Origin of the sequence: Sphingomonas sp. (assembly GCF_050725575.1) — a bacterium.
GTDB lineage: Bacteria > Pseudomonadota > Alphaproteobacteria > Sphingomonadales > Sphingomonadaceae > Sphingomonas.
In genome coordinates, this window is sequence record NZ_JBOHHW010000004.1 from 172,723 (window position 1) to 230,393 (window position 57,671).

41 protein-coding genes (2 of these 41 only partly in view) are annotated in these 57,671 nt (G+C 64.6%); 29 read left to right on the plus strand and 12 right to left on the minus strand.

Annotation, left to right across the window (positions count from 1 at the left end; all coding sequences use genetic code 11):
• From ACRECS_RS04600 to ACRECS_RS04615, 4 genes are all read left to right on the plus strand, one after another.
• Positions 1 to 56, plus strand: partial view of an NAD(P)-dependent alcohol dehydrogenase gene (locus ACRECS_RS04600; RefSeq protein WP_431581782.1) — the end only. 1,051 nt of this gene lie to the left of the window's left edge; 56 of the gene's 1,107 nt are visible here — the last part of the coding sequence; its start codon lies off the left edge, out of view; it ends in the stop codon at positions 54 to 56.
• A gap of 104 nt (positions 57 to 160) precedes the next feature.
• Entirely contained in the window at positions 161 to 922 is a 762-nt protein-coding gene (locus tag ACRECS_RS04605; protein WP_431581783.1) for an SDR family NAD(P)-dependent oxidoreductase, read from the plus strand.
• A complete protein-coding gene (locus ACRECS_RS04610; RefSeq protein ID WP_431581784.1) occupies positions 919 to 2,097 on the plus strand; it encodes an acyl-CoA dehydrogenase family protein in 1,179 nt (392 codons plus the stop codon). Before ACRECS_RS04605 ends, ACRECS_RS04610 begins: the two co-directional genes overlap by 4 nt.
• Entirely contained in the window at positions 2,046 to 3,161 is a 1,116-nt protein-coding gene (locus tag ACRECS_RS04615) for a phosphotransferase (protein ID WP_431581785.1), read from the plus strand. Before ACRECS_RS04610 ends, ACRECS_RS04615 begins: the two co-directional genes overlap by 52 nt.
• A 315-nt stretch (positions 3,162 to 3,476) precedes the next feature.
• On the opposite strand, the gene ACRECS_RS04620 is transcribed toward ACRECS_RS04615, so the two are convergent.
• From ACRECS_RS04620 to ACRECS_RS04640, 5 genes are all read right to left on the minus strand, one after another.
• Positions 3,477 to 3,980 (minus strand): hypothetical protein, encoded by a 504-nt coding sequence (locus ACRECS_RS04620; RefSeq protein WP_431581786.1) that lies wholly within the window; start codon positions 3,978 to 3,980, stop codon positions 3,477 to 3,479.
• Positions 3,977 to 4,960, minus strand: a complete 984-nt coding sequence (locus tag ACRECS_RS04625) for a M15 family metallopeptidase (protein ID WP_431581787.1) — start codon at positions 4,958 to 4,960, stop codon at positions 3,977 to 3,979. The genes ACRECS_RS04620 and ACRECS_RS04625 overlap by 4 nt, the downstream gene beginning before the upstream one ends.
• Positions 4,961 to 5,079: 119 nt before the next feature.
• Entirely contained in the window at positions 5,080 to 6,591 is a 1,512-nt protein-coding gene (tagH, locus tag ACRECS_RS04630; RefSeq protein WP_431581788.1) for a type VI secretion system-associated FHA domain protein TagH, read from the minus strand.
• On the minus strand, positions 6,588 to 7,142 hold the full coding sequence (locus ACRECS_RS04635; protein ID WP_431581789.1) for a DUF6931 family protein: 555 nt from the start codon (positions 7,140 to 7,142) through the stop codon (positions 6,588 to 6,590). The genes tagH and ACRECS_RS04635 overlap by 4 nt, the downstream gene beginning before the upstream one ends.
• Before the next feature lie 46 nt (positions 7,143 to 7,188).
• Complete coding sequence (locus tag ACRECS_RS04640) at positions 7,189 to 9,195, minus strand: type VI secretion system Vgr family protein (RefSeq protein ID WP_431581790.1); 2,007 nt, start codon at positions 9,193 to 9,195, stop codon at positions 7,189 to 7,191.
• A gap of 207 nt (positions 9,196 to 9,402) precedes the next feature.
• On the opposite strand from ACRECS_RS04640, the gene ACRECS_RS04645 reads away from it, so the two are divergent.
• From ACRECS_RS04645 to ACRECS_RS04730, 18 genes are all read left to right on the plus strand, one after another.
• Positions 9,403 to 10,113, plus strand: a complete 711-nt coding sequence (locus tag ACRECS_RS04645; RefSeq protein ID WP_431581791.1) for an OmpA family protein — start codon at positions 9,403 to 9,405, stop codon at positions 10,111 to 10,113.
• A gap of 47 nt (positions 10,114 to 10,160) precedes the next feature.
• A complete protein-coding gene (locus tag ACRECS_RS04650) occupies positions 10,161 to 11,150 on the plus strand; it encodes an ImpA family type VI secretion system protein (RefSeq protein WP_431581792.1) in 990 nt (329 codons plus the stop codon).
• 78 nt (positions 11,151 to 11,228) lie between these two features.
• Positions 11,229 to 11,765, plus strand: a complete 537-nt coding sequence (gene tssB / locus ACRECS_RS04655; RefSeq protein ID WP_431581793.1) for a type VI secretion system contractile sheath small subunit — start codon at positions 11,229 to 11,231, stop codon at positions 11,763 to 11,765.
• A 26-nt stretch (positions 11,766 to 11,791) separates the two neighbouring features.
• Positions 11,792 to 13,285 (plus strand): type VI secretion system contractile sheath large subunit, encoded by a 1,494-nt coding sequence (gene tssC / locus ACRECS_RS04660; RefSeq protein ID WP_187761868.1) that lies wholly within the window; start codon positions 11,792 to 11,794, stop codon positions 13,283 to 13,285.
• Positions 13,286 to 13,350: 65 nt separating this feature from the next.
• Positions 13,351 to 13,845, plus strand: a complete 495-nt coding sequence (locus ACRECS_RS04665) for an Hcp family type VI secretion system effector (RefSeq protein ID WP_431581794.1) — start codon at positions 13,351 to 13,353, stop codon at positions 13,843 to 13,845.
• A gap of 28 nt (positions 13,846 to 13,873) precedes the next feature.
• Entirely contained in the window at positions 13,874 to 14,653 is a 780-nt protein-coding gene (locus ACRECS_RS04670) for a type VI secretion system accessory protein TagJ (protein ID WP_431581795.1), read from the plus strand.
• A gap of 10 nt (positions 14,654 to 14,663) precedes the next feature.
• The gene (gene tssE, locus ACRECS_RS04675) at positions 14,664 to 15,194 is read left to right on the plus strand and encodes a type VI secretion system baseplate subunit TssE (RefSeq protein ID WP_187761871.1); all 531 of its coding nucleotides are present in this window, start codon (positions 14,664 to 14,666) and stop codon (positions 15,192 to 15,194) included.
• 12 nt (positions 15,195 to 15,206) lie between these two features.
• Positions 15,207 to 17,084: a type VI secretion system baseplate subunit TssF gene (tssF, locus tag ACRECS_RS04680; protein WP_431581796.1), complete on the plus strand. Its 1,878-nt coding sequence runs from the start codon at positions 15,207 to 15,209 to the stop codon at positions 17,082 to 17,084.
• Complete coding sequence (tssG, locus tag ACRECS_RS04685; protein ID WP_431581797.1) at positions 17,048 to 18,070, plus strand: type VI secretion system baseplate subunit TssG; 1,023 nt, start codon at positions 17,048 to 17,050, stop codon at positions 18,068 to 18,070. The genes tssF and tssG overlap by 37 nt, the downstream gene beginning before the upstream one ends.
• Positions 18,067 to 20,721 carry a type VI secretion system ATPase TssH gene (tssH, locus tag ACRECS_RS04690; RefSeq protein ID WP_431581798.1) on the plus strand — a complete coding sequence of 885 codons (2,655 nt, stop codon included), beginning with the start codon at positions 18,067 to 18,069 and terminating at the stop codon, positions 20,719 to 20,721. Before tssG ends, tssH begins: the two co-directional genes overlap by 4 nt.
• 297 nt (positions 20,722 to 21,018) lie before the next feature.
• Positions 21,019 to 21,477 (plus strand): DcrB-related protein, encoded by a 459-nt coding sequence (locus ACRECS_RS04695; protein ID WP_431581799.1) that lies wholly within the window; start codon positions 21,019 to 21,021, stop codon positions 21,475 to 21,477.
• Between the two features lie 27 nt (positions 21,478 to 21,504).
• On the plus strand, positions 21,505 to 22,758 hold the full coding sequence (locus tag ACRECS_RS04700; RefSeq protein WP_431581800.1) for an HNH endonuclease: 1,254 nt from the start codon (positions 21,505 to 21,507) through the stop codon (positions 22,756 to 22,758).
• The gene (locus ACRECS_RS04705) at positions 22,758 to 23,225 is read left to right on the plus strand and encodes an SMI1/KNR4 family protein (protein WP_431581801.1); all 468 of its coding nucleotides are present in this window, start codon (positions 22,758 to 22,760) and stop codon (positions 23,223 to 23,225) included. The genes ACRECS_RS04700 and ACRECS_RS04705 overlap by 1 nt, the downstream gene beginning before the upstream one ends.
• The gene (locus tag ACRECS_RS04710; RefSeq protein WP_431581802.1) at positions 23,222 to 23,626 is read left to right on the plus strand and encodes a hypothetical protein; all 405 of its coding nucleotides are present in this window, start codon (positions 23,222 to 23,224) and stop codon (positions 23,624 to 23,626) included. The genes ACRECS_RS04705 and ACRECS_RS04710 overlap by 4 nt, the downstream gene beginning before the upstream one ends.
• 218 nt (positions 23,627 to 23,844) lie before the next feature.
• The gene (locus tag ACRECS_RS04715; protein ID WP_431581803.1) at positions 23,845 to 25,548 is read left to right on the plus strand and encodes a ShlB/FhaC/HecB family hemolysin secretion/activation protein; all 1,704 of its coding nucleotides are present in this window, start codon (positions 23,845 to 23,847) and stop codon (positions 25,546 to 25,548) included.
• Positions 25,549 to 25,576: 28 nt separating this feature from the next.
• Positions 25,577 to 33,274, plus strand: a complete 7,698-nt coding sequence (locus tag ACRECS_RS04720; RefSeq protein ID WP_431581804.1) for a filamentous hemagglutinin N-terminal domain-containing protein — start codon at positions 25,577 to 25,579, stop codon at positions 33,272 to 33,274.
• Positions 33,271 to 36,387, plus strand: coding sequence for a CHAT domain-containing protein (locus tag ACRECS_RS04725; RefSeq protein ID WP_431581805.1), 3,117 nt, complete (start codon positions 33,271 to 33,273; stop codon positions 36,385 to 36,387). The genes ACRECS_RS04720 and ACRECS_RS04725 overlap by 4 nt, the downstream gene beginning before the upstream one ends.
• Complete coding sequence (locus tag ACRECS_RS04730; RefSeq protein WP_431581806.1) at positions 36,384 to 37,262, plus strand: CPBP family intramembrane glutamic endopeptidase; 879 nt, start codon at positions 36,384 to 36,386, stop codon at positions 37,260 to 37,262. Before ACRECS_RS04725 ends, ACRECS_RS04730 begins: the two co-directional genes overlap by 4 nt.
• Here ACRECS_RS04730 and ACRECS_RS04735 read toward each other — a convergent pair.
• Genes ACRECS_RS04735 through tssK form a run of 6 tightly spaced genes read right to left on the minus strand, consistent with a single transcriptional unit; the run spans position 37,234 to position 46,611 of the window.
• Entirely contained in the window at positions 37,234 to 39,066 is a 1,833-nt protein-coding gene (locus ACRECS_RS04735; protein ID WP_431581807.1) for a serine/threonine-protein kinase, read from the minus strand. The genes ACRECS_RS04730 and ACRECS_RS04735 overlap by 29 nt on opposite strands.
• Positions 39,063 to 39,872, minus strand: coding sequence for a PP2C family protein-serine/threonine phosphatase (locus ACRECS_RS04740; protein WP_431581808.1), 810 nt, complete (start codon positions 39,870 to 39,872; stop codon positions 39,063 to 39,065). The genes ACRECS_RS04735 and ACRECS_RS04740 overlap by 4 nt, the downstream gene beginning before the upstream one ends.
• On the minus strand, positions 39,821 to 40,309 hold the full coding sequence (tagF, locus tag ACRECS_RS04745; RefSeq protein ID WP_431581809.1) for a type VI secretion system-associated protein TagF: 489 nt from the start codon (positions 40,307 to 40,309) through the stop codon (positions 39,821 to 39,823). Before tagF ends, ACRECS_RS04740 begins: the two co-directional genes overlap by 52 nt.
• Before the next feature lie 8 nt (positions 40,310 to 40,317).
• On the minus strand, positions 40,318 to 43,857 hold the full coding sequence (tssM, locus tag ACRECS_RS04750; protein ID WP_431581810.1) for a type VI secretion system membrane subunit TssM: 3,540 nt from the start codon (positions 43,855 to 43,857) through the stop codon (positions 40,318 to 40,320).
• 4 nt (positions 43,858 to 43,861) lie between these two features.
• Positions 43,862 to 45,274, minus strand: coding sequence for a type IVB secretion system protein IcmH/DotU (gene icmH / locus ACRECS_RS04755; RefSeq protein ID WP_431581811.1), 1,413 nt, complete (start codon positions 45,272 to 45,274; stop codon positions 43,862 to 43,864).
• Positions 45,271 to 46,611 (minus strand): type VI secretion system baseplate subunit TssK, encoded by a 1,341-nt coding sequence (gene tssK / locus ACRECS_RS04760; protein ID WP_431581812.1) that lies wholly within the window; start codon positions 46,609 to 46,611, stop codon positions 45,271 to 45,273. Before tssK ends, icmH begins: the two co-directional genes overlap by 4 nt.
• Before the next feature lie 115 nt (positions 46,612 to 46,726).
• Here tssK and ACRECS_RS04765 point away from each other — a divergent pair, with 115 nt between their 5' ends.
• The 7 genes from ACRECS_RS04765 to ACRECS_RS04795 all read left to right on the plus strand — a co-directional run bounded on the left by ACRECS_RS04765 (position 46,727) and on the right by ACRECS_RS04795 (position 57,549).
• On the plus strand, positions 46,727 to 48,178 hold the full coding sequence (locus tag ACRECS_RS04765) for a M23 family metallopeptidase (RefSeq protein ID WP_431581813.1): 1,452 nt from the start codon (positions 46,727 to 46,729) through the stop codon (positions 48,176 to 48,178).
• 490 nt (positions 48,179 to 48,668) lie between these two features.
• Positions 48,669 to 49,595 (plus strand): MurR/RpiR family transcriptional regulator, encoded by a 927-nt coding sequence (locus tag ACRECS_RS04770; RefSeq protein ID WP_431581814.1) that lies wholly within the window; start codon positions 48,669 to 48,671, stop codon positions 49,593 to 49,595.
• 167 nt (positions 49,596 to 49,762) lie between these two features.
• Complete coding sequence (locus tag ACRECS_RS04775; protein WP_431581815.1) at positions 49,763 to 51,949, plus strand: TonB-dependent siderophore receptor; 2,187 nt, start codon at positions 49,763 to 49,765, stop codon at positions 51,947 to 51,949.
• Positions 51,949 to 53,439, plus strand: coding sequence for an amidohydrolase family protein (locus tag ACRECS_RS04780; RefSeq protein ID WP_431581816.1), 1,491 nt, complete (start codon positions 51,949 to 51,951; stop codon positions 53,437 to 53,439). The genes ACRECS_RS04775 and ACRECS_RS04780 overlap by 1 nt, the downstream gene beginning before the upstream one ends.
• Positions 53,436 to 54,503: a DUF1611 domain-containing protein gene (locus ACRECS_RS04785; RefSeq protein WP_431581817.1), complete on the plus strand. Its 1,068-nt coding sequence runs from the start codon at positions 53,436 to 53,438 to the stop codon at positions 54,501 to 54,503. The genes ACRECS_RS04780 and ACRECS_RS04785 overlap by 4 nt, the downstream gene beginning before the upstream one ends.
• Entirely contained in the window at positions 54,491 to 56,146 is a 1,656-nt protein-coding gene (locus ACRECS_RS04790; protein ID WP_431581818.1) for a serine hydrolase domain-containing protein, read from the plus strand. The genes ACRECS_RS04785 and ACRECS_RS04790 overlap by 13 nt, the downstream gene beginning before the upstream one ends.
• A complete protein-coding gene (locus ACRECS_RS04795) occupies positions 56,143 to 57,549 on the plus strand; it encodes an erythromycin esterase family protein (protein ID WP_431581819.1) in 1,407 nt (468 codons plus the stop codon). The genes ACRECS_RS04790 and ACRECS_RS04795 overlap by 4 nt, the downstream gene beginning before the upstream one ends.
• A 20-nt stretch (positions 57,550 to 57,569) precedes the next feature.
• Here ACRECS_RS04795 and ACRECS_RS04800 read toward each other — a convergent pair whose 3' ends face one another.
• A protein-coding gene (locus ACRECS_RS04800; RefSeq protein ID WP_431581820.1) for an O-methyltransferase crosses the window boundary here: on the minus strand, positions 57,570 to 57,671 show its 3' end. It continues 564 nt past the right edge of the window; the window shows 102 of its 666 coding nt (coding positions 565-666); its start codon lies off the right edge, out of view; its stop codon occupies positions 57,570 to 57,572.

Here is a 57,671-nt window from a genome sequence, read left to right on the forward strand (position 1 = left end):
CAGCGATTGCGGCGCAGGCGCGAGGCGATTGCGTCAAGGTGGTGCTCATCCCCTGACCGCTGCCGCAGCGGATGCGCAAGAAATGTTGAAAAGGATGCGCCGGCTGGACAAAGCCGGGCCGCCGCTGTTGGGATATGGCGATATAAAAGGGAGAAGCTGAATGGATATCCAGGGCGTGGCAGCCATCGTCACCGGCGGAGCATCGGGATTAGGCGGGGGCACGGCCAAACGGCTCTCCGATGCGGGTGCCAAGGTCACGATCTTCGACCTGAACGCTGATCTCGGCACATCACATGCCGCGTCGATCGGCGGCCGTTTCGCTCATGTCGATGTGACCGATGAGGACGCGGTCGCGCGTGCGATCGCCGACGCGGAAGCGGTCAATGGCAAGGCCCGGATCCTGGTCAATTGCGCTGGCATTGGTCCACCCGCCAAGGTGATCGACCGCGACGGCAATCCGCTGCCGCTCGACGCGTTCGGCCGGATCATCCGGATCAATCTGCTGGGGACATTCAATGTGCTCGCCAGGTTTGCGGCGGCGCTTCACCACGCCGAGCCGATCGGTGAGGAGCGCGGCGTGATCGTCAACACCGCGTCGGTCGCGGCCTATGACGGGCAGATCGGCCAGGCCGCCTATGCCGCGTCGAAGGGCGGCGTGGTCGGCATGACGCTGCCGATCGCGCGCGAGCTGGCGCGTTACGGCATCCGTGTCATGACCATTGCGCCGGGCATTTTCTGGACGCCGCTGCTCGCCTCGCTGCCGCAGGAGGCACAGGACAGCCTTGGCGCGCAGGTGCCATTTCCGAGCCGGCTCGGCCAGCCCGACGAATATGCCCGGCTGGTCGAGGCGATCGTCACCAATCCGATGCTCAACGGCGAGACGATCCGCATCGACGGCGCGATCCGGATGGCGCCGCGATGAGCGCGGGGGCCGGTGCCGCGCGGACCGCGGAGATTGCCGCGCGCGTCGAGGCTTTCGTCCGCGAGACGGTCGCGCCGTATGAAAAGGATCCGCGCCGCGACCATCATGGTGCGCCGACCGACGCGCTTGTGGCCGAATTGAAGGGCAAGGCGCGCGACGCCGGCGTGCTGACGCCGCATATCCTGCCCGATGGCGGTCATTTGACTCAGCGCGAGACCGCGCTGGTGCTGCGCATGACCGGCCTGTCGCCGCTGGGTCCGCTCGCCTGCAACACCGGCGCGCCCGATGAGGGCAATATGTATCTGCTCGGCAAGGTCGGCAGCGACGATATCAGGCGGCGTTTCCTCCAGCCGATGATCGAGGGGCGCGCGCGCTCCGCCTTCTTCATGACCGAACCGGCGAGCGAAGGCGGGGCGGGATCCGACCCGTCGATGATGAAGACCAGCGCGCGGCTCGACGGCAATCACTGGGTGGTCAATGGCCGCAAGGCCTTCATCACCGGTGCCGCCGGCGCGCAGATCGGCATCGTCATGGCCAAGGCGGACGAGGGCGCCTGCATGTTCCTGGTCGATCTGCCCGATCCGGCGATCCGCATCGAGCGCGTGCCCAATACGATCGACAGCTCGATGCCCGGCGGGCACGCGGTGGTCGCGATCGACAATCTGCGCATTCCCGCCGACCAGATGCTTGGCCGGGCGGGGGAGGGGTTTCAATATGCCCAGGTCCGGCTCAGCCCGGCGCGCCTGTCGCATTGCATGCGCTGGCTCGGCGCCTGCATCCGCGCCAACGAGATCGCGACCGATTACGCCAATCGCCGCATGGCGTTCGGCAAGCCGCTGATCGATCATGAAGGCGTCGGCTTCATGCTGGCGGAAAATCTGATCGACCTGAAACAGGCCGAGCTGATGATCGACTGGTGCGCGGATGTGCTCGATACAGGGGCGCTCGGCACGGCGGAAAGCTCAATGGCCAAGGTCGCGGTGTCGGAGGCGCTGATGCGCATCGCCGACCGCTGCGTCCAGGTGATGGGCGGCACCGGGGTGACCGACGACACGATCGTCGAGCAGATATTCCGCGAGATCCGCGCCTTCCGTATCTATGACGGCCCGACCGAAGTGCACAAATGGAGTCTCGCCAAGAAGATCAAGCGCGACTGGAAGGCGGCCCGGGCGTGACCGCGCTGGGCGACGACGCCAATGCCGGCACCACGGCGGTGCGCGACGACCATCGCTTCGACGAAGCGGCGCTGGCGGCCTGGATGACCGGGCATGTCGATGGTTTCGCCGGGCCGATGCGGGTCGAACAGTTCAAGGGCGGCCAGTCCAACCCGACCTACAAGCTGGTCACGCCGGGCCGCAACTATGTCCTGCGCCGCAAGCCGCCGGGACCGATCCTGAAGGGTGCGCATGCGGTCGAGCGCGAGGCGCAGATATTGTCGGCGCTCGGCCTTACCGACTTCCCGGTCGCTTATGTCTACGGCCTGTGCACCGATGACAGCGTGATCGGCACCTGGTTCTTCGTGATGGCGATGGTCGAAGGCCGGATCTTCTGGGATGCGACCTTTCCCGGCGTGGATCAGGCTCAGCGCGGTGCCTATTTCGATGCGATGAACGAGACGATCGCGCGGCTCCACCTGATCGATCCGTCGGCGGTCGGGCTCGACGATTATGGCCGGTCGGGCAATTATTTCGAACGCCAGATCGCGCGCTGGTCGCGGCAATATCTGGAGGATGACGCAGCCGGGCGTGACGCCGATATGGACCGGCTGATCGAGTGGCTGCCGGCCAATATCCCGCCGGGCAACGACAATGCCGTGGTGCATGGCGATTTTCGCTGCGACAATATGATCTTTCACCCGACCGAACCGCGCATCCTCGCGGTGCTCGACTGGGAATTGTCCACACTCGGCCATCCCTTGTCGGACTTTGCCTATCACGCGATCATGTACCGCATGCCGCCCGACATCGTCGCCGGCCTCGCCGGGGCGGATCTGGCCGCGCTCGGCATCCCGTCCGAGGCGGACTATGTCGCGGCCTATTGCCGCCGCACCGGGCGCGCCTCGATCCCGGCCTATGACTTCTACATCGCGTTCAACTTCTTCCGCCTCGCCGCGATCTTCCACGGCATCAAGGGGCGCGTCATCCGTGGCACCGCGGCATCCGCGCATGCCCGGGAGCGCGCCGCAAGCTTACCGCGCCTGACGAAACTGGGCCGCGATGCGATGGAAGCATGTCGCTGATCCTGTGCCTCGCGCGAGCGGAATATTGCCCGGTTTCAGTGAAATTCGGCACATCGGCGGCCCAGCTATCAGTTTCATGGATAGCAGAACCGGGTCTGCCATCAATGCTGCTTATACCAGGAATCGGGTGTAGTTCAGAGTAACTGGTTGTAATATATAATAATTATGCGATTTACCGCGATCGATGGCCTGCCTCGCTGGCCTCGCGCCGGAAATACGACACAAGGGGTGTCCCATATCTCTCGTCCATGACTCATCGCCCTTTTCCCGTCAGGAAAAGGCTGAAAAAGCAGCTCATCATCAATGCGGCGGGGATTATTCGGGCGGTGCGTTCCGAATCCGCTTGGCGAGACCGGTATAATAGGCCGCCGAACTGCGGTTACCGGTGGCCGCCATGCGCTTCGAGACCGCTTCCGCCGCGGCTGTCGCCGTGCGGAACACCGCCTCATCCTCGGACGGACGAAGCCCGTCGCTGACGACGACGCGGCGCTGTGCGTCGAACCGGATCGCCACCATCATCAGTCCCGATTTCAGCACCAGCACGCCGTCGACGAGCTGCCCGTCGCGCATCCGTCCCGCGAAAAATTCATAGGGCGCCGCGCCGCCCGCGCGCGTCACGCCGAGCCCCTCGGCCATGCCGTTCGGGCAGTCGCCCAGCCAGTGCGCCGGGGCGGTGGTGAGCTCCGCCGGCACTTCGGCGCGGCAAGGCTTTTGCACCGCTGCCTTCTGTCTGGCCGGAGCACTGCCGGCCACTGCCGGAGATAATCCGATCGCGATCAGCAGGCCGGCGGCGGCGATGACGGTAGCGGACCGTCTCAACGACTGACTCCCGCCATCAGCGCGCCACCCAATTCGAAGTGCATCGGATCGGCGCGGCCGCGCGACCGATATCCGCCGCCCCAATACCAGCCGGCGCGATTGAAATAGGGGACCAGCGCGTCGAGCCCCTTGAGCGAATAGCTCGCGCCGAGCGGCACCAACACGCCGCCGACGCGCAGGTCGATCGCGCTGCCCCAGGCATGGTTCGACACTTTGGTGGTGCTGCCACGCTGGAGGCGGTTGACCTCCATCCCGGCGCTGCTCAGCAGGGCAAGCAGATCCGGCAGGTCGCGCCGCACCTCGTCCAGAATCGACCGTAGACTGGCGATGGCGGGACGAATGCCGGTGACGCGAAACGGGCCCACCGACTCCGTCGCGATCAGCGATTTCAGTTCCGGGTTGGTCACCGGCTGATCATTTTGCGACATATGGGCGCTCGGCATACCGCCGAATCGCGCCACCTGATCCGAGCTCGTCGGCGACGACAGGCCGACATTGACCGTTCCGGCTGCCGGGAGTGCGGTTTTGGTCGTCCAATAGCTGCTGGCGCGTTGGGCCGGCGGTGGCGCGGCAGGTGTGGCGGCCGCTGCGGCAATGACGGGCGCGGGTGCCTGAGCACGGGCGACCGCTGCGGTGCGTTGTGCGGGAATCGGGACTGAACGCGTCGCGGCAGCGGGCCTGGGCGACGGTGACGGGGTCGGCGTTGCGGCGCTTCGAGCCGCTGGCGGTGGCGTATGCGCGCTGGCAGCTGTGTGTTGAGTGAGGCGGCGCCAGCTCGGCCCGTTGACGTCGATCCGCCCATCGGGCCGTCGCATCACGCCACTCTGGAATCGTTCGATCGCCTGGATCGTGCGGCGCCCGCAAATGCCGTCGATCGGGCCGGGCGGTACTGACGCGGCCTGCAGGGCGCGCTGCACGCTGATGACATCCGATTTGCGATTCTTGCCGCCAAGGCCGACCGATCCGTTCAAGCGCTGCATCCGCACCTCCATCCACGATCTCAGCGGCTTCTTTGCGGGTTCACCGACTATTTTTGGCCGCCGTTACACGGGATTAGCGCCATGATCGACGAAACCCCGATGCACAGCGCATGGCGCGGTCAAGGGTTCCGTCTTGCCTGATCATTATAGGCGCGCCGGAATTCCTTGGCGAAGACATCCATGAACGCTTCGTCCGAATCCTGGGCGACGCCGCCGAATTCACGCTCATAGGTTTGCCACAGGGTCGCGTCGCGCGCCGCCGGCAGGATCCGCTCAAGCACGCCGGCCGAATCGGCGCGTGCCCGGATCGCCGCCGGCGAAAAGCGATCGAGGGTCGCGCGCAATGCGCCCTGCATTGCCTTCAATGTGGCCATCTGATGCGACTGCAATTCCACAAATGCATCCTCGACCGCCCGATCGGCCGGCATGAATCCACGCTGCGGCTCCTCGATCAGCATGGCGAGCGCCTCTTCCGGCGTTCGGGCGAATTTGAGCGGGTTATGGCCATGCGCCGAAAATGCGGTCGCTTCGGCGCCGAGCTGTGCCTTTGCCCGCGCACGTGCTTCGACCATCACTACCAGACCCGCCACGAGCCGGTGGAATACAGCACCGGCGCGTTTGAGCGCGGTGGCGGGATCACCGATCGAGCCCGGCGCCAGCCCCGCTGCGGCGAAGAAGTCGGCCTCCGCTGCGCCAGCGGCCGCACGTGGCGGCGGCGCGGCTGGTGCGACCGGGCGTGCCGCCGGCAGCGACTGGCTGGCAGGTGCGGGGTTAAGGCCAAGCGGATCTCCCGCGGGCGCGACCGGCTGGCCGAAGCCGCCCCGCGCCCAGTCCACGACATTTCCTTCCGCGATCCGGCCCCATACATCATCCGGCGACGGCGCGGCCGGCCGGTCGGGTGCCGCGCTCGACCAGCCTGACGCCGGATCCGCATTTGGCGTCGGGCCCTCCCATGCCGACGCAACGGGTGGTAGCGCCACCGCGCCGGTCGGCGCCCAACCGCCGCCGGCAGGAGCAGGGGCGCGATCGCGCCCGGTATTCCCATCCTGCCCACCGGCCTGTCGATGCGCGTCGGGCCGGGCGAGCGACGGGCCGACGTCCGGCTGCCACCGGGCATTGTCGCGCGGCGGTGGTGACGGTGCCGCGTCCCAGCCGCTACCGGCGGGTGGTGCGCCCCAGCCGTCATTGGCATTTGGTCCGGGGCTGCCCGCGCTACCGGGCGGTGCTGCGCCGCTGCCATCGTCCCACCCGGCCCAGGCGCGGGGGGCAGGCGGTGCCGCGGCAGCGTCGGCGCTGCGAAGTGATGCCTCGGCTTCGCCACTGAGCGACGCACGGATCAGATACGGCCCAACCTGGAAACGGTCGCCCTGCGTGATGCGGTGCGGGGACGACAGGCGCTCGCTTGCGCCATTGAGAAACGTCCCGTTAGTGCTGATGTCGGCCAGGACATAGAAGCGTCCGTCAAAGGTCACCTCGAAATGACGCGCTGAAATATGCTTTGTCGGGTCGGGCAATGGCCAGTCGCACGTCGAGGCGCGCCCGACGATCGCACCGCGCCGATGCAGGACCAGCTCAAGCGGTGTGCCATTGTCGAGGCGACCGCTATTCTGGAGGGTGAGCGTGAGCGTCATGCTCGCGCCAGGGCCGCGATACCCCGTTCCGCGACCTGCTCGCCGAGATCGAGCGCTTGGTTGAAAAAGGCTGCGGAATCCGCGCCGCGATAGGCCGCTTGCTCGATCGCGCTGACGGCAAAGCGGGAGCAGGCATGCGGCGGCGGTGCCAGCGGAGCCCCTGTTCCGCTGACCGATCCGCCAGAATAAAACACCGCGAGTCCGAGAAATCGTTCCGGCGCGGCCTTGCTGATCGCCCGCGCGGCGTCATGGGCTGCGCGGCGATGCGCATCGGTCGGCTCGCCGATCCAGCGCATCGCGCTGTCGAGCGCCAGCCGGCTGCGGCGAGTGAGTTCGATCCGGCGTGATTCGTCATCGAGCAGACGGCCGGCCCAACTGACGGCCTCGCGGCGGGGTAACGCATGGCCGAGATATTCGACCGCCGCGGCCAGCGCGCCTTGCCGGCGTAGCGCGACATATCGGTCGCGCACGCCGACCGATGGCATCGGCCAATCGTCTTCGTCGATTCCGATAAGGGCCGCGACTTGCCTCGCCTCGGTAAGCTTGACCATGGTCCAATCGTTCATGGGCGGTCGAGCATGCCGATACAGGCCGGCATCAGCTGCCTCCCTCGCCCGCGGCCGGGCCGAGCGGGACCGCACTGCCGAAGGTGGCGGGCGTGACCCCGTCGGGATTGATATTCGTCACCCCACCATTGAGGGTCAACTCAGCGCCAGCATTGATCCGCAAACTGCCGGGGCTGTTGAACGTTGCCTCGCCCGTGGCCTGGACGTCGACCGTCGGGGCCTGGATCAGAATGCCTTCGGGGCCGATAATGACGATCGAATTCTTAACCCGGATCGTAATCTTCGTCTTCGATTCGATCGACAATTCCTTATCGACCAGCAGTCCGTCCTTGCCGATGACATGGACGGAGCGGTCACGCTTGACCAGTTTCGATTCGTCGCGGCCGATCGTGGCGGTGCGATCGAGACCGACCCGGTGATCCTGATTGTGGCCGACATGGTGCGACTCGTCGAAACGGATGCGACTGTTCATGTCCCGCTCGGCATGAAGGAAGACTTCTTCCTGTCCGCCTCTGTCTTCAAACCGGATTTCGTTGGCGCCCGGTGCGCCGGTATCGAGCGCCTCGGTCTCCGGATACTGGCCGGCTTCGCCATATTGCTTGGTTCGCCACAGCGCGCGCGTCTTGTTCGCGGGCAAGTCGTAGATCGGCATGTTCGAGCGATTGAACACACGGCCGACGACCAGCGGACGATCAGGATCGCCGTTGAGGAAATCGACCAGCACTTCGTGCCCGACACGCGGCAGAACGAGATTGCCGAGGCCGCCGGTTTGCGACACGCGGATCCAGCACGTGGATTGCTCACCGGGGGTCTTCGCACGGTCCCAATGGAAGCGCACTTTCACGCGACCATATTGATCGGTGAAGATGGTTTCGCCGGACGGACCGGTGACGATCGCCGATTCCAGCCCGGTGACCACAGGGCGCGGCGTGTCGTGCGGTGGCTGGAACGAGGTTTCGGCGGGGATCGCCTCGAACCGGATGTTGAACGCTTCCTCTTCCTCGCCCTGCGACCCCGACCGATAGCTTTCGGAGGCGATGCTGTGGAAGGTCGAGGTGATCAGATATCCCGCATTCATGCGGGCGGCCGGGTGGTCGGCGACATCGACCCGGGTGCCGCACGCCAGCCCGGCCGATTGCGAGGTGCCGGAAAAGGTCCGCCGTCCGGCGCGTTGCGCATCGAGCAGTACCTGGCTGCGTTCCTGGCCGGTTTTCTGCTGCTCTTCGCGGCCGGTCTGCTCACGCGTGTAGCGTCCGGGATAATGGAAGATTTCGCGATTGTCTCCGGGATGGGCACCCTGGCCGGTCACTTCCGCCGTCAGCGGCTGATCGGGCGATTCGAAATCGAAATCGCGATAGGTCACCTTGGCTTCGCCGGTCGACCGGACGCGCTCGATCCAAGTCTGCAGGAAATCGCCCTGGTTGGAGAAGCGCGATTTCGAATCCGCTGTGAAGACGGAAACCGAGTTGGCGTTATATTTCAGCTTCGCCGGCTTGCCGGGCTGGTGACATTTCGGGCCTTCGCACAACACCATCACGTGACGATCGGCGTCGTGACGGAAGAAATAATAGATGCCTTCTTCCTCCATCAGGCGTGAGATGAAGGTGAAATCGCTTTCCTTGTACTGGACGCAATAGCCGCGCGTCACACGCGGCATGGAGAGGCGGGTATAATCGACGTCGGAGATGCCGGCAGTCTCGATCACCTGCTTGATGATCGCCACCGAGGTCATGTCCTGAAAGATCGCCATCGCGACATTCTGCGCGAGATAATAGGTCCAGGGCTGGATGGTCAGGCGATAATGATGGCCGCTGGGACTTTCCTTGCGATATTCGCCCGCCGTGACGAGGCCATGGAAATGGCGCAGCGTCTCCTCGTCCTCGAGAACCTCGAGCGACGCGGGCTTGCCCAGGTGCGGCTGCAGGTCGATTTCGAGCGGTGATATGATGTCAGCATGGACGACAAACGGTCGTCCCAGCGTCTCGGCGCTCTCGATTCGTTCAAGCTCTACCTGCTCGTCACCGACATCGATTGACATCCGAGTAAGCCGCTGTGTCGAGTCCGGCACCGCTTACTCCTCTTTGTACAATTCGTCCGATACTTACTGTGTCGGATGGAACCTTACAATGGCTCCAGCGTCTTAACCCAAGTCAAGAGGCAACCCTCGGGGCTGTTGCGGGTTGCCTCGACCACATCAGGGTAATAAGTTGGGACCAATGAAATATTTCCCGGCTTGGAGATGAACATGTTCGCTCGTTTGCTGATATTTCCGCTTGCCACTTTGTGCGCGTTCCCCGCGATCGCGCAGGATGGCGGACGTTCAGCGCCCCCTGCAAAGCCCAGCGTTGCGGGTTATCTTTGCACGTTTGCCGGTAAGTGCGACGGAGTGGAGGCAGAGCGGGTCAGCCGCGATGCGCCCGAAACCAAGGGTTTTCGCCTGGCACGGCCAGCGGCGGATAACACGGCCGACGAAACGGCAGGCGTGAAGCGCGCCGCAGGCCAGCCCGCCACAACGATTGGCCGCGGCAAGCCGCGGGGTGGCGGCACGTATAGCGCAGCACCGCGACGTTTTGCCGGGACAGGGTCGGTGCAGCCTGGCGCGGTCGGCGCTGCCGGGCGTCCTCGTGCGGACCTGATGATCGGCTTCGATCTCAATTCAGCGCGGCTGACGGCCGAAGGTGTGACAGCAACGCAGATCTTCGCCAAGTCACTGCTCACGCCGGAGCTGCAGTCCAAACGCTTCCTGATCGAGGGGCATACTGATCTGCGCGGCGGGCGGGATCTCAACATGGCCCTGTCGCGCGCGCGCGCCAAGACGGTTGCCGACTATCTGGTGTCGCTGGGCGTAAAGCCCGATCGTCTCCAGACTCGCGGCTTTGGTCCTGATGTCCCCCTTCCCGGACACCGTACGACCGATCCGACGAATCGTCGGGTCGAGGCGGAGCTGATCTCCTGACTCTGTCCTCATCCGAGTCCGATCGCCAGGCGGATACCGGCGCACCGATGGCGCCCGTTGCCGAGGCCGATCCCGCGGGGCCCGATCTTTCCTATTCGTCCGAGCGTGGCGTGATCGAAGATGCCTTTGGTCGCGCAACTTCGGGCGCGACCGAGGATATCGATTGGAAGGAAACAATCGAAACGATCGTTGGGCAGAGCCTGCTCACCAGGGATCTCTGGCTTGCGGTCTATCTGGCCCGGGCTGGCGCTCGCTCCAACCGCCTCGATCTGGTCGAGGACGGCTGCGAGATGCTTGCCGGATTGATGGAGTCCTTTTGGGATACGGCGCATCCCAAGCTTGAGGAATACGGCATTGAGGGACGCAAGGCGCCTTGCGAATCGCTGGTTCGAATCGGGGAGTTCCTTGGACCGATTCGGCGGGTCGTGCTGGTCGATCATCCACGGCTCGGTAGCTACACGGGCGAGGATTTCGAGCGCTTCGCCCGCGAAGGGGAGACCGGCGACGGTTATGGCCAGTTCCGGGCGGCGATCGCCGACACCTCGATCGAACAGCTCCAGGCCTTAGTCGACCGGCTGGATCACATCGCCGGCGCATTGGCGCGCGCCGATGCGATTCTGTCGGAGCGGGCGTCTGCCGCCAATCAGACCGGTACGAATTTTGAGCCGACTTACGAAGTCCTGGAATCGATCCGCAAGGCGATCCGCCCCTACGTAACGCTGTTTAGCGGCGCTGACGACGGTTCGGAGGCCGTGGATGTTGAGGTGGTGGGCGCGCTGAATGCCGGGGCCGGCCGGCCGGCGGCTCGATTGATCGAAAGTCGTGAGGATGTTGCGCGTGCGCTCGATTCCGTGATCGATTATTACCTGCGACGCGAACCATCCAGCCCTATCCCTGCCGCGCTTGGAAGAATTAAGGGTTGGATCGCAATGGACTTCATGACGTTATTGCGAGATATCTCACCCAATGGCGTACCCGATGCGGATAGCGTATTGCGTGCGCGGAATGAGGAGAGCGGCCGTTCGGATTTGATGTGATTGCTCGGATTGCGAGCAAAAATGATCAGGGGCAACCAGCCGAATTATTCAGTGTTCGAGTAACAGGGACGTACAGTCATGGCGATTAAGAGCGGGCAACGCTTCATCCGGGAGAACCGGAAACCGCGAGTCCATATCGAGTATGAAGTCGAAACCTATGGCGCGCGCCAGAAGGTGGAATTGCCGTTCGTCATGGGCGTGATGTCCGATCTCTCAGGCAAGAGCCTGAAGGATCGCAAAGCCGCCGAGGCGCGCGAGTTCGTCGAATTCGACATGGACAATTTCGATCAGCGGATGGAGGCGATTGCGCCTCGCGTCGCCTTTGCGGTCGATAACACGCTTGGCGGCGACGGCGGCAAGCTGGCCGTCGACCTGACGTTCAAGTCGATGAACGATCTGTCTCCCGGCGAGATCGCGAAGAATATAGAGCCACTGGCCAAGTTGCTTGAGGCGCGGACTCAGCTGGAGGACTTGCTGTCCTATATGGATGGCAAGAATGGTGCGCAGGATCTGCTCGACAAGGTACTTAAGGATCCAGCTCTACTGCAGGCTATTTCTGCAGCGAAGACAAAAACCGATTCCAGCGATGGAACCGACGACATCGCCCAATCGTAATCCCTCTATCGCAATCGGAGCCGACTATGGCGCAAGAAGCGCTTCATCAATCGGGCGGGCAGCCCCAGGCGAGTGAAGCGGCACTGGACGATTTCCAGGCGCTGCTTCAGAAGGAATTCAAACCGAACGACGATGTGCGCAAGACGCGCATCGAACAGGCGGTACAGACACTGGCCGAACAGGCCTTGCAGAATGCGCAGATCATTGGCGGAGACGTCTTTGCGACAGTTGACGCCATGCGCGCGGCAATCGATCGTAAGCTGACCGAGCAGATCAACCAGATCATCCATCACGAAGAATTCCAGAAGCTGGAATCGACGTGGCGCGGGCTCAACTATCTCGTCATGAACACATCCACCGGCAAGGATCTGAAGATCCGGGTGATGAACATGTCGAAGGAAGAGTGCCGGCGGATGTTCCGCCAGTATCGCGATGCGGCGTGGGATCAGAGCCCGCTGTTCAAGAAAATCTACGAGAATGAGTTCGGGCAGCTGGGCGGCCAGCCTTATGGCGCCTTTGTCTGCGATTATTATTTCGACCATTCCGCTCCCGACCTGGAAGTGATGAAGGGTCTGTCGCGGATCGGCGCGGCCGCGCATGCGCCGTTCATCGCGGCGGCGGGGCCGTCGCTGCTGGGCATGGAGAGCTGGACCGAGCTGTCGAATCCGCGCGATCTCGGCAAGTTGTTCGATGCGACCGATTACGCCGCGTGGCGTACGTTCCGCCGCAGCGAAGATAGTCGGTATCTGGCACTCGCATTGCCGCGTTTCCTGGGGCGTCCGCTCTATGGGGCCAAGACGGATCCGGTTGATGAATTCGACTTCGAAGAAGATGTCGGCGGAGAGCATGATCAGCATCTCTGGCTGAATGCATCCTATGCAATGGGAACCCGGATCACCGAAGCGTTCAAAACCTATGGCTGGACCACCAGGATTCGCGGTGTCGAATCCGGCGGTACCGTCGAGGATCTGCCGACCGCGACCTTCCCGACTGACGATGGCGGCATCGACCTGAAATGCCCCACGGAAATCGCCATTTCCGATCGCCGTGAAGCCGAGTTGGCGACCGCTGGACTGATGCCGCTACTGCATCGGAAAAATACTGATCAGGCGACCTTTATCGGGGCTCAGACGGTGCATCGCCCGGCATCGTACGACAAGAAGGAGGCCACCGCGAACGCCAACCTCTCGGCGCGTCTTCCTTATATTTTCGCAAGCTGCCGCTTCGCCCATTATCTGAAATGCATGGTGCGCGATTGGGTCGGCGGTTCGCGCGAAGCGGAGCAGTTGCAGCGCGACCTCAACAATTGGGTCCTGCAATATGTGGACGGGGCACCAACCACGTCGAACGATGAGACCAAGGCTCGACTGCCGTTGAAGCAGGCGCAGATCGAGGTGATTCCGGACGAAGAAAATCCCGGTTTCTATGTCGGAAAGTTCATGTTCGTACCGCATTACCAGCTTGAGGGCATGGACGTAACATTGAGTATGGTCTCACGCCTTCCGAAGACGTCGACCTGAAGTCGGCATTATAAAGTAAGTACGGTTCCCAGTAGTAGCTTAAAGCGTAACATAGGAGAATTACGATGGCAGTTGATCTGTTTTTGAAGATTGATGGTGTTCAGGGCGAATCGCGCAAGAAGAACCATCAGGACGAGATCGATATTATTTCGTTCGATTTCGGTGCGGTGCAGCACGGATCATTCCACTCCGGTGGTGCAGGCGGCGGCGCCGGCAAGGCGGAGATTTCGGATATTCGTATCCAAAAGGAAGTGGATAAGTCATCGCCACTCCTGTTCAAGGCTTGTGCTTCGGGTAAGCATATCAAGGAAGCGATCATCTATTCGCAAAAGGCTGGCGACGGTGAGCAGCCGCTGACCTATTACAAGATCAAGCTTGAAGACATTATCGTTTCCGACATCCACAATAATGGCGCCGCGGGCGGCGACAATATCATGGAATCAGTGACCTTTAACTGCGCCAAAGTGACGTTCGACTACCAGGCGCAGAATGAAAAGGGCGGCAAGGACGGCGGCGTCGTCACTGCTTATTACGATATCCGTCAGAACGAGGCGGGCTAATCAGCCCGGATCGTCCGTGCAGCGTGAAATGAGCAACGCGGACGACCTTTTGCGGTCGGGCGACCTCGACGGCGCGCGTAGCGCGCTGATCGAGGACGTCCGCCGTAAGCCCGGTGACGTCGAGACGCGCCTTTTCCTATTCCAGCTGCTCGCTGTGCGTAGAGAATGGGACAAGGCCGCGACGCATCTGGCCACATTGGCGCAGCTGTCGCCCGAAGCAGCGATGCTCGCCATCGTGTATAACCAGGCGATCAGCGCAGAACGCGAACGCGAAGCCGTATTTACCGGCACATCGACCGCCATCATTCATGGTGGGCCGTCCTGGGCAGACGGCCTGGCCGCAGCGATCCGGCATATCGCCGAAGGCCGCGAAGAAGAAGGGCTTGCCGCGCGAGAGGACGCCTTTGCCCAGGCACCCGAAACGCCCGGTATGATCGACGGTCAGCACTTCGAATGGATTGCGGATGCCGACGCGCGCTTCGGCCCGTGCATCGAGGCGATTATCGGCGGACGATACGGGCTGCTCCCGTTCGATGCGATTGCCGGACTGAAAAGCGAGGGGCCAAAAGATTTGCGCGATATCGTCTGGTATCCGGTCGAGATCGCGATGAAGGCAGGGACGTCGATCGCGGCGCTGTTGCCGGCACGCTATCCCGGTGTCATTGCGGAGGCGGTCGAGCAATTGGGTCGCTCGACCAACTGGCACGATGGAGCAACCGGACAAATCGGATCCGGCCAACGGTTGTGGACTCTTTCCGACGGGCAGGATTGTGGATTGTTGTCGGTTCGCTCACTCGTGATGGATTGATCGGGGTCCCATGGCCGTCACTCAACGACTGACCCCGACATTGTTCGACAAGCTGGTTGCCGATCTCGATATCTCCGGCATGCGCGACACGAGCGATGAAACACCGGAGGTCGCCCGCGAGAAATTTCGCTATTATTCGGTGCCGAAGCTCGAGCGGTTCAACGAGGCTGCGTTGCGCGCGACCATAAGGCGCGATCTCGCATGGTTGTTGAACACCACCAATCTGGAATCGCTGATTGACCTTGAACCCTATCCCAGGGTTGCCGAATCGGTACTCAATTTCGGACTGACCGATCTGGCCGGCCGAACGTTGAATCGCCGTGCGGTGCTGGCGCGCGCGCGCGAAATACGTCGTGCCATCCGGCTTTTCGAGCCGCGGCTCAATCGCGAGGGGCTGACCGTCGATCCGGTCGACGATGACACCCCGCATGCGCTGACCTATCTGATTCAGGGCGACATCACGTCGGCGGCACAGGTCATGCCAGTCAAATTCAGGACCGAGGTCGAAGCCGAAACCGCCACGGTCAACGTTCGTGAATAAACGGCTGCCCCGGTGAGCGGCGGGATCGATCCGCGCCTGCTGCGCTTCTACAATGACGAACTCGCCTATCTTCGCGAAGAGGCGCGTGCGTTCGGTGAGGAGCATGAGGCGGTCGCCGGACGGCTGGGGCTGAAGACGCCGACCGATCCTGACCCTTATGTCGAACGATTGCTGGAGGGCGTCGCCTATCTCGGCGCGCGCGTGCAGCTCAAGCTGGCCGATCAATATCCTGAGTTCACGCAGCACCTGCTCCATGCGGTTCAGCCGCACTACCTCGCGCCGACCCCTTCTATCTGCATTGCCGGCTTTGAACCGAACGGCGGAGACCCCGGGCTGATCAAGGGCTATGTCGTGCCGCGGGGAACGCCGATGGTGGCGACCGCGCACGATCAGGGCGGCGTTTCGGTCGAATTTCGCAGCGGGCACGACGTGACGCTATGGCCGATCAAGATCACCCAGGTCGAATATCTCGCCAGCCGTGCTGCCGTCGCGCCCTTTGCCTCTAGCGCGAATGTCCGCGCGGAGGCCGGGCTGCGGCTGCGCTTCGAGGCGACCGACGGCGTCGATCTGCCGCAGATATTGCCGGAGTCCCTGCCGCTCTATCTGGCGGGATCGGAAGCCGTGCCGGCCGAACTCTATCGACAGATCATCGGAGAGACACTTGCCGTGGTGGCTAGGTCAGCCGATGCCGCCGAGGGGCCTGCGGGCTGGATGAAGCTGCCGTTGCCGGGGCAGGTGGGATTCGACGATAACCAGGCGTTGCTGCCGCCGGAACTGCGCTCATTCCGCGGCTATCGGCTGCTGACAGAATATTTCGCTTGTCCGGAACGCTTCCTTTTCGTCGATCTAAAAGGGCTCGCGCGCGCCTTCGCCGCCAGCCCCAAGGCCTGCGACGTGGTCCTGCTGTTCGACCGCTCCGCACCGGTCCTTCATAATGCGCTCGACCCCGGCAATTTCCGCCTGTTCGCGACCCCCGCGATCAATCTGTTCGAAAAGCAGCTTGGTCGAGTGCAGGTGTCGCCGTTCGAGCATGAGCATCACGTCATACCCGATCGCGCCCGCCCGCTCGATTTCGAGGTTTTCCGTGTTCTCGACGTCCAGGCGCACCGCCCCGACAAGGTCGATGCGCGCACGGTGGCCCCGCTCTATGCGTTCGGCGCGCTGCTTTACGATTGGAATGAGGCGTTATTCTATACGACTCAACTGCGGCCCCGGCGCCTCTCCACTCGGGAACAAAGGCTGCGGCGGCGCGGCGAATATACCGGGACCGAGACCTGGATCAGCTTGACTGCACCTGGGGACGCCACCCGCCTCGAGGGAGTTCAGGAACTGGCGGTACGTGCCCTGGTGACTAACCGGGAATTGCCCGAATTGCTGACCTTTCGCGGCGAGCAGCATTTCATCGTCTCGGGGATTCCGACCCGTGCGGTCAGCGTTTTGCGCGCGCCGACCCGGCCGCGTCCACCGCTCGGCATGGGCGACGCTGCGTGGCGCGTGATCGGCCATCTGACACCGAATTACGCCACGCTTGCGCCCGAGGACCATGACGACCCGCAAGTGCTGCGGGACCATCTCGCTTTATATGGCCGACAGGATGATGCCGCCTCGCGACGGCAAGTCGATGGGGTCATCGGAATCCGCTCGTCCAAGGTCGCGCGGCGCGTGCCTGGGCTCGACCGAATGGCGATCGCGCGCGGACACAGGATCAAGGTGACGCTGGACGATGCCGCCTTTGACAAGGGGCGGATGTTCCTGTTCTCGGCCGTGCTCGAACGTTTCCTCGCCGAGTTCGCCAGCATCAACTCGTTTACAGAAACTCACGTCAAAAGCGCCAATGAAGGGGAGTTCCAGCAATGGCCGCCAAGGATCGGGCGCCGTTACACCATCTGACGTTTCTCGCCAATGCGGCGGCGCAGGCGCGGCGGTTCGGCCTGTTCCCGATCGCGCGCGGGGCGGAAGCGCGCGCGCCGGATCTGCCTCGCATCGGCCGCGCGCGACGGCCGTCGCAGAACATCGTCGATCTGTCGCAGGTGCCGACAATGTCGTTTCCGGATTCGACGCTGGAAGATGTCGAGATCGTGGAGGGGCGCGCAAGGGTCAGTGGCTATTGGTTCGGTTTGACCGGTCCAATGGGGCCATTGCCGTCGCACATGACCGAATTCGCGTCGTTCGAACGGCGCTACGCGACTACCCGCCCGTTCGGACGCTGGCTCGACCTGCTCGCCGGGCGAATGCTGCAATTCTTCTTTCGCGCCTGGTCGGATTCGCAGCCTGCAGCGCAGGCTGACCGACCTGCCGAGGATGGGTTTGCGGACAAGATTGCGCAGCTTACCGGTGCCACCGAGGGTGTTCGTGATGATGCCGCCTTTCCGGCCCGGGCGCGCGTTCATTATGCCGCCTTGTTTGCCGCGCGGCGCAGCGCAGGCGGGATCGAAGATGCGGTTGGACATCTGATCGGGCAGCGTGTGACCGTCATCGAGTATCAGCCGCGCTGGCGCGATGTCGAGCCGGAGGATTGCACCCGGCTGGGCCGCAGCTTTTGCGCATTGGGGACTGAGGCAATGGCGGGGACGAAAGTCAGCGTCGCTTCCGATGCATTTCGCGTCGTCGTGCGGGCGAGTTCGCGCGCCGACTATGACGCGCTGCTGCCGTCCGGTGCGCGCTTTCGTATACTGTCCGAGGCGCTCGACGCCTTCGCGCCGAGCCATCTCGAATGGGATGTCGCGATCGAGGTCGCGGGCAGGCATACGCGCCCGGCGCGCCTCGATGGCGGCACCCGCCTCGGCTGGACGGGGTGGGTAGGAACAATCAATGACGACACCATTTGCGCCGATGCGCATCTCCGGCGTCCCGTGCGACAAGAGGAATACGCATGACCGAGATCAGCCGTGCATCACTGTTCGGGCGGCTTGACGCAACGACGTTGAAAGCGATCGAATCCGCCACGAGCTTCGCCAAGATGCGCGGCAATCCCTATGTCGAACTCGTCCATTGGGTGCATCTGCTGTTGCAAGACCCGCAGGGCGATGTCGCGGCGATCCGCACCGCATTCGCGATTGATGATGCGCGGCTCGCGCGTGACGTGATCGCAAGCCTCGACATTCTGCCGCGCGGGGCATCGGCGATCGCCGATTTCGCACCGCAAGTGGAGGAAGCGATCGAGAAGGGCTGGCTCTACGCCTCGCTCCAGTTCGGCGCGGCCAGAATCCGTTCGGGCCATCTGATCTTCGGGATGCTCAGGACGCCGACGTTGCGCAATGCCCTGTTCGCGATGAGCGGCGAATGGCGCAAGATCTCGGTTGACCGGCTGGGAGCCGAATTCTCCGCGATCGTGAAGGCGTCCGGCGAAACGATCGAAACGGCAACCGCCGATGATGCCGTCGGCACGGCGCCCGCGACTGCCGGCCCCGGGGAGGCTCTGGCCCGTTTCTCGGTCGACCTGACGGCGCGCGCGCGTGCTGGGGAGATCGATGCGGTGGTCGGTCGGGATGCGGAAATCCGCCAGTTGATCGACGTGCTGCTGCGCCGCCGGCAGAATAATCCGATCCTGGTGGGCGAGGCCGGAGTCGGCAAGACCGCAGTGGTTGAAGGGTTTGCACGCCGCATCGTCGACGGCGACGTGCCGCCATCGTTGCGCGGGGTGTCCCTGCGGTCGCTCGATGTTGCGCTGATGCAAGCTGGTGCCGGCGTGAAGGGCGAATTCGAGAAAAGGCTGCGTCAGGTGATCGATGAGGTCGAAAATGCCGCGACGCCAGTCATCCTGTTCATCGACGAGGCACATACGCTGGTCGGTGCCGGCGGGCAGGCGGGGACGGGCGACGCCGCGAACCTGCTGAAGCCAGCACTGGCGCGGGGCCGATTACGGACGATTGCTGCCACCACTTATGCTGAATACCGCCAGTATTTCGAGAAGGATCCGGCATTGAGCCGCCGGTTCCAGACAGTCCAGGTCAGCGAACCCGAAACAACGGTGGCGATCGACATGCTGCGATCGGTGGTGTCGGTGATGGAGACACATCACAAGGTCGTCATACTCGACGAGGCCGTTGCAGCGGCGGTAACGCTGTCGCAGCGCTATGTCCCCGCGCGCCAATTGCCTGACAAGGCCGTCAGCCTCCTCGATACGGCGGCCGCGCGAGTGGCAGTGTCGCAGCATGCGACACCTGCACCGGTCGAGGACCGCCGGCGTCGGCTGGAGCTGCTCGAATCCGAGCGCGGCGTGGTCGAGCGGGAGACCGAGGGACGCTATCGCGAGGATGACCGGCTCTCCGCGATCGATGCGGAGATCGCGACAGCGCGCGATGAGGTGTCGCGCATCGAAGAGAAATGGGCGCGCGAGAAGGATGCTCTGGAAGCGGTGATTGCGGCGCGTGCCGCGCCGGCCGATGCCGACAAGACGCCCGGTGATGACAAGCTCGAACCGGCGCTTGCGGCACTGGCGGAGGCGGCGGGGGACGATCCCATGGTGTTCGGCGTCGTCGATGCCGATGCCATTGCCGCGGTGGTGGGGGATTGGACCGGAATCCCGATCGGCCGGATGGTGAAAGACGAGATCGCTAGCGTCCTGACCATTGCCGACCGATTGAAGCGCCGCGTCGTCGGGCAGGATCATGCGATGGACGCAGTCGCCAAGCGCATCCAGACGAGCCGTGCCAAGCTCGACAATCCATCCAAGCCGGTCGGCGTGTTCATGCTGTGCGGACCATCCGGGGTCGGGAAGACCGAGACCGCGCATGCGCTGTCCGATCTGCTCTTCTCCGGCGATGAATCGATGATCGTCATCAATATGAGCGAATTCCAGGAGGCACACACGGTCTCCACATTGAAAGGCGCACCGGCCGGCTATGTCGGTTACGGTCAGGGTGGGGTGCTGACCGAGGCGGTGCGACGGCGGCCCTATTCCGTCGTGCTGCTGGACGAAGTGGAGAAGGCGCATCCCGACGTCCATGAGATGTTCTTTCAGGTATTCGACAAGGGCTTCATGAACGATGCCGAGGGGCGGCACATCGATTTCCGCAACACGATCATCCTGCTGACGTCGAACGTCGGAACCGACCTCATCATGTCCCTGACCGAGGATGAGGAAACGGCGCCCGACGCGGAGGGCCTCGCCGCCGCGCTCCGTCCCGAACTGCTGAAGGTGTTCCCGCCTGCCCTTCTCGGGCGGCTGCTCGTCCTACCCTATTACCCGCTCAGTCCGGATATGCTGGCCGGGATCGTCCGGCTCCAGCTTGGGCGGATCGAGCGGCGGATCGCCGACAATCACGGGATCGAGCTGGAAATCGGTGCCGATGTCGTTGACCATATCGTCACGCGTTGTACGGAGATCGCCTCGGGCGGCCGTATGATTGATGCGATCCTGACCAATACCATGCTGCCCGAAATGTCGGTTGCGCTGCTTGAGCACAAGATGCGCGGGGCAGAGGTATCGCGGATCCGGGTAAGCGTCGACGGAGAGGGATTCGGTTATGACTTTGTCGCCAAGTCGGAGCCAATCGGCGAGCCGATCGAGGGAGCGGTGGCATGAGGAGATTGTGCTGACGGCCGTCATACTTCCGGTGGAGGTGGAATGAGATCCATTGCCGTCGCCGTCGCTCTTTATGCGCCTGGCCGGAACGGTGTGGCTTCAACGGGGTTATCGGCAACGTGCCAATGCGGTTCTGAGCATGCTTTCCCCACCTGTTTCTGGATAGCCGGAGATCCAAGTCTATGTACGGCAGTGCGTTGACGGCAGCGAAAAGGAATGTGTGCCTGGCAGATCGTCGGTCGACGATGTTCGCTGCGCCCTGTATTCCGGGCATGATTGCGAACAAGGAGATCCGGCATGGGAACCAATGACGAACGACCGCCGGTTGCGGTGAATGCCGAGCCGCCCGCTGGTTGGATCGACAAATCCATGATCATCCACAGCGCCCCGCTGGCGGACGGCCAGACGATCGCGCCGACGATCGTCATCGCGCGCGATGCCCTGGGGGGACGCGAAACGTTTCGTGAATATTGCAACCGGCAGATTGACGGCTTTCGCGTCACGCTGCCGCAATATTTCCGGGAAAGCGAAGGTCCGGGACGATTGCACGAGCGCGATGCCTTCCAGATCCAGTTCATGTGGGCGTCAGGCGCTGGAACGCTGCGTCAACGCGTCTTCTTCATTTCGGCCGGTTCGGGGGTCGTGGTGACCTTTACCACCACCGCCGCTGCGGACGATTACGCCAGGCATGAACCGGTGTTCGAACAATCGCTCGCGCATCTGGCCATTGCCCCGGCGCCGGGCAATGATCGCTAGGCCCGATATGAAGAGCCGGGACGCAGCATGACGATGCCGCCCGCCGCCCGTGTCGGCGACGACATCGCGCACAGCAATGCTGGCACCGGCATGTTGCTCGGCATTCTCGCCGGCGCGGCGATCGGTGCCGTGCTGGTGGCGGCGACGGTGGCGACGGGCGGATTGGCGTTGGTCGCAGCGGCGGGCGCAGCGGCGGGCATGGTGTCAGCCGGCGGTCTTGGCGGCATGTATATCGGCGAGGCCTCGATGGGGCCGCCATGCGGTAAATTCGTCACCGGATCGCCGAACGTGTTCATCAACGGACGGCCGGCGACCTTTACGTTCGGGTCGTTCGCCATGTGCAGCAAGGACGGCGGCAGTCCGATCCCGCTGGCCACCGGTTCATCGACGGTGATGATCAACATCGGCATGGCGGGGCGGCAGGACGAGAAGATCGGGTGCAGCGCGAAGTCGGTCCCGCAGGTTTCCCCCAACGTCTTCATCGGTGGCGAAAGTGCGCAGGACCCGAGGGTCGAGATCACGCCCGAGGTGCCGGCCTGGGCGGTGACGACGCTCCAGGTGCTCGGCATTGCGGGGGCGATCGCGGCGCTGCCGTTCGCAATTGCCACCGTGGGCGTGGCTGCGACGCTCGGTGGACTGGCGTTGGGCTTTGTCGGGGCCAAATTCGGCGCGCAGGGGGGGCGTGCGCTGGGCGAGGCGTTGGGCATGTCGGAAGCGGGCATACGCTCGCTGGAGATGGCCGGTGGTTTCCTGGGCGGGATGGCCGGCGGGATGGCCGGCACGAAGGGCGTGCAGGCATTCAACAGTCGCTATCAGATCAAGGTCGACCCCAATTCGCTTGGGATGAACGGCGGCAATGTGCGGATTACCCGCCGGCCCAGCGCCACGTGGCAGAAACCGACCTCTCAGGGTGCTTGGCGCAACGCGCCCAATCCCGATAAATGGCGCGCGCAAGGCGGTACAGTCACGCCGCGCCGCGGCGGTGGCGTAACTTACGAAAACGCCAATGGCGTCAAGGTGAATTACAACAGCCGGGGCTATCCCGACTTCAAGCCGCATGCTGTGGATCAAACCAAACTACCCGGAGGGTTCCAGAATCGCCCCGACGATTTCCGCGCGGCCAACACCCAGACCGGACGCAGTCAATATGGCAGCAAGTCGCCGCCCAACCAAACGTGGCACCATCACGAAGATGGTACAACGATGCAGCTCGTTCCGCGCGATATCCACAATCAATTCACGCATGCAGGCGGTATCGCCGGCACCCACGGAGGTCCCTGATGAATTATCTGCCCCTGTTGGAGATGCAAGCGCCGCCGGCGCCGGACTCCAATCTCTTGAAATTGGAAGCGCTGCTCGGCGCTTCGCTTCCCGAAAGCTATCAGGCGTTTCTTCGTCAAAGCGATGGCGGAACGTTTCGTGACGATATCGTCGCTATTCCGGGTAACGATACAGTCCTCAACTACATGTTTTCGACGGTCGGCCCCGATTATGATATCTTCAAGGAGTATGACAATCTCAGGGGAATGGACCGGATACCGGTTCAGGCCTTGCCGATCGCCGATGACCCTGGTGGGAATCTGTTTCTGCTGAGCGTGGAGGCCGACAGCCACGGTCATGTGTTCTTCTGGGATCATGAGCATGAACCCGAGGATGGTGGGTCACGCATTGCCGACTTTCCCAACATGCTTGATCTGGCGGATGATTTCGCCGTGTTCATCGCTGGTCTCCAGGCCGACGTGGCATGAACGCGAAGACGCTCGAAGCACTCGACACGATCAGAAGCGGCATGAGCGCGGCTGCCTACAGAGCGGCGCTCGGCGGTTCGGCCATGCCCCCGATGCAGTACGACACCGCCGTGCCCGATGACCCGATTCCATTTCAGGAATTTGCCGGGCTGGGGATCGCCGTCGTTTTCAGTCGCGACGGCAATAAGGTCGATAGCGTCGAGTTCGGACCCGAATTCGCCGGCGCCATCAACGGCATCGCCATCGGTATGACCGGCGTTGAGGTTGAGCAACGGTTGGGGCCATGCGACAGAACCTGGCCGATGCCGCATCCCAATTATGTGCTTATTTATGATCGGCCGGAATATCTTCGCATCGACCTGTCGCGTACCGACGAGCGCGTGATCACGATGTATCGATGATGGCACCGATCAACGGCTGATAAGCTCCATGTTTTGCCAGGCTTCATCAAATCAGGACTGCCTCAAAACTGCGACATCCGGGTGATAGAAGTTCGCCTCGCAACATCAGAATCTCCAAAGATGCATCGTCAAGGGTTTGATGTTGCTGATTGATCCGTTAAACGATCGAAGTAGACACGGCTGTAAGTAAAAGGGGAAAAAATTTGGCTCGACGGCGGATGTCGCACGGTTGGATTGGGCTCGCAACCGCAGCAATCTGCGCCTCGGCGGGTTCTGCCGGAGCGCAGACGCGCCAGGAAATCACGCCGCCTACCCCGGATACCCAGGCCGAATCGACCGCAAGCGTCGATGCGCGGGGCGCTCTGGCGGTGCCGAACTGTCCGTTCGAAAATTCGCCGCTGCGGCTCACGATCGATCGCATCGAACTATCCCGGCCCGATGGATCGCCCCTGCAACCCGAAGTGGCACTCGCACTGGCCGGCGTGGTCGCGCCCAAAGGAGAGCAGGCACTCAAGATCGTCTGCGAAATCCGCGATCGGGCCAATGCGGCGCTGCGCCGCCGCGGCTGGGTCGCCTCAGTGCAGATTCCGCCGCAGGAAATCACTGACGGCGTGCTGCGTTTACAGGTGATCACGGCACATATCGTCGAGATTCGGGTTCGCGGCGAAGCCGGCCGATATGAAAATATCCTGCGCCGTCGCCTTGCGGCGATCCAGGCGCTTGATCCGCTGAACGAGCGCGAAGCCGAGCGGCTGTTGCTGCTCGCGGGTGATATTCCCGGCCTCGACGTGGCGCTCGCCCTGCGTCCTGCCGGCGGCGAACAGGGCGCGGTGATCGGCGAATTGACGGTCAGCTCGCGCCGTTACGCGCTCTTTGGCAATGCCCAGAATTATAATTCCAAATTGCTGGGGCGCGAAACGGCCTATGTCCGGGGCGAGATTTACGGCCTGACGGGCATGTCCGACCTGACCTATTTTGGTGCGTCCGCGACCGCCGATTTCAAAGAACAGATTATCGTTCAGGGCGGCCATATTCTCGGCGTGAGCGATGTCGGCACGACGTTCGGCGTGCGCGCGAGCTATGCTTGGTCGCGACCCGATCTGGGACCACTGGATCTGCGGAGCAACACCTTCATTGCCGGCTTCGACGTGGTCCACCCGCTGGTCCGTACGGTTCGCAGCAATGCCCGGCTGAGGGGCGGTTTCGATTTTGTCGATCAGACATCGAACCTCGGTTTTGGCAACACCGCAGTGACGTTGACGCATGACCGCCTGCGCATCGGCTTTATCGGCATCGATGCGGATTACCAGGCGCTGACGCAGAACGGCGCGCCGTTGTTCTCGCTGGGGGTGTCGGCGGAACTGCGCAAGGGGCTGGGCATCCTTGGGGCGAGCGATCGCGGTTTCAGCGATGGCGTATTGACCTCGCGTATCGACGGCAATCCGCAGGCCTTTGTCGTGCGCGCGACGATCGAAGGCGTGCTCAATATCGGCCCGATCTTCAGTATCATGGGTCAGGCGCAGACGCAGTGGGCGAATGATCCGCTGCTGAACTACGAAGAATTCGCGCTTGGCACCCTGACGATCGGGCGTGGCTATGATCCCGGCTCGAACAGCGGTGATCGGGCGATCGGCGGCCGTGTCGAAGCCCGCGCGGAACTCCCCATCACCACGGCGTTCGGGACTCAGCTCTACGGATTCTACGACCATCTGTATCTGCGCAATCTCGATCGCACCTCGATCGAAGGGCCGCGGAACTTCGGCAGTGTCGGCGGCGGCGTTCGCCTGGCGCTGCGCAACCGTCTGATGCTCGATGTCGGCTACGCCAAGCCCCTCGATAAGGCATTGCTGATCGATAAGCGAAAGCCGCCGGCGCGGGTACTCGTATCGCTGACGGTACAATTCCGTGCTCCGGCGCGTTGAGGACATGTCGAAAAAGATAGGATTTGCTATGAATAGGTCCGGGTTTCGCAGCGGCATGTATGTCCGCCACCGGCGCTGGCTGGCGGCGACCACGGCAATTGTCGCTTTCATGGCAATACCGGCCCATGGCCAGTCACTCCCCAATCCCGGCAACACGACAACCAATGACAACGGCAACACGCCGGTCTTCAATCCCGGGAACAACCGGCTCGACATATCGCTGCGTGCCGATAACACGATCATCAATTGGAATGGCGGGTTCAACATTCCCGAAAACGGGACTGTCCGTTTCGATCGCGGTTTGGGGCTAAAGGCCGCGGTGCTGAACCGCGATTTGTCGGGTAACCCTTCGCAAATTCTTGGCACTTTGTCGTCGGGCAGCAACGTCGCGGTCTGGGTGATGAACGGCAGCGGCATCATGGTTGGCAGCAAGGCCAACATCAACACCGGCTCGCTCGTGCTCAGCACGCTCAACATGACGGATGCGGACTTCCTCGATCGCAACGGCAATTTCGCGCTGAGCACCGCCGCGAACAGCCAGTCCGCAATCACCGTGATGAACGGCGCGCGGATCAAGGTCGAGGGCGGCAATCGCGGCTTGATCATGGTTGCGCCCAAGATCGATGCCTATGGCAGTTTCGAAGCGGTCAATCAGGATGTCGCCTTCATCACCGCAAGCGACGTCGATCTGACCTTCAACCCCGGCAGTCCGTTGTCGATCAAGATCAATCGCGGCACCGCGGTCAGCGGGCGTAGTCAGCTCATCCGCGGCACGGTGGCAGGCGCGGACGCCCTGTTTGCCCTGGCATCGCAGGGCAGCGTGACCGATTCCCTGCTTCAGGTGGATGCGAGCGTCACGACCGCAACCTCCGGCACGCGTGGGATCGTCCTGTCGGCCGGACGGCTGGCCAGTGCTGTCGACGGCGTGACGGTGGCCGGGAATCCCGCAGATACCGGCGGCATCGCTAATCTGATTGTCAGGAGCAACCTGACCAGCACCGACAATGACGGCAGCGACATTCTTGCCGGGGCCTCGGGCTCGGCATCGTTCACCGGCGCATTGTCGTCGAGGCGCGATATCCGCCTGACCGGCGGCGGCGACGTGACGGTGGCCGGTGCAGTGACTGCGAGAGGCGATTATGCAGTCGATGGACTGACGGTTACGCTGGGGGGCACAACCCCCGTGCTCCAAAGCGCTGACGGCGCAATCGACATAACAGCGAGCCGGGCGCTGACCGGCAAGGCAGGTCTCACCTTGCTGGCCAATGCAGACGGGTCACTGGATCGGGAAGCGTTGACGCTGGCGGCGACATTCGATGGTACGACGACGAACGTCCCTTCGGGAACGATCAATTTTGCGCCGGGCACGATCCTAAAGGGCGGCGCAAATCGGGAATCGAGCGTTCGTATTCGCTCCGGCGCGTCCAATGGGAGCGTCACGCTTGGCACGGTGGTCGCGCGCAGTCTGGTTGGCGCTGTCGGCACCGCAGGTTTCGACACCGGCATCCTCCGGCAGGCGGCGGTAACGACGGGCGACATATCGCTGACCGATCAGATCAAGCTGCAAGGTACGACGCTCACCACGGGCGCTCTTACCAGCGGTGACGCCGTGACGTTGACCACCACAGCCGGCGCCCTCAAGGCCGGCGCGATCGATGCTGATCGGGCCGTAACGCTCACGTCCGCCGGCGCGCTCACCACCGGCGCGATCCAAAGTGGTCGTTCGATCCTGGTCGATGCGGTCGGCGACGCCATTTTCGGCGGCGATCTCGACGCGGACGACGATCTCATATTGCGCGGGGCATCGGTCAGGCTGAACGGCCAGAACGTGACGAGCGGCGGCACGATCGATCTGCAAGCGCGGGTCGGCGGTATTTCCAGCGTCGCGGGGCTGAGGCTGATATCGACCAGCGCCGACACGTCGGACTTTGTGCGATTGCAGGCTGCGGGAACACAGGGGATCAACCTGTCGTCGACCGGTCGCATTACGGCCGGCACGAACCGTGCGTTGAGGGTCGCCGTCCGCAACGAGGCGAATGGCGCTACGCTGGTTCTGGGAGACGTGACGGCACGGGCTCTTACCGGCCTTTCGATCGCCGGCGGCAATCCCGCGACCAATGCGGCACCGATCGTCAGCAACGGCTCGCTCGCATTCGGCAATCTCAATCTCATCGAGAGTTTCTCGGCGCGCAGCAATGCGGGCAGCCTCAGCGTTGCGAGCATTGCCGTGACCGGCGCGGGACAGGGTATATCGCTGGCGGCGCCAGTCGGTGCATTGACGATCCAGTCCACGATCCGCGCAAGCGGCGACGTAACGCTGATCGGCGGCTCGCCGATCATTCTGGATACGGTCGAGAGCACGAACGGACGGGCATCGGTAACAAGTAACAGTACGGTAAGGCTGAATACGCTGGCCGGCGCGCTTGGGGTGTCCGCGACAGGCGCGTCAGTGACCCTCCAGAACGTGCGCGGCGGGACGGTATCGATCAATTCCACCGCAGGTGGGATCATTCTCGGCAAGGTCGATGGCGACGACGTGACCTTGAATGCGATCGGCGGCAATGTGGCGGTGACCGACACGGTGACGAGCAGTGGTTCCGTGTCGGCCACGGGGACCGCCGCGATTCTCTTCACCAAAGCGATCCAGGCCAATGGTGGTGGTGTCACAGTCAGTGCCGGCACCGGGGAGGCGGCGGTGCTTGGCAATGTCACCGCGGCGGGCGATTACCGGGTGACCGGCAAGTCGGTGACGCTTGGCGGGCGGCAGGAAGCGCGTGGCCTGGTGGCGATCACCGCGACCGGCGGCGCAATCGTCGGGCAGTCCGGCCTGCTGCTTGCCTCGGACACCGACGGCGCCAGTGGCGAGGCACTCATATTGAGCGCAACCGGGGGCGGTATTTCGCTGACCGCGAATTCGCTCTTGTCCGGCGGGCGGTTCCGCCAATCGGTCGTGACGGCCACGACCGACGCCGGCAGTGTTGCGCTTGGCGATGTGACGGCACGGTCGCTGGTGATTGCAGCGCCGACCGGTGCGGCCACACCGATCTCGACGATTTCCACCCGCGACCTGTTGCTGTCCGATGGCTTCACGGCGACGGCGGCGAACGGTGTCACGACCGGCTCGATCGGCGTATCGGGCGGCGGGGTCACCATCGAAGGTGGTGTCGGCGCGGTACAGACCGGCGCGATCTCGGCCGCCGGTGCGGTCTCGCTCACCGGCGCATCGGTCGACTATGGCTCGATCTCTGGCCGGGGCGTGGGCGTAAAAGCAACGACCGGCAATGTTTCCGGCGGCAACATCACCTCGATCGGGGCGATCGATGTCAACGCTTTGTCCGGCACGATCAGCCTCGGGCGCCTGACGGCGACCGGGACGGACGGCAATGTGTCGCTGGCATCGTTGGGAACGCTGTTCGCCACACGCGTGACCGCAGACGGGACCGCGACACTTACCACCACCGCCGCCACCGCCGATGTTCGGCTGGAAGAAGGGCTGACGGCGAACGGCGCGGTCAACGTCGCAGCCGGTCGGGACATCCGCGCATCGTTCATCAGCAGCACTGGCAGTACGCTGACGGTCAGCGCGCCGACCGGTGACGTGACCGGTTTCCAGAACGGCGGCAGCATCGATCTGTCGGCGGGACCGGGACAGGCCTTCTCGTTGACGGTCGGCCGGGCAGTTCAGCTGGGCAATATCTTAGGCGGACCAACCTCGATCACGGCATCCTCGATTTCGGTCGGGGCGATCAATGTCGGCGGCAATGCGATCAGCCTGAACGCGAACAATGGCGACCTGACCGTGCGCGGCAACGTCGTCGCGGGTGATGCGACCTTCACATCGACCGGTAATACGAGTCTGCAGTCGATTTCCGCGATCGGCGCGTTGACGCTGTCGGGTGGCACGGGGCTGAGCTTTACTGACATCTCCGGGGCGAGTGTTTCGGCAACGTCCAACGGTGCAATCATCGGCAGCAGAGCGTTTTCCGCAGGTGCGATAAACATCACCGGTGCCAGCCTGTCGCTCCGGCTGGCGCAGGCGAACGGTGCACTTGCATTGACGGCAACCAATGGTGAAGCCGATCTCGGCAATTTGTCCAGCGGTCAGGATATCACTGTCCTCGCCAGCGGTCGCGCCACGGGGGATGGCGACGTTACCGCTGTGGGTAACTACCAGGTTACCGGCAAGTCGGTCGTGCTTGGTGGGCAGCAGGAAGCGCGCGGCGCGGTGACGATCACTGCGACCGGAGGCGGGATCTTCGGCCAGTCGAACCTGGTGCTTGCCTCGGACACGGACGGCGCCAGTGGCGAAGCACTCATATTGAGCGCAACCGGGGGCGGTATTTCGCTCGCCGCGAATTCGTTGTTGTCCGGCGGGAAGTTCGGGCAATCCGCAGTGACGGCCACGACCGACGCCGGCAGCGTTGCGCTTGGTGACGTGACGGCACGGTCGCTGGTGATTGCAGCGCCGACCGGTGCGGCCACACCGATCTCGACGATTTCCACCCGCAACCTGTTGCTGTCCGATGGCTTCACGGCGACGGCGGCGAACGGTGTCACGACCGGCTCGATCGGCGTATCGGGCGGCGGGGTCATGATCAATGGCGGTGCCGGCGCGGTACAGACCGGCGCGATCTCGGCGGCCGGTGCGGTCTCGCTCACTGGTGGATCGGTCAGCTATGACGCGATCTCCGGCCGGGGTGTTGGCATAGAGGCCGCGACCGGCAATGTCAGTGGCGGCAACATCACCTCGATCGGGGCGATCAATGTCAATGCTGTGGCGGGCACGATCAGTCTCGGGCGCCTGACGGCGACCGGGGCGGACGGCAATGTGTCGCTGACCTCGGCAGGAACGCTATTGGCGACGCGCGTGACGGCGGATGGGACCGCGACACTCAAGACCGGTGCTGGTGCCGATGTTAAGCTGGAAGAGGGGCTGACCGCGAACGGAGCCGTCAATGTGGAGGCGGGTCATGATATCCGCGCGTCGTTCATTCGCAGCACGGGCGGCACGCTGACAGTCAGCGCACCGACCGGCGACGTGACTGGCTTCCAGAATGGGAGCAGCATCGATCTGTCGGCCGGGCCGGGACAGGCCTTCTCGTTGACGGTCGGCCGGGCAGTTCAGCTGGGCAATATTGAAGGCGGCCCGACCTCGATAACCGCATCCTCGATTTCGGTCGGGGCGATTAACGTCGGCGGCAACGCGATCAGCCTGATTGCAAACGGTGGCAATCTGACCGTGCGTGGCGACGTTGTCGCGGGCGATACGACCTTTACGGCGACCGGCACGACAAGCCTTCAGTCGGTTGCTGCGACGGGTGCGCTGACGCTCTCCGGCGGCGCCGGACTGAGCTTCGTCAATATCTCCGGGACAAATGTTTCGGCATCGTCCAACCGCGAGATCATCGGTGACACTGCGTCCGCCACGGGCAGCATGACCTTCACCGGTGGCAGCCTGTCGCTCGGGGAGGCGCATGCGAATGGTCCGCTCGCGCTGACCGCGACCAGCAGCAATGCCACCCTGGGCAAATTGTATAGCGGCCAGGATATCACTGTCCTCGCTAACGGCCATGCCGCGATAAATGGTGATGTCACGGCCGGGGGCGCTTACAAAGTGACGGGCGCAAGCGTCACGCTCGGTGATGGCGCAGTGACACAGCGTGCCGGCGGGGCGATCGTCATCACCGCGCTGAACGGCGATATCAGCGGAAGGCCGGGGCTGACCCTCTCCAACCTGGGTGCGACTGGGGCACCTGCCATCGTGCTCGACACGACGGGCGGGATCGCGCTTGCCGGCTCCACGATACGCACCGGCGGCGCGCTCGGGCTCCGCGCGGGTGCTGAGAAAACCATCGAGCTGGGCACGATCGAAGCCGGGGTTGTCGGTGGTTATGACGGCAGTGTCGCCGGTGGTGCGCTGCGTCATTCGGCGTCGATGACCACGGGCGACATAATCACCGGCGCTATCGATGTCGGCCTGACGGCGGGAGATTTGACGACTGGCCTGATCACGTCAACGGGCGCCGTGAATCTGGTGACCACAAGCGGCGGGATCACGACCGGCGCCGTCCAGGGGGCGTCGATCAGACTTGCCGCCGGAGGCATTTTGTCGGCGGCGTCGGTGTCCGCAGCGGGTGCGGCATCGCTGGCCGGCGCTCAGGTGCAGGTCGATACGGTACGCGCGGCGTCGATCCAGATCGGCACGGCAGGCGCCCTGACGGGCATCGGCGATGGCCGCGCATCTCTCAGGTCGACCTCCGGGAACATCGACGTGGATGCCGGCAATATGAAGCTGGGAACGGTCGATTCGTCTGAAGGGCTGGCACTCAACGGCAACGCAATCGATATCGCCGGCAAACTGACCGCGTCGCGCCAGGCACTGGTCAAGGCGCGCTCTACGCTGACCATGGCCGATGCCAGCGCCGGCACGGACCTCACGCTGGGGGCGGACGGCGCGATGACCGCCGGCGTGATCGCGGCGAACGGTGCGATCACCATTACCGGCCGGGGAATCAAGGTTACCGACGCGCGCGCCGGTGGCGCATTGTCGCTGACCAGCGGCGCCGAACTGCAACTCGGTACAGGGCAGGCGGGGGGCGCGGCGATAATCGACGCCGTCGGCCTGGCGACGCTCGGTGCACTGACCGCCGGGCCGTCGATCACGATCCGCGCGTCCGATGTCGCATTGACCGGGCTGCAGCGCGCCGGTTCGATCACCTTCCAGAACAGCGCGGCCGCAACGTCGACAATGCGGCTGGGCGACGATACGGCCACCGGTGGCTTCCGCCTGTCGAATGCCGAAATTGCGCTGGTCAATGCTGACGCGGTGCGGTTTGATCAGGGTGCCGGCGCGCTGCAGATCGGCGCACTTACCTTCGGTGCCGATACCGGTCGACGCACGGTCGATATGCTGACGACTGGCGCGATCGCCGTCGATGGCACCGTCAAGGGCAGTGGCCTGGGCCGTGCGTTCCGCATCGGCGGTGGTGCCACCGAAGGATCCGCGAGCGAGATACGCGTGACGGCGACGAGTACCGGGGGAGGACGCCTCCTGTTCGACAATGCCAACCTCGACCTGCGAGGCGACAGGATTGCGGTCGGGCTGGCCTCGGGCTTTTTGAGCGTGCTCACGCCTGGCGCGGGCGGAAGTGCGCAGGCGCTGGCGTTCATCAACAATGGTAATTCCGCGTTGTACAACGCGGGCCTTGGCGGCGGGTTTTACGATCCTGCAGCGACCACGCTGATATCCGCCCATTCGTTGAGCCTCCGCTTTGCCGATTACGCACTGATCCAGAACACCGGCGTGCCGGGGCAATTCTCCGGTGTCGCCCTTGGTGGGACTTTGGGGAACCCGGCAACACCCGCGCTCACGGTCAGGGCGACGAGCATCGGCGGCGGTTTTGCGCTGTTCGGCACGATCAACGGCGTCGGCGGTCCCAGCGCGTCGCTGTTGGGACCCAGCGTGATCGACATCGATCCCGTGCTGCTGGCCAACAGCCGAATCAATGGCTGCCTTGCCGGGTCGGGTGTCGGTTGCCTCACCACGATCGTGATCCAGCCGACGCTGCAGATTTTCAAATGGAGTAGTGACGACGTGTTCGGGGTGGCTCAGGACGTCTCGACGCCGTTCGATCCGGTCATCGGCGGAAATAACGAGGAATTGCTCACTGGCCTTCCCGCGCTCTCACCTGAACGCGAGTCGGCCGAAGAAGGTCTGCCACAATGATCCTTCGGGTTACCCGCACGATATTGTTCCTTGGCGCCGCGGCGGCCGTAGTTGCCGGATGTACGACGGTCACCCCCGCGGCGCGGCTCACCAGTTTCGGCCTTGGGCGGAATGCAACCGGGGAAGCGTGCGTCGCGTCGCGCGACTGGCACGATCCTGCGACGCCGGATGCTTTTGCGCGATCCTATGCCATCACCTGTCAGAATGTGGCGGCAAGCCGCCCGCTCGGCGCTTTGCGGGTAGTTGACCGCACGCCGGCCGCGCTGGCGGCGATTGAGGCGGGGGTCGATTGCGCCGCACCAGTGCCGACCACTCTGGCTGGCGAGCCGGCGAAAGCGCGACGCTGTTTTAACCGGGCGCTGGGGACTGAGACGGTCCGCATCGACCTCGATCGCCGCGGCTCGCTGGTTACCGGTGAAGCGACCCCGGGACTGGTTGCGCAGCTGGAAGAAGGCCTGGCGATCGTCGCTGGTATTCGCGCGCCGAACGCCGATATCACGCGAACCGTGACGGCCACGCTGGACCCCGCCTCGTTGCCGGCTCGGCCCGGCGCGGAGGCAACCTCGCTCGCCGCCAGCGATACGCCACCCGATGCTGCCGGCCTGAATCAGGGGATCAGCCTCAATCACAAGGGCCTCTATGTCGATGCGTCTCGGGTTCTCAACGACGCAATCAGCCGCTTGCCGGCAGGGACATCGCCGGCCGTTCGTGCTGAACTGCTGCTTGAGGCGGGCCTTGCGGATTCGAACATCCGCTTTTCCGAAGCCGCGCGCACCCACTTTGCCGATGCCGAACGTGTCTTTGCTGAGTCACCCGGCGCGCTGACGCCTTTCTTGGCCTATAAACGCGATACATATCTCGCGCTCGACGCACTCAATCGCCACGATTTCGACAATGCGATCGCCATTCTCGACCGGATCGTCAGCGCGCCCGCTCCCGCGGATCAGCCGCTGCGCGATCCCGCCACGCTGCGGCTCCTGAACCAGTCTCGGGCGGCACGCGCCGATGCGGCCAGTGCGCTGGCCGTGCCCAATGCCGGCGATCTTGCGCGCCTGGTTCTTGATTCTGAGGCGCATTATGCGCGCAGCGTAGCGCTGCTGTCGCGCGGCAATGAGGCGGGATCGAGCGCGGCGCTCGATCTGGCCACCAAATCCTATCGACCGCTCGCCAGCGAACGGATCGATCAATCGCAATTGCTATGGCTCGGCGCCCGACTCGATCGTCAGCGCGGCCGCCTGCTCGCGCGCAGTGGTCGCTATAGCGAGGCACTGGCCTATTTCGATCGTGCGATCGACGCACTCCGGCGCGGCGCGCTGGCCAATGCGGGAACTGGCAACGAGCCGGCGATCGCGGAGGCGAACCTGGAGCGCGCGGCAGTCTTTGCGCGTAGCGGCGCACCGCGCGGCGCGGTGCGTACAACCTTCGCCCAGGCGGTCAACGCGCTGATCGATGGTGGGGCAACGTCGCTCGGCGCTTCGATCGGCATGGAAGATTATCTCGATCTGCTGGTGGCAGAGGCCGGGAAATCCCCGCAGTCCGACACTTTCGACAGCTTTTTCCGCGCCGTTCAGGCAAGCGGCGAGCCGGCCGTTGCGCGGCAGCTGACCCAGCTTCAGACCGTCGTCACCGCCGATCCCGCGCTTGGTATGATCGTGCGCGAGCGGGCCGATCTGGAGCGGCAGATCACAAGGCTGCGCTATGCGCTGGCCGGACGCGTCGCGGGCGATACGACTCCGCGGGCTGATCTGGAGAAGGCGCGTCAGGCAGCCGAGCAGCGGCTGCTCGTGATCGATGCGCAACTGGCCGGAGACGCCCGGTACCGGACGGTCGAGGAACGTCCGGCGTCGCTCGCGGAGGTACGGGCCGCATTGGCTCCGGGCGAGGGGTTCCTCAAGATCGCAGCCCTGAACCGGCGCATCTACGGCATCTACGTCACCTCGGATCGGGCGTTCATCTATCATGTGGCTGGTAGCGATGCCGCAAAACAGGCGGTCGATGCGCTGGCAACGCGTGTTCGCGCCTCGATCGACGGCGACTTGGCCGTCGGAAAGCTGGTGCCGTTCGACGATGCCGCGGCCTATGCCCTGTATCGCCTGGTCACTGGCCCTGCATCCGACATGGTGGCGAAAGCACGGGCGATCGTGGTCGATCCGGCGGGACCGCTTGAGCGGCTGCCGATCGGCGCCCTGGTCACCAGCTATGACCGGAATGCCGTGCGCGACAATCAGTTCGATTTCTCGCAGACGGCCTTTCTCGCCCGGAATACGACGGTGTCGAATGCGCTGTCGCCACGGTCCTTCCTGGTGGCGCGGGCACTCCCGCCGTCGCGTGCGCCCAAGGCGTTTCTGGGCTTGGGTGAGCACGCTCCGCCGCCAGCAGACACGTTGCAGCCAGTCGCGCGCGAGATCGATGTCGGGTTCGGCTGCTCCGTGGACTATGGCCGCCTGGCGAATTTGTCCCGAGCGCTGAAGCCGGTCAGCCGGCGTGAACTCGGCATCGCCGCCGCCGCGCTTGATGATCAGGGTGCGCCGATGATCATCGACGCCGCGTTCAGCGACACCGGCATCAAGGCGCGGGACGATCTTGCCCAGTTCGAAGTGCTGCATTTTGCGACCCACGGCCTTGAGGAAGGCGTTTGGGGTTGCACCAAATCACCGCCCGCGCTGGTCACCTCGTTCGGCGACGCCGCGTCGGACGGACTGTTGAGCTTTTCGGAGATCGCCGGCCTGCGGCTCGATGCCAATCTCGTGGTTCTGTCCGCGTGCGATACGGCAAGCGGCGTTCGTAACGAGGGTCTCGCACGCCAATCCGGCCAGGAAGAGGCCGGCGCCACGCTGGAAGGGTTGGTGCGGGCGTTCCTGACCGCCAATGCGCGTGCGGTACTCGCCACCTATTGGCAGGTTTCAGCCGAGCAGGAGAGCGACGAGTTCGTTCGCGCCTTTTACGCCAACGCGCGCACGGGCACGATGGGCAATGCGTTGCAGGTTGCGCAGCGCACGCTGATCGACCAGCCCACTTACAGCCACCCTTTCTACTGGGCGGCTTATTTCCTGGTCGGCGACAGCAACAAGCCGATGCTTAGCCCTGCCCCGGCCCGGGTTGCGCAACGGTGACATTGACGGGCGGCGGCGCCAGGACGCTTGGCGTCGTGGCGGCGGCGCTCGCGGCGATTGCAGCATGGTTGTTCTTCGCACCGGCGGCCGCGTCGGAACTGGCGGGAACCACCGCCGGTGCGATGTCCGAAGCGATATTTACCGTCGTGATCTTCGGGCCATTGCTGGCGTTCGGACTCGCGGGTGCCGCGTTGTCGGGCCTGCAAGCCTATCAGCCAGGGCAATCGCCGCTCCGTGCCGGCGGGTGGGGCATTGCGATCGGTCTGGGCGGCGTGCTGCTGGCCACGGGCTATGCGGCGCTGGCGGGAACGCTTGAGCATGGGACTGGTGGCGGCTTTTCGGCCGCCTTGCTGGCCGGCTTGGCGGTCATCGCGCTTCAGGTCGCGGCGGAGGAAATGGTGTTTCGGGGTTGGCTGCAGCCGCTGCTGACGCGGGTCACAGGATCGCCAGCTGCGATCGGCGGCATCGCGATCTCCTTCGCCGCATTGCACATGCTCGCCGGTGCAAGCGATATGGTCGGGCTGATCAATCTCACGCTCGGGGGTGTGCTGTTCGGCCTACTCGCGGCACGCGGCGGCGGGATCGCTGGCGCTTTTGCTGCGCACTTTGCCTGGAATGCCACCGAGCAACTTGGCCTCGGGCTCGATCCGAACCCCGGGCTTGGTTCGTTCGGCGCCATCATTGACCTGGATCTGGTGGGGGCTCTGCGCTGGGGTGGGTCGGAAGAAGGGCTCAATGCCAGTTGGGCAATGGCGATCGCACTCTGCGCCTTTCTGGTGCCGTTGCTCCTGCAACGATCCGGAAAGTCCGGCACGGGGTCGGCGTCGCCAACCGCACATGATGCGCTCAGTCCTTCACCTCATCGACCGATCTGAACCAGATCATATCCGCTTCCCAACCATGCTCGGCGGCGATCGCGACCAGCCGGTCGCGCCAGTCGGCACCACGCGCCCCGAGCGGCGGCGCGACGACGGCCGGATCGAACGGTCCCTTGCCGCTGATCAGCAGCAACCCGGACCAGCCCGCATGGTCAAGATCGATCTGCAGGCGATAGCGGTCGCCGCCGAGATCGGTGACCGGAAGCCCCTTTTTCGACGCTTTCAACTGTTCGACAAAGGCAGCCCTGCTCGGCACCAGCATGTCGATCTTGCCCGATGGCTCAAGCCCGACCAGTGCCAGGTCGCGGCTTGGATCCGCCACCGAAATGCCGATCACGGCATTGGCGGCGATCGAGCCCGGATAGGCGGATTCGGGCGGCTGGGTGCGCATCTCGAACTTGCGCTGCGGCACCGACAGGCGGTTGCCGGATGGTGCGCGGATCTGGCGATAGGCGTCAAGCGCGGCACAGCCCGATTGGTTGATCGGCGCAACCTGCGAGAAATCGATGTCGGCGCCGGAGATATCCTGTGTCTTGAGTGCGCGATTGATCTCGGTCAGCGCCGCCGCGGGGCTGCCCGCCACGCCTGTCAACGCCACATGGGCCCCGTCGGCGGCGTTGGTCAAACTCACCACGCGGAGCCAGGTGCAACTGACCGATGGCAATGCAGCGTTGATGGCATTGCCGGCCCGCGTAATCGGGTCGGCGGTACTGGCCGGGCCGATCCGGCCTGGTCCGGTACGATCGGCGCCATAGCCGCCCAGGACGAGCCAGCCGATCAGCGCGAGCATCAGGGCGGCCGCAACACCGGCGCCGATCTTCCAGTTGCGCGGTATGCCGGGCCCGGCCTCGCGCGGGACTTCGATCTGGTCGAGCGCCGCAAGCACCGCAGCCATTGATTGGTAGCGCTCGGATGGTTTCGGTCGGGTCATCCGATCGATGATCGGCCTGAGCGTCGCGGGCACCGCGGACAGATCCAGCCCCGCCCGGCGTTTATCGACCGCATCGACCAGCGATCCGCCCAATCCCAGGTCGCGCCCGCGCGCGACCGCCAGGATCAGCAGGCCAAGGCTATAGACGTCGGTCCACGGCCCCAGCTCGCGGCCGTAATCGCCCAGTTGTTCGGGGGCGACATAGCCGAGCTTGCCGGCGAAACCATCGCCGACGATCGTCGCGGTGCCGGGATCGAGATCCTTGGCAATGCCGAAATCGATGATCCGTGCCTGTGCCAGCTCGCCCCCGCCCAGCAGCACATTGTCGGGCGAGATGTCGCGGTGGATCGCCCCCAGGGCGTGCGCGGCGGCCAATCCCGAGGCAAGCCGTCGCAGCAGCGCGCCCAATGCCTCCGGCGTCGGGGCAAGCGTGCCGAGCATGTCCGACAGGTTGGTCCCGTCGATATATTCGGTGACGATATAGAGGACGCCAAGCTCCGGCTCCTGCGCCAGCACACGGTACTGCACGACCGCCTGGTGATGGAGGCGCGTCAGCGTCCGTGCTTCGCGGCGGAACAACGTGATCACGTTGGGATCGCTGGCCAGCGCAGGCAGCATCACCTTGATCGCGACGCGTTCGTCGGTGATCACATTGGCGCCTTCGAACACTTCGCCCATGCCGCCGCGCGCGATGAAGCGCCGCACCGCGAACATGTGGTTCAGAACATCGCCGACCTTGATGCTTTTGGGGTGGAGCGCGGCGCCGGGTTCGAAAACCGTGCGCTCATTGTCGTCCTCCGGCGGCCTGGCCGTGGGCGGTATGAAGACCGTCCGCGGATCCTCGTCCTCGCCGCCCGGTGGAGTGGTCATGGCAACAGCCCCGGGCTGCCCGCCAGGGCAAGCAGGGTCGTTTCGCCGACGCCAACCAGGATGGCGGTGACATTGTCGGGGGCGCCGCGCTCAAGCGTCGTCGCGATCAGGGCATCGAGCGTTGCCTGTGCGTCGCCGCTGTCAAGGATCGCGGCGATTTCGCCGTCCTCCACCTTGCCCGTCAGGCCGTCGCTGCACAGCAGGAACAGGTCGCCCGGCTCGACCTCGTCCATCACCACATCGACCGCCATCCGGGCGCCGACGCCAATCGCCCGGGCAAGGACATGTCCGCCCGGATGATGGCGCGCGTCCTCCTGCGTGATCAGTCCGCGATCAACCATCTCCTGAACCTGGGTATGATCCCGGCTGAGCAGATGCAGCACGCCGCCACGCAACAGATAGGCGCGGCTGTCGCCGACCCACAGGATCGCGAACCGCCGGTCCTGGACCAGCAAGGCGACGACGGTTGATCCCATGACCTGTCCGCGACGCTGCGATTCGGACCAGATACGGCGATTGGCACTGTGGATCGCGTCGGCGACCGATTGCGCGGCGGTATCGAAGTCGGTCGGTACCGCGATGCTCTGCAGCGCCTGGACGACCGCGCCGGACGCCCAGTCGCCATGCGCGTGGCCGCCCATCCCGTCGGCCACGACCCATAGTCCGTCCGCCGCCCGATCGCAGAAACCGTCTTCGTTGTTGCGCCGCACAAGCCCGGGATGGGTGCCGGCAACGCTGTTGATCCTGAGGCTGGTCATGCCGCCGCCGCCCGGCTGAGCATTGCCGACATCAGGCCAGGCGGGCACGCGCCAGCCAGGGTCGCGGTGTCGGCGTCCGCATCGGCGCTCCACCAGCGATCTGCGGCATCGATCGCCAATGCGCCGGCGGTATCGCCCGCCTCGCGGACGAGGCGATCGGCCTCCCAGCGCTCGCCGATCGCGGCATAGAGCAAAGCCTCGCACCGCGCGGCCGCCATCGGGTCGCCGATCAGCAGCAAGATCGGGAAGCGACGACCCAGCGCGTCCTGCGACGCAGCGACGGCGCCCGCGATTCCGTCCCCGTCGCAACGCCATGGCAAGGCGCGGTCGAATGTATCCGCGAACGCGTCGCCCAGATCGGTGCGTGCCTGAGCCAGCGAGGGCGACAGCCAGGCATCGATCCGCTCGCGCTGATCGTGCGTGAAACCGCGCGCGACGAAATCACCATGCGCGGGAAGCTTTCCGAACAGGGCTACCCCGCTCATAGCCCCGCTCATAGCGACGCCGGGCAGCGAAATGACCAGATCCCGGCCCGGCTGAACGGGTTCCGGTCCCCCGGCAAGGTGATCGCCAGGGTGGTCCGCAGCGCGCCCTGGCCGAAGCTCGCCCGGATCGCCCGCGCGCCCGCATTCTGCTTTTCCGCCATATCCATGACACGGAACAACGCCCAGGGTCCTTCGGCGGCAAAGCGGCCAAGCTCGGTACCCGATGGTGCGTCCGGATCGGCCGGTGCGGCGGCCGGCTTCCCGGGTGTCGCAGCGGCCGCCTTCGCAGCCGAATAGAACACCACCGATGCTTCCGGCAGCCCCCCGCTTGCCGACCAGAGCAAGGGGCGCGGCTGGTTGCTGGCCGCCTTGAACTTATAGCGCGTGCCGCCGCTGGTGACTTCGACCGTATCGACGCCGGTACCGAAGCTCGCCACCGATACCTTGATCGGCAGCCCGCCAACCAGCAGGTCGCGCAATTCGCCCGCGCGCGCGAACGCTTCGGGAGTCGAGGGATTGAGCGCGGCGGTCACCGGATTGCCATCGCGCCAGCGCCAGATCGCGCCCTCGGTGTCGATCAGCGACTTGAGCCGGGTTTGCGTGAAACTGTCGATCACGCCGCCCATCCCGAATACGCGCAACACATCAACCATCGCCGCATCCTGTGGTGCGGCTCCGAAGAAAGGGTAGCGCTCCTGGGCAACCTCCCGACAGGCTGGAAGGACGGCTTGCGCATAGGCATCGGTGATCGCGCCGCCCGCAGCACTCACCTGCGCGGCCGAGCCGCCGCCCGCCGCTTGCGTGACGAACGGCTGCATCTGTGGCGGAGCGCTGGCCGCGGCCGCCTTCACGGACGCGATCGCCGCCGCCATCTGCGCCTGGGTGGTATCGGCACCGCCGCCGCCGCCGACTGACTGTGCCGCCATCACCGCCTGACCGGCCGACTTCACCGCCGCGACGAACTCGTCGATCGGCGCCGAACCGCGGCCATCGCCGACATAGTCCTGCAGATTGGCGAAATAGCCACTGATCTCGTCCCCGGCGTCGATTCCGCGTGCGCGATCCCGGTTCATCTGCTGCCCGATCCGGCCAATGCGCGACCGGTTGAGGCCATAGCGCGCGGCGCGCGCCAGCCCGGCCTGCGTGCCGCCGGTAAAGACAGTGTTCTTGCGCAGTTCGAGCAACACGCGCTTCATCGGCGACGGGCTCTTGGTGAAGGCGCCGAACGCGGCCGGATCGCTGAAATAGGCGCCCGGCCGCATCAGCGTGATCAACCCTTCCCACGCGGCGATATAATCCTTGGCATACAGGCCCGCCACGCCGGGACGGACATTGCTCAGCTCGGCGCCCACACCGGCTTCATCGGCGCCGCCCACCACCCACAGGTCGCGCTTCAGGTCCTGCTGGACGGTGACCAGCCCCGGAAGATAGGCCTTTTCATAGCCCGCCCGGGTGAAGAAATACGGGATCCGCGCGGCCAGCACCTGATCGGGCGAAGCGAAAGCGAGCGCATCGCCCTGCGACAGGATGTTCGCCGCCTCCCATGGCGCCCCCGCCGATGCCGCCTTCTGGCGCAGCACGGCGTAAGCGCGATCCGCCATCGACAGCGTCTGCACCGCGGCGCGCGCGCTTGCCACGAGCTGCGCATCGAGCGGTGGCTGACGATTGGGCCAGACGCTCGCCATGTCGCCATCTTCGAGCAACGCCTCGAGATGGCGCGTGAGCGCGGTACGTTCGGCCTGGCTGTCGGCCCCCGGATACACCTCGTTCGCCCAGTCGCCGGTCACCCAGGCCTTGACCGACTTGGTGTCCATCGGGCCCTTTTGCCCGAGCATCAGATAGACTTTGAGCGGCTCGTAAAGCTGCATCGGATCACGGCCCTGCGCCTTCATCACCGTTTCGAGCCGCAGCAACAACCGCGGCAACAGCACCCGGCGCAGCGCGTCGCGATAGGTTTCCAGCGCTTCCTGGCTCAGGCCGCGCTGATACAGGCCAAAGGTCATCGGCAGCGGCGGTCCGCCGGCCGCGCGCGCCGCATAACCGCGCGGCAGGTTACGCAACGTGTCGAGCGCCGGGATCGCCGCGCGCAGATCGGCATCGTCCTCGCGGACCTGGGCGAGATCGACGCCCGCCTCGCGGAATTGCTTTTCCGCCACCATGGTCTGACGCGCGAGATCCCCCTGGAACGCGCGGTTGCGGGCAAAGCTGACACCCCACGCCGTCGCGACCAGCGCCATCGTCACGCCGATCGCGGCCAGTGCGCCAATCAGCTGCCCGCGCCGGCGGACTTTCGCCTTGGTGTCGGTGGTGACCAGCCCGGCCTCCGGAAACATCACCTCGGTCAGCAGGCGATTGAGGAAATAGGCACGTCCCGAACTGCCGGAGGGGCTCGCCTCCATCGGCTGGTCGTACACTTCGGCCATGCCCGCCAGAATGCGATCAAGCGGCGCGCCTTCCTGCAGGCCGCTTGTCAGGTAAAATCCGCGCAGCTGCCCAGCCGCTTCTTCGCCCGACACAAAGGCGCCGTCGAGAAACCGCATGAGCCGCGCACGCAGCGATCGAAGCTGGGACGGGAAACCGATCATCATGCCGCGGCGGCGCTGATCGACCTCCTCGAACACGCGGCGTGCCTGCCGGTCGGCGATCGCCTGAGTCATCGTGTCGAATGCCTGCGCCAGCGTGGCGGACGCCGGCCTGCCATTGGCGAACGTCGCGGTCGATCCGAACACGGCGCGCCGCCCCTCGACATCCAGGTCTTCGAAATATTCGGTGAAGCCGGCGATCAGGTCGGCCTTGGTGAGCAGGAGATAGACCGGCACGGCGACTTCGAGCGTCTGGCGCATCTCGACCAGGCGACGGCGAACGGCGCGCGCATGCGCGTCGATCGCGGCGCAGTCGCTGCGGATCAGTTCATCGATGCCGATCGCCACGATCACGCCGTTCACCGGATGTGCGGGGCGATTGCGCTTCAGCAGCGACAGGAACGCCTTCCACCCCGCGGCGTCGACCGTCGCATCCGAATCCTGCGTGGTATAACGACCTGCCGTGTCGACCAGCACCGCTTCGTCGGCAAACCAGAAATCGAGATTGCGGGTGCCGCCGACCCCCCTCACGGCTTGCTCGACGAACGGGAATCTCAGCCCGGAATGGAGCAATGCCGTGGTCTTGCCCGCGCCAGGCGGTCCGATAATGACATACCAGGGCCGGCTGTAGAGATAGTCGCGCTGACGGCCGCTGCTTGCGCGCAGCTTGGCCAGCGCCTCGTTCATGCGCTTGCCGAGCAGCTTGCCCTCTTCCTCGGCCGCATTCGGCCCGGCCAGTTCGGCGGCGATCGCGTCCGCCGCCTTGAGCGTGCGTCGGCGCCTGAGGAACCACCAGAGCAACCACCCCAGCGCCACCAGCACGGCACAGGCGATGCGCACTGACAAAGGCCGGAAGAATGCGACGAACAGCGGCAGCCCGAACGCCAGCAATGCCGCCAGAATCAGCGCGGCGATAATGGTGACGGCATACCAGTTGCCGAACACATTACGGAAAAACCTGCGCATGGGATCAATACCGCCGCGGCACGATGATTTCGACGCGCCGGTTCAGCGATTTGCCGTCCGCCGTGCTGTTCGAGGCGATCGGCACGGTTTCGCCCAGCCCCTTGGTCGTGACTCGCGACGGATCGGTCAGATCGCTGCGGATCAAGGCGCCGACCGTCTCGGCGCGCGCTTCGGACAGCGCCATATTGTCGGGGAATTGCACCGTCGATACCTTGTCATTGTCGGCATGGCCTTCGATCGTCACGCTGCCGCGTTCTTCCTCCACCGCGCGTCCGATGCGGTGGAACAGGGTGTCGCGGCCGGGTTCGAGCGCGTCGGAGCCGGATTTGAACAGCTGCCCGACCGTGGTTCGCACTCGTACGGTCTGCGCATCTTCCTCGACCTTGACCAGGCCTTCGCGGATTTCCGGGGCCAGGAAACGCTTGAGCGCGGTCGCCTGTGCGCTGTCGGTGGCGGCCATCGCCGCGGCGGGACGCGACAGGGTCAGGCGCGCATCCGGGGTCAATGCCGACAGCCGGTCGGACGGCAATTCGCCGCTCGACATCAGCATCAGGCGCAGAATGACGTAAAGCAGCAGCAGCAAGGCGGCGGCCCCGGCGGCGGCCAGCGCCAGGATGCTCCAGCCGATCCGCGCGGCCGGCGCCTTTTCGCCGCGCCAGTCCGGCACCAGCTCGACCTGCGACAGCGACCGGACATGCGGCAACGCGCCCTGCAGCCGGGTCATGATCTCGTGCAGCCGCCGGCGTCCGTCCGGCATCACCCGGAACCGTCCCTCGAACCCCGCGGCAAGGCAGGCATGATACAGCTCGATCAGGTCGAGATTGTCGTGTGGAACGCGCAGCATGTCGTCGACCAGCTGCCAGAAGCGGTCGCCGCCGATATTCTCCTGAAAAAAGGTCACGACCATCGACCGCCGCGCCCATTCCGCACCATCGATGCCGATACCCGGCAGGTTCTGCGCGATATCGTCGACCGTCGCGCAAACGGCATATTTGGCGCGCTGCCGCTGCTCTTCGGAATAATGCGGCTGGATCGCGCGCTCGAACCGGGCGACCGCTTGGGTGCATTGCCGGTGCAGGTCGGGCATCGCCATCCGCACTCGCCCGCTGCGCACGCTCGCGATCAGGGCAAGCACCGGCTCGGCCTCGGCCAGCATGATGTTGCGGATGGTCTGCGCCGTTGCCGGCAACGGCACATCGTCTTCGGACAGACGCGAGGGGGCGAGCGGCGACCCGGCCGGGACCGCGCTCGATCGCGACAAGGGCGGCGGCGCGCCATATCCGCCCTCGGGTTGCGGCGGTGCGGGCGGAAAGGCCGGCGGCGTGGCGCCGGCGGGCTGCCCCGGTCCATCCCCACGCTTCAGATTCTGCAGCGGAGACGGCCGGAATACGGTCTTGTCCCCATCGTCGCCGCTCATCTCGCTGCTCTCTTCACGCACCACAATTCGAGTTTCAGCTGCGGCCAGTCGCCCGCGACATGCAGGCCCAGCGCCGTGGCGGTGGCGAATTCCTGCCAGTCGGGCACGCCGCGATCGAGCTCGAAATAAACGAATCCGGGCAGGATGCGCAGCTGCGGTGGCGGGGTCGGGGTATGGCGCAGCGGAACGCCGGGCAGCGCCGAATCGACGATCTGCCGCATCTTCTGGACCGGTCCGATCTTCGCGACCGACGGAAACAGGCCGCGGATTTCCTCCACCGGCGCGGCGGCCGCGACCGCGAGGTAGAAATAGCCGGTCTTGTAGAGCTGATGATCGGTGATCTTCGAGACATAGGCGCCGGGCCCGGCCAGCTCGAGCGGCAGCTGCAGCGCGGAGCGTTCGAACACCGCCGACAGCATCGACTGAAGCAGGTCGAACACCGGCTCGAAGCAGATTTGCGGGTTCTCATGATCGTAGCGCGGCAGCGGCGGCGCCCGGCGCTCGGGACGGATCAGCGTCGCCAGCTCGCCCGCCATCGAGGTCAGCGCTTCGTACAGTCGTTCGGGATGGACGGTCGGCAGGAACTGGAGATGTTCCAGCACCGGGATCCAGCGATTGAGCGCCTGCAGTAGCAGGAAGCTGGCAAAGGTATCCGATCCGCCGTCGGTCGCCTCGACCGCGCGGATCGCCAATTCGCCGCTGCGCTGCTGCGCACGGCCGACAATATCCGCCAGGCCGCCGCCAAGCCGCGTCGTCGCCGCAATGTCGAGCGTCGGCGGAATATAGCGGTCGTCGAACATCAGCCCCTTGTTCTGGACCTCGCGAACGCGCGCCAGCCCAAGCGACACGCGGCCATAGGTCTGGTCGCGGGTGATGCCAAAGCGCAGATTTGGCCGGCCCAGGCCAATCGGCTCGCTGGTCCGGTCCTCGGAATAGGCGTCGGCGATCTCGGCTTCCGTCACCAGATAGCGGGCATCCTGCGACCGGGTTTCGGTATCGCGGAACTGAACGCTGCCCAGCTGGCTCGCCGGCAAGGTAAGCGAGACGAGCGCATCGCGTGCGTCACCCGGGACATCAAGCGGCTCGGGTGGCGGAATATCGTCGGGAATGGCGAACGGCGTCCCGTCGGGCAGCACGCCGGAGGCGCGCTGGATCGCGAATTTGCCGATCGTCGCGAGATCCTCGTCGATCACCAATTCGGTCAGGCCCCAGGGCCAGGGCCGGATCGTATCGACCCGGGCCCGGAGCTGCGCCTCAGTAAAACGGTCCTGCGCCTGGAAATGCTGCGGACGGAGGAACATGCCCTCGTGCCAGGCGACCCGGTTTTTTCCAGTCAATCGTCTTCCCCAGCGCAACTGGCGTTCGCGCGCTGAATCGCTCACGTACGCACGATCGGTTATTGCCGCAGAGCCAAGGCTGGGCAATAGCTTAATCGGTGACGGGAAGGGTTGTGTGAGCGAAACCGACGATCACGAGCCGTCACATGACCCGCGCTCCTGGGGTGCCGGGTCGGGGAAGCGGTCGCCTGGTTCGGACTCCGATTCGCCATCGTTCGATCCGCGAACCTGGATTCAGGCCCCCGCCGCCCAACCCCCCTCACCGCCGACAGCATCCAGGCCGGCGCGATCGCCCCCGCCGCCGGTTCGCGACGGCTCATCGGATGGTCCCGGCGGGAAGACGCGTTACCTGGCGCTCGGTTCGGGCGTCGCGATCGCGTTGCTGGGCGCGGTCACCGCCTGGTCGGTGCGCCCGGCCAACCCCAAACCTGTCGCCATCACCTCCCGGCCGGAACCGAAGCCGGTCGTCGCGCCGGGCGGCAAGAGCAGCACGATCGTCGTACCGGGCGTTGCCGATCTGGCGTCGAACCTGCTCGCCGCCGGCTTCGCCCGCGCGGATGCCGAGGCCGTGGCGCGGCGGACGGCAACGGCGCTCGGCGCGCAATCGGGTGAAATCAGGGTTTCGTTCGACTATCGGACCACAGCCGAGGGGCTTCAGCTCGAACAGCTGACGGCAACCCGGTCGGACGGTACCGGCATCACGCTGACGGCACGGGGCGATGGCAGCCTGGCGGAAACGCGGCAGGTTGCCCAATTGTCGCGCAAGCTGCGCATCGTGCGCGGCGAACTGGACGCGCAGAGCTTCTACAGCTCGGCGGTGGCGGCCGGGGTCAGCGACGCCATCGTCAGTGACTTTGCCAATGCCTTTCAGTTCGATTTCGATCTGCAGCGCGAAGTGGCGCCCGGCGACATCATCGAGGCCGGCTTCGAACAGGGCTATAACAGCGCTGGCGAGGAAGTGGGCGCGCCGGTGCTGGTCTATGCCTCGCTGTCCACCGCCGCCAAGTCGCGCGCCTTGTATCGCTTTCGCGCGCCGGGTGAGGCGAAGGCGGAATGGTTCGACAGCAATGGCCGCAGCACGCGGCGCGCGCTGATGCGCACGCCGGTGGAGGCGGCGCGGATCAGTTCGGGCTTCGGCATGCGCGACCATCCGATCCTGGGCTATGCCAAGATGCACCGCGGTACCGATTTCGCCGCGCCCACCGGCACGCCGATCTATGCCTCGGGCGATGCGACCGTCGTGTTCGCCGGGCCCAAGGGCGCGAACGGCAATTTCGTGAAGCTCCATCATGATAATGGCTGGGAAACATTATACCTGCACATGAACCGCATCCTGGCGGGGGTCGCGCCGGGGATGCGCGTGGTGCAGGGCCAGCAGATCGGGGAAGTCGGCACGACCGGCCGCTCCACCGGCCCGCATCTGCATTATGAGGTGCATATCGACGGCCAGCCGGTAAATCCGCTGTCGATCGATACCGGCACCGGGCGCACGCTCTCGGGCAAGGCGCTGGCGGCCTTCCGCAGCGTGCGCAACGCCATCGACACGCAGCGCGCCGCCGTTGAATAGTCGGGCTGATGGCGTGGCCATTCGACGCTGGATTTTTACGCCAAAAACAGGGGATTCGGCACGTCTGGCGGCCCAGCTATCAATCTGCTGGATACCAGAACGGGGCCTGCCATCCATATTGCTTATACCAGGAATCGGATATAATATCAATTAACACGTTGTAATATATGATAATTATGCGGTTTATCGCGATCGACGGCGTGCCCCGCCCGCCTCGCGCCGGAAATACGACACAAGGGGTGTCCCATATCTCTCCCCGCGCCTCCCGCAGCCGTGTCGCCGGCGAGGATTCAACCATCACGGAAGGTCGGGCATGTCCTCCTTCGCCGGGCCAATTCGCGTTGCAAAAGGTTGGACCCGATCGCATCCACGGGCGCCGGCGCCCTGTATTGGCATGGGAATGATAGTTTTCCCGTATGTCCAGTTATTGTTGGTAAAACTAACATGATTTCTGTCATCGCCCTTACGCCACAGATGCAAAGGAGACGGAATGTCGAAAGAAGTTGATCCGGGCCCGGTCGGACAGGCCGTCGCGGCGGCGCCGCTGCTCAAGCGACTCGAGGCAGAGCTCGATGGCTACACGCCGGCCGAACGTGCGATCGCCAGTCATATCCTGTCCAACAGCGCTACGCTGGGCTTCGAGACGGCGGAGTCGCTTGCGGAAAAGGTTGGCGTCAGTGCGATCTCGGTCGGGCGTTTCTCCCGCCTGCTCGGCTACAAGCATTTCAAGGCGCTGAAGAACGACCTTAAGGAAGGGCTGGTCGAGCGCTTGCCCTGGCTCGCGGGGCAGGAGCTCGCGCACTTCGTCGAATCGCCCGCGGAACCCAGCGATCTCGACGGTAGTCTGGAGAGCGAGGTCAATGCGCTGATGGCGGTGTACCGCCTGGCCGCCACGCCGGGCTGGGCCGATATCGTGTCGTTGCTCGCTCAGTCGGGGGTCGTGCATATCGCCGGGTTCCAGACCGAGCGTGGCATCGCCACCCTGCTGGCCAACCATCTGCAATTCATGCGCGACGGGGTGCGGCTGGTCGATACGGCGGCCGGCAATTACGCCGATGTATTCGCCAGCAATGTTGACGATGCCTGCCTCGTCGTGCTCGACATAAGGCGCTACTCGCGTCAGTCCTATCTCATCTCCGAACAGGCCAGCCAGGAGGGCATTCCGCTCATCGTGCTGACCGACACATTCTGCGACTGGGCGCATAAATTCACCCCGCATGTGGTGGCGGTGCCGACCCAGACCGGCATGTTCTGGAGCTCGCCCGTGGCTTTGGTCTGCGCCGTCAACCTCATGGTCAACGGCGTCATCAAGCTGATCGGCGCCGGCGTCGAGCAGCGGCTCGACAAGCTGTCCCGCCTTCATCAGACCTTCACCGGCTATGTCGGTCATCCGCCGCCGGGGAAGCGAATGCCCTGACAGTCCGATTGCCGGCCAATCCCGCTATGTTAGTTTTCCAAATAAACTAACAATTGACAGAAATATATCATTGCTTGTTTATCCACCCTGCCCGGCGTGAAACCGGGGGCGGGGCGGGCACCGGTCTCTTCCGCATTTTTCGGTCACGAAAGACGGGGAGTGGCGCGATGACGACGTTGGGACAAGGCAATGGTTCGGGACGGCAGAGGCGTGCCGCCCGGCTGAAACAGCTGCTGGCGGTGAGCGGGCTGGCGGCGCAGATCGGGCTTGGCGTGGGGGTCGCGCGGGCACAAGATAATGGCACGCAGCCGGTCGCGGGGAGCGAAGAGCCCGCAACCGAGTCGCGCGACGACATCGTGGTGAGCGGCTATCGCTATCTGAGCGAAGACACGAGCGGCACCACCGGCCTGCCGTTGCCGATCGAGGAGGTGCCGCAATCGATCAGCCTGGTGAGCCAGGACTTCCTTAATGCGGCCGATCTCAAGACGCTGGGTGAAGTGGCGCAATATTCGCCGGGCGCATTGTTCGCCGGCAATCAGGAAGGGTTCGGCTCGATCGTCAAGCTGCGCGGCTTTGCCGCCGGCTATGCGTTCGATGGGCTGACCATCGGCTCGCTCAATTACGAACCCGACAATGCGACCATCGAACGGATGGAGATCGTCAAGGGGCCGGCGTCAGTGGTCTATGGCGCGGCGAGCCCCGGCGGCATCATCAACCTGGTGTCGAAACACGCCAAGGCCAACACGCCGAGTTATGTCGAACTGCTCGGCGGCTCATGGCGGCGCTGGCGACTGGAAGGGCAGGTGGCCGGCGCGCTCAATGCCTCGGGCTCGATACGTGCAATCGGGCTTGCCGCGCATGAAGAGGCCGGCAGCTTCATGAAGAACGTCAATTCCAGCAAAACCGTACTCTATGGCGGTGTGGACGCGGATATCGCCGACGGCCTGACCGGCTATGTCCATGGCGGCTATGAACATTATCGCCGCACGGCGTTCGACGGCATTCCGACTCTGGCGGACGGCTCGCCCGCACCAGTGGGCCGCTCCTTCTTCATCGGTGCGAAGGACTTCGAACTCGTCACGGATGTGAAGCGCGTCAATGCCGGGCTTGACTGGAAAGTGTCGTCGCTCTGGTCGATCAGCCTCAAGGCCAATTATCAGCGCACCGGTACCCATGGTCCTGCGCCGTACGCCTATGATCTCCAGGCCAATGGCGATTTCTCGTTCCAGATCCAGAATGTCCTGAAGGACGACAAGCAGGATTTCAGCATCGGCGCCTCGACCATCTACAAGCTCGACGCGCTCGGCATGTCGGACAGCTTCCTCTCCGGTTCAGCGATCTATCAGAGCACTGATTCGATGGTGCATCAGAGCCTGCCGCTGATCGACGGCAGCGGGACGGGACATGCCAATATCTTCGACGGCGTGGAGGCGATCGACGCGATCGTCAGCTCGGCGGTCTTTCCGGGTGAGACTTTCCTTGACCGGCGGCAGCGCAAATTCGTCACTCTGTCCGGCCAGGCGGTGCTGAAAGTGGCCGGACCGCTGACTTTGCTCGGCGGGCTATCCTATTCCAAGCCCGACATCTCCACCCGATCGGACGACGGCCCATGGCAAGATTTCAGCGGCGATGGCCAGATGAGCTACCGCGCCGCGGCGACGGTGGAGCCGATCGCCGGGCTCAACGTCTATCTTTCCTACAGCGAATCCTTCCAGCCGCAGCTGACCATCGACATCAACGACAATGTCCTGCCGCCGCTCAGCGGCAAGCAATATGAACTGGGCGCCAAATATGTCTCGCCCGACCGACGCATCCTGCTCACCGGCGCGCTGTTCGATCTGCGCCAGGCGAACCAGGGCGTCTATGACCAGCAAGGCCCCGACGGCTTCGATCGCTACCGCGCGCTTGGTGAGGTACGCTATCGCGGCATGGAATTCGAAGCGATCGGCCGCGTGACCAAGGCGTGGCAGGTCAATGCCGGACTTGCCATTCTTGACCCGAAGATCAGCAAGGATGGCGATCCGGCGATGGTCGGCAAGACCGTCACCTTCCTGCCCAAGGCGACGGCCAGCCTTTATACCAGCTATGATTTCGCGGGCGGTGTGTTCGCCGGCGCCGGCGTCCGCTATGTCGGCTCGGTCAAGACCGCGAGCGACAATGCGACCCGCGATCTGCCCGGCTATACGCTGGTCGATGGCTCGCTCGGCTATAATCTTGACCGCTGGCGGCTGCAGCTCAACGTCAAGAACATCTTCGACAAGCTTTATTACATCAACAACTACCAGACATTGTTCTACGGCAATGTCGTCGGCGAACCGCGCAGCGTGACTCTCTCGCTGCGGGCGGCATTCTGATGCGCCGCCTGCGCCTCCGCGACCTGATGCTCGCCTCGGCCCTGCTTGCCGGGCCGGCGGGTGCGCAATCCGCGCCGGTCCATGATCTGGTCTATCTCGGCGTCCGGGCGATCGATCCGGAAACCGGCCTTGACGCAGTCCGCAACGTGGCGGTCGATGGCGACAAGATCGTCGCGGTGACCGAGGCGCCGCTCACCGGTCGTCGCACGATCGACGCGCGCGGCTTGATCGCGGCGCCGGGCTTTATCGACCTCCATTCCCACGCCACCAATTTCGAAACCGCGACCTATGAAGCGAAGGATGGCGTCACCACTCGGCTCGAGCTTGAGATCGGCGTCTATCCGGTCAAGCCCTGGTATGCGGCGCAGCAGGGCAAGGCGCTGATCAACTATGGCGCCAGCGTCGGGCACAATGCCGCGCGCTATTTCCTGCAGAAAGGCGGCGACGTGGCCGCGCTCAAAGCGGCACAGAATCCGGACGCGATCTTCAGCGCGGCGGAGATCAGCCAGCCGATCCCCGATGCCGCCTATGCCAGGCTGCCCTCGCTGATCGAGCAGGGGCTGCGCGACGGTGCGGTCGGCATCGGCAGCGGCACGCAATATGCGCCCGGCATCACGCACAAGGAAATGCTCGACGTCACCCGTGTCGCCGGCAGGATGCACACCTGCGTCTTCACTCATGTCCGCTATGGCAGCCTGGTCGAACCGGACAGCACGCTTGAATCGGTCCAGGAAAGCATCGCCAATGCGGCGATCACCAATGCCTGTGTCCATATCGTTCATATCAACAGCATGGCGATGTCGGATGCGCCGTTGATGGTGCAATTGATGCGCGGCGCGCGCGAGCGCGGCATCGATGTCTCGACTGAGGCCTATCCCTGGGACGGCTCGGTCGATACGATCCGCAGTGTGATCTTCGATCCCGGCTGGGAGAAGCGCTGGGGCGTGAGCGTCGGCGATCTCCAGTCGCGCAGCACCGGCAAGCGCCTGACTCAGGCGGAATTCGACGCGCTGCGCTCCGGTACGGGCGACGACGGCGTGATCATGCACATGAACACGGAGGCGACGATCACTACGCTGCTGCGCGATCCACTGGTGCTGGTGGCGAGCGATGCCGGCAATATCGAGGGACCGAACAGCCATCCGCGTTCCGCCGGCACCTTTGCGCGGGTACTCGGTCACTATGTTCGCGAGACTCAGGTGCTGAGCTGGAGCGAGGCGATCCGCAAGATGTCGCTGATGCCGGCGCAGCGGCTGGAGGCATTCGTGCCGTCGATGCGGCATAAGGGCCGATTGCAGGCCGGCGCCGATGCCGACATCGTCGTGTTCGACCCGCAGACAGTTGGTACCAAAGCGACCTATGGCGACGCCAAACGCTATTCGGACGGCTTCCAATACGTCATGGTCAATGGCGCGCTGGTGGTCGATCGCGGTGCGCTGGTACCTGATGTCCGGCCCGGCCGGCCGGTCTATTCGGCGTTCAAGCCATGAGCATCGCCCGTGAAATCCGCGCCGCGACCATGCCGGTGTTGCCGGGGGCGACGCCGATCGACCTGCCGCGTCCCTATCTCCTGTTCCTTGGCGACGCTGATGACACGACCTTTCTGAAAACCGGGCTGGGCCTGCGCGACTGGGCGCCGGCCCTGTGCATCGCGGAGTATCGCTGCGATGGCGCCCGCGCATCGCTGGGGCTGCCGTCAATGACTCCGGTGGAGGCTCATGCCGCCGGAGCCCGCGCGCTGGTGCTGGCCGCGGCGTCGATCGGCGGGGCGATCCGCCCGGCCTGGATCCCCTATCTGGTCGCGGCACTGGAGGCCGGGCTGGATATCATCAGCGGGGCGCATGACCGGCTGGCCGATGAACCACGCCTGCGGGCAACGGCGGAAAGGCTCGGCCGCCGTCTGATCGACATTCGTACCCCGCCACCCGGCCTGCCGATCGCGACTGGCCGGCGACGGACCGGCAAGCGGCTCCTGACCGTCGGCACTGATTGCGCGCTGGGCAAGAAATACACTGCGCTGGCGCTTGCCGCTGCATTCCGCACGCGGGGCCTTGCCGCCGATTTCCGTGCGACCGGGCAGACCGGGATCATGATTGCCGGGTCGGGCATACCGATCGATGCCGTGATCGGCGACTTCACCGCCGGCGCGGCGGAGATCCTCAGCCCCGATGCCGACCCCGATCACTGGGACGTCATCGAAGGACAGGGCTCGATCTTCCACCCCTCTTATGCCGGGGTATCGCTCGGGCTTTTGCATGGCTCTCAGCCCGACATGCTCGTGCTGTGTCATGCGGAGGGTCGAGAGCGCATCGTCGGCCTGCCCGATTACCCCGTGCCGCCGATCGGCGAAGCAGTCGCATTGACGCTGCGGCTCGCCCGGCTCACCAATGCCGGGGTGCGCTGTGCCGGGGTATCGCTCAACACTGCCGGGCTTTCGGACGCCGACGCGGCGGTACTGATCGCGCGCCGCGCCGAGGAATGGGGCATGCCCGTCGCCGATCCGATGCGGCCCGGCGCGGCATTTGAGGGATTGGTGGACGCATGTCTCACATGATGCGGTTGATCGTCGCTCTTACGGCCTCGCTCGGCCTTGCCTGTATCGCACCGGCCAATGCCGAAACAGCCAAACCTGCCGCTTCGCTGAACGCGGCGCTGAACGATGTCCGCACCATGGTCGAAACGGCGCCGGGCGAGCTGGGGCTGGTCGTTGCCGTCACGGATCGCGACCGGTTGTTGCTGGTCGCGACGCATGGCTATGCCGATATCGGGCGGCGTCTGCCAGTGACGGCGGAGACGCGTTTCGCGATCGGCTCGATCTCCAAATCCTTCACGGCGATCGTGCTGATGCAGCTCGCCGATGAAGGACGGTTCGATCCCGCCGCGCCGATCGCCCGCTATCTCCCCGACTTCCACCTGAAGACACGGTTTCCCGCCATTACCGGCCATGCGCTGATGACGCACACCGCGGGCCTGCCCAACTATCTGACCGACGTCGCGTCGATGCGTTTCCTCATCGCTGCGCTGAATGGGTTCGAGCCGCGCTACGTGCCCGGTGCGCATTTCTGGTATTCCAATTCCGGCTATCAATTGCTCGGCTATGCGGCCGAGCGGATCGAGCATCGGCCCTTCCCGTTGATGCTAGAGGAGCGTGTGCTCGACCGGCTCGGCATGAGCGCGACCGCGCCGCAGATTGACGACCGGCTGCGCGGCCAGATCGCGACGAGTTATGAGCGGCAGATCGACGGCAGCTACACCGAGGCCGCCTGGTTCGATTATCTCGCCGCGGACGGGGCGATCGTTTCGACTGCCGCCGATATGAGCGCCTATGCCCGGATGCTGCTTGGCCGCGGCGCCACGCCCGCCGGCCGGCTGATTTCGGCGCGCGCGTTCGATCGGTTCTCGACCCCGGCGCTCGACAATTATGCTTATGGGATTGAGGTGTCGGATCATGGGCAGGTGCTTGAACATGGCGGGTCGATCGCCGGCTTCCAGGCCCATATCGAGGCGCATCTGCCCGACGGCTTTGCGGTCGTCCTGCTCAGCAACGGCCCGCTCGACAACGCGTTGCGTAAGCGGATTGTCGCTCGCCTGACGCGCGCCGCGCGGGGCGATCAGGCGCCAGTGGAACCCGTGAGCGTCGCGCCAAAACCGCGCGTCGATACTACAAGCTTTGCCGGCCGGTTCGTCGGTCAGAAGCAGGAGACGCTGGTCTTTTCCGCAACCCCTGCCGGCGGTCTGACGCTTGACCAGGCCGGAGCGGCTGTACCACTGACCCGGCTGGGAAGGGATATCTGGGGCCTGTACCTGACGCCGACCGGACCGCGCGCCTTCACCTTCTTCCGCGATGCCGCAGGAGCGGTGACGGATGTGGTGGAAGGCGCGTCCGGCTATGCGAAGCAGGGCAGCGGCCACACGCTTGTCGCGGCGCCCGTCGTCTATCAGCCGCTGGTCGGCCGTTACAAGGCGCATGGCGAGGAAGGACAGGGCGTGCGTATCCTGGTGCGCAATGGCCGCCTGATGATGGCTTATATCGGTTCGAACGGCACTCAGCAGCTGGATGAGGCCGGGCCGGGGCGGTTTCGCCTCGCTGATCCGGCCTTTGCGCCGGAATGGTTCGGCTTCGATACCCTGATCGACGGCCAGACGCAGCGGCTGATGACGACCGGCGTGCCGCTGTATCGGATCGACTTGCCATGAAGGCTGCGATCGTGACGGCAGGGGCGCGGCGAGGGATCGGATCGATCTGCCGCCTGATCTTGCTGACCGCCGCGATCGAATTGACCGTGCCTGTCGCTGCATCGGCGCAGGAACGAACCCCGCCGGATCAGCGGGATGCGTTTGTCACCTGGGCACGGCAGCATGCCATCCCTTTGCCGGCCTGTAGGTCGCCGTCGGATGCGACCGGGATGGATCGGCTCAGGGCCGTTGTTAGCGATGCTCATGTGGTTGCGCTGGGCGAACCGGCGCACGGCGCGCATGAGCCGCTTGCGTTTCGCAACTGCCTCTTCCGCACTCTGGTCGAGCACGGCGGATTCACGGCAATCGCAATTGAATCCGGCCTTAGTGAATCGCGCCGCCTCCATGATTATGCGGCGGGAGGTCCGGGCGACGTCCAGCAACTCGCCCGCGCCGGTTTGACCTGGGGCTTTGGAAGATTCTCCGAAAACATCGAGCTGCTCGAATGGATCCGGCGCTACAATGTTGATCCGGCGCACAAGCGGAAGGTCAATTTCTACGGCATCGATCTAAGCGGCGGGGAGCGCAGTGGCCTTTGGCTCAATGCCGGGATCACGCTGCGGGATAGTCTCGCCTATCTGTCCCGCACCTCGCCCCGGCGGTCGCGGCGCGCGCGCCGGGCCGTCGCGCCCTTTCTCGATCGCTTCACTCAGGCCGGTTATACAGCACTAGCACCCGGTGAGCGCACGCGCCTGAGTGTCGCGATCGATGGTCTGATCCATGTCTTCGATCGCAACCGTTCGATCCTGATCGCTGACGCCACGCAAAGCGACTATGACTGGGCTCGCCGCAATGCGGTCGCCGCGCGCCAGCTGGAGACATTGTTCCGGGTGTCGCCGCCGGGGCCACCCGGCGAGGATCTCTTGCCCGACGATTACAAGGCCGATGCTGCGCGGGATGCGGCGATGGCGGACAATGTCCGCTGGGTGGTCGAGCGTGAGGGGCCGGCGGGCCGCGTCCTGCTGTTCGCGCATAACGGGCATATCATGAATGCGCCGACCCGTGGCGGCATCTGGTCGGTTTATGCCCGGGCGCCAATGATGATGGGACAGCATCTGCGCGCCGCTTTGGGGAAGGATTTGCTGGTCATCCCGATCAGTGGCGGATCGAACGGCCCTGGACTTCCGCCGGCCAGGCCGGGATCGGGAAGCCTCGATGCCGCGCTGGCTGCAACCGGGCGCGACTATTTCCTGCTCGATACGCGCCCGGCACGGGATGCAGCGTCGGTCGCTGGCTGGCTGGTGCAAACCCAGTCGTTGCGGGCCAATTTCACCACCGAAAATCTGCTGTCGCCGGGTACGGCGCTTGATGTGGTGATCTTCTTCGATCGCCTGACGCCGGCGAAGGTCTCGACGGGACCCTGACCGCCGGCGATAAGCGGGCGTCAGCCGATCCGCATCGACAACTCGACATCCTCCCCGAACGGAATGGACATGTATCCGCTGCCGGGCGAGCGCACGAGTGCCAGATAGTCGGGGCTGTAATC

What these genes read in the sequence shown, in the direction of transcription:
- ACRECS_RS04605 (WP_431581783.1), top strand. Translation starts at nt 161, where the DNA reads ATGGATATCCAGGGCGTGGCAGCCATCGTCACCGGCGGAGCATCGGGA.
- ACRECS_RS04610 (WP_431581784.1), top strand. Translation starts at nt 919, where the DNA reads ATGAGCGCGGGGGCCGGTGCCGCGCGGACCGCGGAGATTGCCGCGCGC.
- ACRECS_RS04615 (WP_431581785.1), top strand. Translation starts at nt 2,046, where the DNA reads ATGGAGTCTCGCCAAGAAGATCAAGCGCGACTGGAAGGCGGCCCGGGC.
- ACRECS_RS04625 (WP_431581787.1), bottom strand. Translation starts at nt 4,960, where the DNA reads ATGCAGCGCTTGAACGGATCGGTCGGCCTTGGCGGCAAGAATCGCAAA.
- tagH (WP_431581788.1), bottom strand. Translation starts at nt 6,591, where the DNA reads ATGACGCTCACGCTCACCCTCCAGAATAGCGGTCGCCTCGACAATGGC.
- ACRECS_RS04635 (WP_431581789.1), bottom strand. Translation starts at nt 7,142, where the DNA reads ATGGTCAAGCTTACCGAGGCGAGGCAAGTCGCGGCCCTTATCGGAATC.
- ACRECS_RS04640 (WP_431581790.1), bottom strand. Translation starts at nt 9,195, where the DNA reads ATGTCAATCGATGTCGGTGACGAGCAGGTAGAGCTTGAACGAATCGAG.
- ACRECS_RS04645 (WP_431581791.1), top strand. Translation starts at nt 9,403, where the DNA reads ATGTTCGCTCGTTTGCTGATATTTCCGCTTGCCACTTTGTGCGCGTTC.
- ACRECS_RS04650 (WP_431581792.1), top strand. Translation starts at nt 10,161, where the DNA reads ATGGCGCCCGTTGCCGAGGCCGATCCCGCGGGGCCCGATCTTTCCTAT.
- tssB (WP_431581793.1), top strand. Translation starts at nt 11,229, where the DNA reads ATGGCGATTAAGAGCGGGCAACGCTTCATCCGGGAGAACCGGAAACCG.
- tssC (WP_187761868.1), top strand. Translation starts at nt 11,792, where the DNA reads ATGGCGCAAGAAGCGCTTCATCAATCGGGCGGGCAGCCCCAGGCGAGT.
- ACRECS_RS04665 (WP_431581794.1), top strand. Translation starts at nt 13,351, where the DNA reads ATGGCAGTTGATCTGTTTTTGAAGATTGATGGTGTTCAGGGCGAATCG.
- ACRECS_RS04670 (WP_431581795.1), top strand. Translation starts at nt 13,874, where the DNA reads ATGAGCAACGCGGACGACCTTTTGCGGTCGGGCGACCTCGACGGCGCG.
- tssE (WP_187761871.1), top strand. Translation starts at nt 14,664, where the DNA reads ATGGCCGTCACTCAACGACTGACCCCGACATTGTTCGACAAGCTGGTT.
- tssG (WP_431581797.1), top strand. Translation starts at nt 17,048, where the DNA reads ATGGCCGCCAAGGATCGGGCGCCGTTACACCATCTGACGTTTCTCGCC.
- tssH (WP_431581798.1), top strand. Translation starts at nt 18,067, where the DNA reads ATGACCGAGATCAGCCGTGCATCACTGTTCGGGCGGCTTGACGCAACG.
- ACRECS_RS04695 (WP_431581799.1), top strand. Translation starts at nt 21,019, where the DNA reads ATGGGAACCAATGACGAACGACCGCCGGTTGCGGTGAATGCCGAGCCG.
- ACRECS_RS04700 (WP_431581800.1), top strand. Translation starts at nt 21,505, where the DNA reads ATGACGATGCCGCCCGCCGCCCGTGTCGGCGACGACATCGCGCACAGC.
- ACRECS_RS04705 (WP_431581801.1), top strand. Translation starts at nt 22,758, where the DNA reads ATGAATTATCTGCCCCTGTTGGAGATGCAAGCGCCGCCGGCGCCGGAC.
- ACRECS_RS04710 (WP_431581802.1), top strand. Translation starts at nt 23,222, where the DNA reads ATGAACGCGAAGACGCTCGAAGCACTCGACACGATCAGAAGCGGCATG.
- ACRECS_RS04715 (WP_431581803.1), top strand. Translation starts at nt 23,845, where the DNA reads ATGTCGCACGGTTGGATTGGGCTCGCAACCGCAGCAATCTGCGCCTCG.
- ACRECS_RS04720 (WP_431581804.1), top strand. Translation starts at nt 25,577, where the DNA reads ATGAATAGGTCCGGGTTTCGCAGCGGCATGTATGTCCGCCACCGGCGC.
- ACRECS_RS04725 (WP_431581805.1), top strand. Translation starts at nt 33,271, where the DNA reads ATGATCCTTCGGGTTACCCGCACGATATTGTTCCTTGGCGCCGCGGCG.
- ACRECS_RS04735 (WP_431581807.1), bottom strand. Translation starts at nt 39,066, where the DNA reads ATGACCACTCCACCGGGCGGCGAGGACGAGGATCCGCGGACGGTCTTC.
- tagF (WP_431581809.1), bottom strand. Translation starts at nt 40,309, where the DNA reads ATGAGCGGGGTAGCCCTGTTCGGAAAGCTTCCCGCGCATGGTGATTTC.
- tssM (WP_431581810.1), bottom strand. Translation starts at nt 43,857, where the DNA reads ATGCGCAGGTTTTTCCGTAATGTGTTCGGCAACTGGTATGCCGTCACC.
- icmH (WP_431581811.1), bottom strand. Translation starts at nt 45,274, where the DNA reads ATGAGCGGCGACGATGGGGACAAGACCGTATTCCGGCCGTCTCCGCTG.
- ACRECS_RS04770 (WP_431581814.1), top strand. Translation starts at nt 48,669, where the DNA reads ATGTCGAAAGAAGTTGATCCGGGCCCGGTCGGACAGGCCGTCGCGGCG.
- ACRECS_RS04775 (WP_431581815.1), top strand. Translation starts at nt 49,763, where the DNA reads ATGACGACGTTGGGACAAGGCAATGGTTCGGGACGGCAGAGGCGTGCC.
- ACRECS_RS04780 (WP_431581816.1), top strand. Translation starts at nt 51,949, where the DNA reads ATGCGCCGCCTGCGCCTCCGCGACCTGATGCTCGCCTCGGCCCTGCTT.
- ACRECS_RS04785 (WP_431581817.1), top strand. Translation starts at nt 53,436, where the DNA reads ATGAGCATCGCCCGTGAAATCCGCGCCGCGACCATGCCGGTGTTGCCG.
- ACRECS_RS04790 (WP_431581818.1), top strand. Translation starts at nt 54,491, where the DNA reads ATGTCTCACATGATGCGGTTGATCGTCGCTCTTACGGCCTCGCTCGGC.
- ACRECS_RS04795 (WP_431581819.1), top strand. Translation starts at nt 56,143, where the DNA reads ATGAAGGCTGCGATCGTGACGGCAGGGGCGCGGCGAGGGATCGGATCG.